A 57671-nucleotide genomic window follows, 5' to 3' on the forward strand; every position below is an offset into this window, starting at 1 on the left:
CACCCCCCTCCCAACCACGAACCCCCACCCCGCAAAGCGCGAAGCGCAAGCCCCCCACACCCCCAACCACAAACCCCAAACCACGAACCACAAACCCCACTCCAGCCCCACAACCCACGAACCACAAAGCGCGAGCCCCACCCCACAAACACAAGGCACGAAGCGCGAAGCGCGAGCCCCGCCGCAGCAAGCGCGAAGCGCGAGCCCCCCACCAGCACCACACCCGAAACCGGCACGCTCCGCACCGTGGGGGCCTACGGGGGCTCGGCCCCCGTACAAAACGAGGGCAAACGGAAAGAGACCCCCTCTCGCCAGAGAGGGGGCCTCGAACACACCACGAGTAGCGGGGACAGGATTCGAACCTGCGACCTCTGGGTTATGAGCCCAGCGAGCTACCGAACTGCTCCACCCCGCGCCAAGCACGATCCTCGACTTCGGTTCGTGCCGTATTTCCTTGTGGTGAGAACTGTACTGGACGGTTCCGGGGCCCTTGCGAGGGGGGTCCTGTTAGCGCGTTTCCGCTGGTGGCGCCGCGGGGGGGGGGGGGGGGGGGGGGCCGGGGGGGGCCCGCGCGCCCGGGGGGGGGGGCCCCCCCCGCGGCGGGATCAGCCGCCGTTGCCCTGGAGCTGCTCGAACCGGCCGACGGCACTTTCGAGCCGCTGGAGCGCGCCGCCGAGGTTGCCGAGGTCGCCGGACTGCTGCGCGGTCCGCACCTGTTCGAGCGCGCCCTGGATGTCGTTGACGGCGCTGCGGAGTTCGGGCGTGGCCTGCTGGCCGGGCGCCGGCGGCTGCTGACCGGGTTGCTGGGTCGGCGGCTGCTGGGCTTGGCCGTCGCCGGTGGCGTCGCCCGCACCGGCGCCGAAGACCTGTTCCAGCGCCTTGGGCAGGGTTTCGGCGAAGCCGACGTTGCCGCCGAAGGAGACGAGGACGCGGGCGAGCTGCGGGTACGAGTCCTGCTCGTTGCGCTGGATGTAGATCGGTTCGACGTAGAGCAGGCCGCCCTTGACGGGCAGGGTCAGCAGGTTGCCGAAGATCGCGTTGACGTTGGGGTTGTTGAACAGGGTCCGGTTCTCGGTGACTTCGGGGGTGGACTCCATCTGGTTCTGCACCTGGTTGGGCCCGGGGGTCTGGGTGTTGGTGGGCAGGCGCAGGACGGTGAGCTTCCCGTAGTCGCGGGGGTCGGAGGAGGCGGAGACCCAGGCGGCGAGGTTCTGCCGCCGCAGCGCGGTCAGGGCGCTGGTGAGCTGGAAGGTGGGGTTCTCCTGGCCTTCGACCTGGGCGAGCACGTAGTAGGGCGGCTGCTGGTTGCCTTCGTCCGCGGCGCCGCCTTGGCCTCCGCTGGTGGGGTCCGGGGGCACTTCCCAGAAGGTCTGCGTGGAGTAGAAGTCGGCGGGGTCGTCGACGTGGTACTCGGTGAGCAGGGAGCGCTGCACCTTGAACAGGTCTTCGGGGTAGCGGAAGTGCTCGCGCAGCTGCGGGGTGATCTCGGAGCTGGGCTTGACGACGCCGGGGAACACGCCTTCCCAGGCCTTGAGGACGGGGTCCGGCTTGGTGTCGTCGGTTTCGTAGAGCTCGACGTTGCCGTCGTAGGCGTCGACGGTGGCCTTCACCGAGTTGCGGATGTAGTTGATCTGCTGGTTGGGCTGCCGCTGGACGCCGCGGAGGGTGTCGTTGGTGGCCTCGCCGAACTCGGTGACCTCGGCGTACGGGTAGTTGTTGAGCGTGGTGTAGCCGTCGACGATCCACTTGATGCGGCCGTCGACGACGGCGGGGTACGGGTCGCCGTCGACCTTGAGCCAGGGCGCGACCTTCTGGACGCGCTCCCGCGGGTTCCGCTCGTAGATGATCTTCGAGTTGTCCCCGATGGCCTGGTTGAACAGGATGTTCCGGTCGGTGTAGTGCGCCGCGAACACGAGCCGGTTGAACCAGTTGCCGATGGGCACGCCGCCCTTGCCGGTGTAGGTGTAGGCGCTGCCGTCGGTGTCGTACTCGCGGGGCGCGTCGCCGGGGTTGCCGCCGACGATGGCGTAAGTGGAGACGAGTTCGCCGAAGTAGGACCGCGGCTGGTCGACGGGGATCTCGCCGCGGCCGTTGTTGGCGACGTCGCTGACGGAGAACACCGGGTAGCCGCCCTGGGTGCGGCCGTCTTCGAGGGTGGAGTCGACGCGGTCCGCGGGTGCGCTGACAAACCCGTTGCCGTGCGTGTAGACCATGTGCTGGTTGATCCACGACTGCTGGTTCGCGGCGAGCCCGGCGGTGTTGATCTCGCGGAGGGCGACCAGGTAGTCCTGCAGTTCCCCCTTGTCGTCCCGGTACCGGTCGACGTCGAGCTTGTCGGGGAAGCCGTAGAAGTTGTACTGCTGGGTGAGCTGGGTGAACGTCGCGGACAGGACGCTGGGGTCGAGCAGCCGGATGTTCGGGATGGTCCCCGCGTCGTCGGCGACCTGCTCGGGCCGGAGGTTGGTGACACCCGGGTAGTCGTGCACCTCGACCTTGTCCTCGCCGATGTCGAAGGCCTGCCGGGTGGCGGCGATGTTGCGGCGGATGGACTCGGCTTCGCGCTGGTTGGCGTTGGGGCGCACGGAGAACTGCTCGAGCAGCGCGGGCCCGACGGCGCCGACGAGCACGCTGGAGAGCACCAGCAGCACGGTGGCGAGCGCGGGGATGCGCAGGTCGCGCAGGACCACGGCGGCGAAGAACGCGAGGGCGCAGAACACCGCGATGCACAGCAGGATCAGCTTGGCAGGCATGACGGCGTTCAGGTCGGTGTAGGTGGCACCGGTGAACAGCGGGTTCCGCTGGGACAGCAGCAGGTCGTACCGGTCGAAGAAGTAGTCGACGGCCTTGAGCAGCACGAACAGCCCGGCGAGCACGGCGAGCTGCACGCGGGTGGGCGCGGACAGCTGCCCGGCGCGACCGGCGAGCCGCACGCCGCCGAAGATGTAGTGCGTGACGAGCGCGCCGATGAAGGCGACGGTGATCGCGACGAACGCCCAGGACAGCAGCCAGCGGTAGAACGGCAGCTGGAAGGTGTAGAAGCTGATGTCGTGGCCGAACTCGGGGTCGGTCTGCCCGAACGGCACGCTGTGCAGGAACAGCTGGAGGGTCTGCCAGTCGGCTTGCGCGGCGAGGCCGCCGAGGACGGCGACGGCGGCGGGGATGCCGAGCGCGAACGCCGCGGGCCGGGCGCTGATCAGGGTGCGGTACCGGGCGAGCGGGTCGTCGGGTCCGCTGATCGGCACGAACACGGGCCTGGTGCGGTAGGCGATCCACAGGTTCAGCAGCAGCACGGCGCCGAGGAACAGCGCGGCTCCGACGCCGAGTCCGATCCGGGTGAGCAGCTGGGTGGTGAACACCCCTTGGTAGCCGACTTCTCCGTACCAGAGCCAATCGACGTAGGCCCCGACCAAGCTGGACCAGATGATCAGGCCGGCGAGCACGACCACGCCGATGATCAGCAGGATCCGGCTCCGCCGGGACAGTTTCGGCATTACAGGCCGCATGGCCACAGCGCACACTCCAGGCGACGATCGACGGGCCGGGGACGACTCCCCTCGCGATGTTCAACTCTACGATGTCGTCGAGGGTTCCCCCGATCGCACTCGAATTCCGGCGAATCCGACATCCCCGCCGCTGGTCATGACGGCATCGGACGATCTCGGCGGCCCGGCGGCGGTCGGGCGCGGGACCGCCGGGTGCGGGGTGCGACGATGAGCGGCATGTCAGCCGCTCATGGTGAGGACCTCGCCGCCGCCCTGCCCGGCGCCGCCCGCGAGGTCGAAGAGTTCGTGGCCGCCGCGGGTTGGGATCAGCCCACCCAGATCTTCGCGCTGGTGCCGACCAAGGAGCTGCTGGCCGCCCAGCCGTCGCTGGCCGCCGAGCTGGACGCGGACTCGGCGATGACCCCGATCGCCCAGGAGTCGCTGCCCGCGGAGGACTTGGCGGAGGCGCTGGCCCGCATCGAGTGGCCCGAGCTGGTCACCGGGTGCGCGCTGGTGCAGGAGATCGTGGTGCTGCCGCCGGAGGCGGAGTCCGCGCTGCCCACCGATGACGACGAGGAGGCGCGCCGCGCCGCGGCCGAACACCCGGACCGGCAGGAGGCTCGGCTGGTGGCGGCGGTGCTGCGGGGCGGGCACGAGACCTGCGTGCTGCGGCTGCGGGAGAGCGGCGGCGACGGCGAGCTGGTGCAGGACCCGTCGCTGGCGCCGAACCTCCTGCGCGCGCTGCACGAGACCTTCACCGCTGCGTAGCGGTTCCCGGTGCGGACCGCCCTGCGCCGGGCGGTCCGCAGGGATCAGCGCATCGGCGGCCCGGCCGACCGACGACCCGGCCGATCAGGGCCGACCGATCAACGTCCGGGCCCGACCGACGCCGACATCCGGCCCGGCCGACGGCCCGGCCCGATCAGGGCCGACCGATCAGCCCCGTCCCGATCAACCTCCCGGCCCGGCCCGATCAGGCCCGGCCGATCAACATCCCAGCCCGATCAACATCCCAGCCCGATCAACATCCCAGCCCGATCAACGCCCCAGCCTGACCGGCGGCCCGCCCGACCGGCGTCGCGGCCGATCGACGGCTCGCCGGACTCATCGGGCGACCGCTCGACGGCCGACTCCGATCAGCAGCTGGGCGGCATCCCGCCGTCGCGCATGGTGTCCAACGCCTTCGTCGCCTCGTCGAGGGTGCCGACGCGCACCAGCTGCAACCCGTCCGGCGCCTGCGACTTCGCCTCGGAGCAGTTCCCGGCGGGCACGAGGAACGTGGTCGCCCCGGCCTCCCGCGCCATGGTCATCTTGAACGGGATGCCGCCGATCGGGCCGACGTTGCCGACCGCGTCGATCTCGCCGGTGCCCGCGATGAACTTGCCGCCGTTGAGCTCGCCGGGCGTCAGCTTGTCCACGATCGCCAGCGAGAACATCAGCCCGGCGGAGGGGCCGCCGACGTCGGCGAGGCTGATCTTGATGTCGAACGGCACGTCCGGGCGGCCCACCGCGCCCACGCCGAGGAAGCCCTGCGGCCGGCCGTCCGAGCTCGCGCCCAGCGTGACCGGCACGGTGCGCTGCGGTTCGTCGCCGTGCCGGAACGTCAGCCCGACCTGCTCCCCCGGCTTGCTGGACGCGATCGCGGCCTGCAGCGAGGGCGGGTCGGTGATCGGCTTCCCGTCGACGGCGATCAGCTGGTCGCCGGGTTCGAGCACCGCGTCGGCGGGGCTGCCGTTGACGACCGTGCCCGCCAGCACCTTCGTCGGGTAGCCCAGGTGGTGCAGCGCCGCGGTCTCCGCGTCGGTCTGCGAGTCGTTGAACGCCTGGGTGTTCTCCTGCTCGATCTGCTGCTCGGTCTTCTCCGGCGGGTAGTAGACCTCGCGCGGCGCGAGGGCGTACCGGCCGGAGACCCACAGCCCCAGCGCACCCAGCATCGACAGGTGGTCGGTCACCGACACGGTGGTCATGTTCAGGTGCCCGGCGGTCGGGTAGGTCCGCTGGCCGTCGATCCGGATGACCGGCGTGCCCGCCTCTTCGCCCAGGGTGTTGTAGGTCGGTCCCGGACCGAGCGCCACGAACGGCACCGGGGCGAACGCCCCGAGCAGTCCGAAAGCGGCCACCAGGATGACGCTGGTCAGTAACGTCCAGGTTCGACGGCTCACGAGGCGACAGGGTACGTGCCCGGCTCCGGCGCGATCTCCGGGCGGGTGATCGCCGAACGCACCCGCACGCTGCGACATCGCCGCCGCGGCGGGTCGCCGAGCGACTTATCCGGTTCGGCACGATCCGCGTACGGTGGAGGCATGAGTGACATGCCGTTCGGGTTCAGCCCGCAGGATCCCGACGACGACCGCGACAAGGGGGAGTCGTCGGAAGGGCGCTCCGGTGGCGCCGGTGGTTCCGGTCAGGACTCCGGGCAGGGGTTCGGCTTCGGCGGCGCGCTACCCGGCGGCGGCATGGGCGGCATGCCCGGCGGGATGAACTTCGACATGGGCCAGCTGGGCCAGATGTTCTCCCAGCTGGGCCAAGTGCTGAGCCACTCGGGCGGCGGCGGTTCCGGGCCGGTCAACTACGACCTGGCCAAGCAGCTCGCGGTGCAGCAGCTGCACTCGAACGAGCGCACCGAGCGGCCCAGCCAGCAGGAGGTGAAGGGCGCGCAGGACGCGGTCCACCTCGCGGAGCTGTGGCTCGACCCGACGACGGCGCTGCCCGCGGGCGCGCGCACCACGAAGGTCTGGTCGTCGGTGGACTGGGTGGAGCAGACCCTGCCGACCTGGCAGCGGCTGTGCGATCCGGTGGCGCAGCGGATGTCCACCGCTTGGATGGAGGCGCTGCCCGCGGAGGCCAAGCAGGCCGCCGGGCCGCTGCTGTCCATGCTCGGCCAGATGGGCGGGCTGGGCTTCGGCTCGCAGCTGGGCAACAGCCTCGCGCAGCTCGGCGGCGAAGTGCTGACCTCCTCGGACGTGGGCCTGCCGCTGGCGCCGGAGGGCACCGCGGCGCTGCTGCCCGCGAACGTGGCCCGGTTCGCGGAGGGCGTGGACCGGCCGCTGGACGAGGTGACCCTGTTCCTCGCGGCGCGGGAGGCGGCGCACCACCGGCTGTTCAGCCACGTGCCGTGGCTGCGGCAGCGGCTGCTGGCGACCGTCGAGGAGTTCGCGCGCGGCATCCAGGTCGACACGTCCTCGCTGGAGGACCTGGCGAGCAAGATCGACCCGACGGACCCGAGCTCGATGCAGGAGCTGATGGGCTCCAACCTCCTCGAGCCGAAGACCACGCCGGAGCAGGAAGCCGCGCTGACCAGGCTGGAGACGCTGCTCGCCCTGGTCGAGGGCTGGGTCGACGTGGTCGTCTCGGACGCACTCGGCGAACGGCTACCCGGGGCGGGCGCGCTGAGCGAGACCATCCGCAGGCGCCGTGCGAGCGGCGGCCCGGCGGAGCAGACCTTCGCGACGCTGATCGGCCTGGAGCTGCGGCCCCGCCGGCTGCGCGACGCGGCGAACCTGTGGCGGCTGATGACCGAGCGGCACGGCCTGGACAGCCGCGACCGGGTGTGGGACCACCCCGATCTGCTGCCGGACGCCGCGGACCTGGACGAGCCGCTGGACTTCGCGGACCGCTGGGGCGGCTCCTCCGACCTGGACGACCCGATCGCGGCGATCAAGCGCGCCGAGGAGGCCGAGCAGGCCGCAGCCGCCGGTGAGCAGGACTCGAAGGGCGACCGGGGCTCCGAGGACGACCGGGGCTCCGAGGACGACCGGGGCTCGAAGGACGACGAGGACGGTCCCGACTCGAAGTGACCCGACGCGACGGCGCCCCGGAAGTGTGATCTTCCGGGGCGCCGTTCCGCGTTCGGGGCCGCGCTCAGCCCTCCGGCTCACCGTCCATGGTGAGGCCGAGGTTCGCGGCCGCGGAGAGCCCTTCGAGGTAGCCGACGGCGCGTTCGGTCTTCGGGTACCGGTTGACCCACTTCCAGAAGTCGTCGCCGTGCCCCGGCACCAGCAGGTGCGCGAGTTCGTGCACCAGCACGTAGTCCAGCACCCAGCTCGGCACGTCCCGGAGCCGCTCGCTGATCCGGATGTGCCTGGTGCTGGGGGTGCACGACGCCCAGCGGGTGCGCATCGGCGGCACCCAGCGGATCGAGCGCGGTTCGGCGCGGCCGTCGAGGTACTGCTCGGACAGTTCCCGGCTGCGTTCGGCGAGGGCGGCGTCGGAGTCGCGCGCCGGTGATCGGCGGCGGGTCTCGCTGCGCTGCAGGCGGCTGAGCATCTCCGCCACCCACTTCTTCTCCTCGGCTCTGCTCATCCGAGCCGGAAGCAGCACGACGACCTTGTCGCCGTCCCGGTACGCGCTGACCGTCTGGCGCCGTCGTTTGCTGCGACGCACCTCGACCTGCGGTTCTGCCACGAGACCTGACCTTAGCGAGTGGCACCGACGTAGGGACATCGCAGTGCGGTTTTCCACATGCCTACTGCGCGTGATCACCTAACGAATTACTCCATTCCCCCTAACATGCGATCAGCTGAATGCAGTGATATCGATACGGCCACCTGTACGGTTCCTCCAGCGCGGTCCGGCCGGGCACGCGCCGTAGCGATCACAACACCAAGGAGGACGCCGTGGCCGACACCTACAACGGCTACTGCGTGAAATGCCGCGAGAAGCGCGACTTCGACGGCGAGATCACGGAGACCAACGGCCGACGGATGGCCAAGGGCACCTGCCCCGTGTGCGGGACCCGCATGACCCGCATCCTCGGCAAGGCCTGAGGATCGGTGGTGGAACCCGTGCGGCCCGGTCCTACCGGACGCCCGCCGCACGTGGGACCACGCCCCGCTCGCGTCGCGACGGGCGCGCGCCGGGGTGGGCCACGACCGAAGCGGGGCTCGGGCGCCCCACAACCGGTCGGTGAACCACTACGATGTGCTCCGGCCCCGGAATCCGAACCCCTTTCGGTGCCGGGGTGGTTCTCCTGCGCGCGGCAAAGGAGCCCTCGTGACCGACATTCCCCGCCGGGCGGCGCACCGCACCGCCAAACTGGCCAGCCTTCCGCTGGGCGTCGCGGGGCGGATGGCCGCCGGGTGGGGCAAGCGCCTCAGCGGCCACTCCGCCGACGAGATCAACGCGGAACTCTCGGCGCGCACGGCCGAGCAGCTGTTCGCGGTGCTGGGACAGCTCAAGGGCGGCGCCATGAAGTTCGGCCAAGCGCTGAGCGTGTTCGAGGCCGCGGTGCCCGACGAGATGGCCGAGCCCTACCGCGAGGCGCTGACGAAGCTCCAGTCCGCCGCTCCCCCGATGTCCGGGACCAGCGTGCGGCGGGTGCTGGAGCAGCAACTGGGGCGGACCTGGCGGGACCGCTTCGCTGAATTCGACGACGTCCCGGCCGCCGCGGCCAGCATCGGGCAGGTGCACCGCGCGGTGTGGCACGACGGCCGGGACGTCGCCGTCAAGATCCAATACCCGGGCGCGGGCGAGGCGCTGCGCTCGGACCTGCGCCAGCTGAGCCGGTTCTCCCGGCTGTTCCAGTCGCTCGCCCCCGGCGCCGAGGTGAAACCGCTGCTGGCGGAGCTGCAGGACCGGATGGTCGAGGAGCTCGACTACCGCACCGAGGCCGACAACCAGCGCACCTTCGCCACCGCCTTCGACGGCGACGCGAACGTGCTGATCCCGAAGGTGGTGGCCAGCGCCCCGCAGGTGATGGTCTCCGAGTGGATCACCGGCACCCCGTTCTCCGCGGTCATCGCCGACGGCGAGCGGGAGCAGCGGGACCGGGCCGGGCGGCTGCTGGCCGAGTTCCACTTCTCCTCGCCCGAGCGGTCCGGATTGCTGCACGCCGACCCGCACCCGGGGAACTTCCTGCTCGCACCGGACGGCAGGCTGATCGTGCTGGACTTCGGCGCGGTCGCGCGGCTGCCCGAGGGCCTGCCCGCCGAGATGGGGCGGATGCTGCGGCTCGCGGCGCAGGGCCGCGCGGAGGAGCTGCTGGAGGTGCTGCGCGCCGACCGCTTCGTGCAGACCGGCAGCGAGCTGCGCGCCGAGGACGTGCTCGCCTACCTGGGACCGTTCACCGACCCGGTGCGCGAGGAGCGGTTCCACTTCACCCGGTCCTGGCTGCAGCGGCAGGCCGAGCGGGTCGGCGACCTGCGCAGCCCGGACTTCCGGACCGGGCGGGGGTTGAACCTGCCGCCGGACTACCTGCTGATCCACCGGGTGACGCTGGGCGCGACGGGCATCCTGTGCCAGCTGGACGCCGAGTTCGAGGCCCGCGAGATCATCGAGCGCTGGCAGCCCGGCTTCGCCGATCCCGAACCCGCCGCGGACTGAGCGCCGGCCGCAGACCGAGTTCCAGTCCCGGACCGGGCGCCGGCCCCGGGCTGAGCCCCGACCCCGATCGGGATCACGGGCGCAGCGTGCCCACGTGGATCGTCTGCGCCAGCAGGTAGTGCACGTCGTCGCGGTTCCCCGCGTAGTGCGGGCCGTCCGGATCGAGCAGGGCGTCGACCGCGTCGAGGTCGGCCTGCGCGACCCGCCCCTCCGCGCCGCGGCGCAGCCATTCCAGCCTGCGCAGCACCGCGGTCATCGCCGCCCCGGACACGGGGGCCGGCCGGTCCACCAGCTGCGTCCAGGTGAGCACGCCGTCCAGGCCCGCGTCGGCCATGGCCTGCGCCCAGCCGACCTTCAGCCGCGTGGCGCCGGGCATCTGCTCGCGCATCTCGCGGAACCAGTCGGCGCGGGCGGCCGCCAGCCGCGACTCCAGGCCGGGTTCGCCGACGCCGACGTCCCACGGCAGCACCCGCGGTTCCAGGCCCGATTCGACCAGGGCGAGCCGCCCGCCCGGGCGCACCAGCTTGACCAGCCGCCGCAGCCCCGCGAGCTGGTCCGGCAGGTGGTGCACCACGAACGAGGCGAACACCAGGTCGGCCTGGCCGACCGCGGACAGGTCACCGCGGGCCACGTCGGCCTGCACGGACAGCACCCGCACGTCCGGGCCCGCGGTGGCTGCGGTGTTGCGCGCCGCCTCCGCCAGCAGCTCCGGGGCGGAATCGACCAGGATCACCGTGCCGCCGGTGTCCCACATGGCGTCCGCGAACGCGGTCGCGGCACCACCCGCACCAGAGCCGACGTCGATCACCGTGCGGTCCTGCGGGCGGAGCAGGTCGCGCACCAGATCGGCGGTCTCCGGCCCGGCCAGCTCGTCGCCCTCGCGCAGCCGCGCGATCTTGGCGTCCCAGTCGATTCCGTCGTGCGAGTGAGCCACGATCGTGCACTCTACGGCTCGCCGGTGACCCCCTCCGCGCGGTCCGCGCGCCGCTGCGCGTAGTGCGCCAACCGGCGCCACCAGCGCCCGGCGGTGGCCTGGCGGGCCAACCGGTGCCGGTGCGCCTCGATCATCAAGTCGTGATGTCGAATCCGGGTCAGATCTTCGGGCATGAGCATTCGTCCGGTGTCCTTCGCGTGGGGTTCGAGCAGGTCGTTCAGGTGGTCTCGGGTGGGGTGGCTCATGCCGCGTTCTCCTCGGATCGGGGGCCGCGTGCGGCCGGTTCGACGGGGGCCGGGTTCTTGCGGGGGCGGCCGCGGGAGCGCTTGCGGGCGACGACCGCGCCGCGTTCGAAGATCTCGCCGCCCCAGACGCCCCACGGTTCGCCGCGGGACAGCGCGCCTTCCAGGCAGCGCTGCTTCAGCGGGCAGTGCCCGCACAGGGTCTTGGCCCGTTCCAGGTCGCCGGGGCTCTCGGCGAACCACAGGTCCGGGTCCTGCCGACAGGGCACCCCCTCGCCCTGGTCGGTGACCTCGTCCAGCAGCGCGCCGACCGCGCCGCCACCTCCGGCGTCATCAGCTCTTCGCTCGGGTGCTACCCGGACGCTGGTGGTCAACATCTCTCCTCCTGACCGTTCTGGGCAGTGCACGTGCCCGGACCGACGGTGGGGATCTCCCCAGGAACACATTCGAAATGGCGCAGATTCGCGAAGTGGAGACACGAAAGAGGCCGCGAACCCGGTTGCGGGGTTCGCGGCCTCGGAAGAAGTGCCTGGAGCGCGTCCTAGATCAGCGGATCAAGGATCGAGCTCCGCGCGAACCGGCGCGGTGCGGCCATCAGCCGGGCGGCCGCCGTCCGTGGGACGCGGCGTGGCGATGGCGCGGTCGAAACCGGGCAGGGTCGTAGTACGACCGCGGAACAGCGCGATACCCCCGGACATGAGGAGGCCAGGGGTACCGAGCTTCTGAATGCCGGTCATCGCTGCCACCTCCCCTCCGGATCGCGCCGGGTTCCGAACACCTCGGCTTGTGCTGTGCAGACTATGAGGCGCGGGAAGCGCGCCGCAACCGATTTTCCGAGATTCCGCCGAAGGCGGAGAAACTCCTGTTCAACGGCTAGTTGCGGTCGTGCTCGCGCTGGACGAGCGAGAGCACGTCGTCGCCGAACTTGCGGATCTTGCTCGCGCCGATCCCGGAGATCGCCACCAGCGCCGCCTCGTCGGACGGGCGCTGCTCGGCGATGGCGGTGAGCGTGGCATCGGTGAACACCACGTAGGCGGGGACCTTCAGCTGCCGCGCCCGGTCGCTGCGCCACGCGCGCAACCGGTCCAGCAGGCCCTCGTCCACGTCCGACGGGCAGGTCGAGCAGCGGCCCAGCTTGATGTCCATCGTGCTCACCAGCACCGACTCGCAGGTGCGGCAGCGCGGGGTGGCCTGCTTGCGGGCCGGGCCCGGCTCCGGGGTCCTGGTCTTCACCGGCATCGCGGCCGGGTGGCGTTCCGGGATGACGCCGTACAGGAACCGGCTGCGGCGGCGGTAGCGGCGCCCGTCGGCGGCCCTGGCCAGCGCCCAGGACAGGTGCAGGTGCTCGCGCGCGCGGGTGACGCCGACGTAGAGCAGCCTGCGCTCCTCCTCGACGCCCGCCTCGTCCTCGGCGTGCTGGATGGGCAGGGTGCCCTCGGCGAGCCCGACGAGGAACACCGCGTCCCACTCCAGGCCCTTCGCCGAGTGCAGCGAGGCCAGCGTGACGCCCTCCACCGTCGGCGGGTGCTGCGATTCGGCGCGCTGCTCCAGTTCCCCGACGTAGCGGGCCAGGTCGGCTTCGGGGTGGACGGCGGCGAGCTCCTCGGCGAGTTCGACGAGCGCGATCAGCGACTCCCAGCGCTCCCGCGCCGAGCCGCCCACCGGCGGTTCCTCGGTGAGCCCCACGTCGGCCAGCAGGGCCCGCACCGAACCGGGCAGGTCCTCGCCGGGCTCCTCGCCGCGGCCGGCGGCGCCGCGCAGCGCCACCACGGCCTGGCGCACCTCGGTGCGGTTGAAGAAGCGTTCGCCGCCGCGCACCTGGTACGGGATCTCGGCGTCGGACAGCGCCTTCTCGTACACCTCGGACTGGGCGTTCACCCGGAACAGGACCGCGATCTCGGACAGCGGCACGCCCCGACCGGCCAGCGCGGCGATCTTGCGGGCGATGGCCTCGGCCTCGGCCGGTTCGTGGTCGTACTCGGCGAAGTCCGGTTCCGGGCCGTCCGGGCGCTGCCCGATGAGCTTGAGCCGGGTGCCCGCGGGCCGGTCGCGGGCGGCGCCGATGACCTTGTTGGCCAGCGCCACGACCTGCGGGGTGGAGCGGTAGTCGCGCTCCAGCCGGACCACGGTCGCGTCCGGGAAGCGCTTCGGGAAGCCGACCAGCCACTTCGGGGCGGCCCCGGCGAACGAGTAGATCGTCTGGTTCGCGTCGCCGACCACGGTCAGGTCGTCGCGGTTGCCGAGCCACGCGTCGAGCACCCGCTGCTGCAGCGGGTTGACGTCCTGGTACTCGTCGACGACGAAGGAGCGGTAGCGGCCGCGGAACTCCTCGGCGACCTCCGGGTGCTCTTCGAGGATGGCGACGGTGTGCAGCAGCAGGTCGTCGAAGTCGAGCATCCGCGCGTCGTTCTTGAGCTGCTCGTAGGTGGCGAACACCTTCGCGAGCTGCTGCGGCACGACCGGCACGTCGCGGCCCGCGCGGGCGGCGGCGGTCGCGTACTGGTCGGGCGAGACCAGGCAGGACTTGGACCACTCGATCTCACCGGCGAGGTCGCGCACCGACTCCTTCTCGGTGGACACCCCCACCCGGTTCGCGGCCTGCACGACGAGCCGGAACTTGTTGTCGACCAGCGGCCACACCTGGGTGTCGTGCACCCGCGGCCAGAAGTAGCGCAGCTGCCGGAACGCGGCGGCGTGGAAGGTCTGCGCCTGCACCCCGGCCGCGCCGAGCGAGCGCAGCCGGGTCCGCATCTCACCCGCGGCGCGGGCGGTGAACGTCACGGCCAGCACCTGCTGGGGGACGACGAGGCCGAGCTGCACCAGGTGCGCGATGCGGTGCGTGATGGTGCGGGTCTTGCCGGTCCCGGCACCGGCCAGCACGCAGACCGGGCCGCGTGGTGCGGTGACCGCCGCCCGCTGCTCCGGATCGAGCCCTTCCAGCAGTCGCGGTTGATCGGCCATGTCGGGCATCCTCGCAGAACCGCCCCGCCCGGCGGCGGCAACCCCACCGCGCGCGTCGAGGCGCCCGCCCCGCCACGACGCGCTCGGGACCTCCCCGAACGGGTGGTTGACCTGGAACGGAGGCCGTGCGGCGATGTCGTTCACCGACGAGGAGATCGAGTACCTGCTGGCGCACCCGTTGGGGCGGCTGGCGACGGTGGCCGCCGACGGCACGCCCGACGTGGTGCCGGTGGCCGTGGAGTTCGAAGACGGTGCGCTGTGGGTGGGCGGCGGCGGGACCGTCACCCGCACCCGCAAGTTCCGCAACGTCGCGGCGGGCGGCTCGGCGGTGGCGCTCGTCGTCGACGACCTGCCGTCGCTGGACCCGTTCGTCGCGCGCGGTATCCGGATCTACGGGCGCGCCGAGCAGCCGTTCGAGCGGGTCGGGATGGTCGGCCCCGGCACGTTCCTGCGCATCACGCCGACGACGTCGTGGAGCTGGAACCTGGCGGGCGAGCCGGTCGGTGAGGACTGGTACGAGGTGCGGCGCAGCACGCACGGCACCTGACGCGGGCCGAATCCCGGTAGTGCCCCGCCGCGTGCTCGGCGTCGAGCGCGGGCGGGGCACCGCCGGACGTCAGCGCGGGCCTACGCCCAGAACGCCCAGCCCTTCAGCATCCGGTGCGCGATGGACACGCTCGGCGGCAGCCGCAGGCCGGGGATGATGCCGTCCTCGGTGCGCATCGCGGCCTGCACGTCGGCGCGGGACACCCAGCGGGCCTCCTCGATCTCGCCGTCCGCGGGCCGCAGCGGCTCGGTCGGGTCGGCGATCGCGGCGAAGCCCAGCATCAGCGAGCGGGGGAACGGCCACGGCTGGCTGCCGAGGTAGCGCACCTCGGTGGCCAGCACCCCGACCTCCTCCTGGACCTCGCGCTGCACGCAGGCCTCCAGGGATTCGCCGACCTCGACGAACCCGGCCAGCACCGAGAACCGCTCCGGCGGCCACACCGGCTGGCGCGCCAGCAGCACCTGGTCGGCGCCGTCGTGGACCAGGCAGATCACGGCCGGGTCGGTGCGCGGGTACTCCTCGCGGTCGCAGCCGGAGCAGCGGCGCGCCCAGCCGACCTTGACCCGGTTCGTGGCCGCGCCGCACACCGCGCAGTAGCGGGAGTGGTCGTGCCAGTTCAGCAACCCGACGGCGGTGGTGAGCAGGCCCGCATCGGTGTCGTCGAGCTGCGCGCCCGCGATCCGCAGGTCCTGCCAGCCCTCCTGCGCCCCGTCGCGTTCGGTGCGCAGCGCCCAGTAGGTCGTGCCGTCCTGCGCGCCGAGCAGCAGCGCGCGCGGCGTGGGCTGCTCGCCGAACATCGCGGCGTCCTCGTAGACGAGCCGCCCGTCCGGGCCGATGTGGGTGCGCCCCTTGCCGTCGACCAGCAGCACCTTGCCGGTGGTCCACTGCTCGGCGGTCGGCCCGTCCCGCAGCGGCTCCGATCGGTCCACTGTGGACCTGGACAGCAGCGGGGCCGAGTCCAGCCGGAACCCACCCGTGTCGGGGACCGCCGCGCACGCCTCGGTCACGGCAGCACCACCCCGCCCAGGGCCCGCAGCTGGTCGCCGATCTTCGCCGCGTCGCCGACCACGACGCCGGTGAACGCGGTCGGGGCGTACAGCTGCGCGGCCTCCGCGACCTGTTCCGCGGTGACCTCCCGCAGCCGGTCCGGGTGCGCGCTCAGCCAGCGGTGGTCCAGCCCGCAGGCGGCCAGCGTGGAGAGCATCGACGCCAGCCCGGACTGGGAGGACGTCGAGGTCAGCAGGCCGCCGATCGCGTACTGCCGGGCCGACTCGACCTCGGCCGCGGTCGGCGGGACCAGCGCGAGGCGGCCGAACTCGTAGCGCATCTCCAGCAGCGCGGCCGCGGTGACCTCGCTGGCGGTGTCGGCGTCCACCAGGATCGTGCCGTTGCCGCGGGTGAACTCGAACGACGAGTGCGCGCCGTAGGTGTAGCCCTTGTCCTCGCGGATGTTCTCCACCAGCCGCGACGAGAAGTAGCCGCCGAAGCTGAGGTTCGCGATCTGCAGCGCCGGGTAGCGCTCGTCGGTGCGGTGCAGGCCCTGCGCGGACATCCGCAGCTGCGACTGCACCGCGCCGTCCCGGTGCACCAGCCGCACGTCGCCGCCCAGCAGCTGCGGCAGCGCGGGGAGCTCCGCGGCGGTGCCCGCCGCGTCCCACGGCGCCAGGATGCGGGTCACCTCGTCGACCACGGTGTCCGCGTCGATGTCGCCGACCAGCACCAGGGTGGAGCCGCGGGGCAGCACCGCGCGGGCGTGCAGCTCGCGCACGTCCTCCGGGCCGACCTGGCCCACGTCGGCGGCCTGCGGCACCTCGCGGACGAACGGGTGGTCGCCGTAGCGGTGCCGCTGCAACTCCTCGCGCGCGATGACGCGCGGCTGCGAACGGGCCACCGCGAGCCGCTCCACCAGGCGGTCCCGCTCCCCCGCGACCTCGTCGGCCGCGTAGGCGGCGCCGGTCAGCGCGTCGGCCAGCACCTCCAGCAGCGTGCCCAGCCCGCTGGACAGGGCGCTGCCGACGAAGCTGAGCCGCTCCGGGTCGACCACGGCGTGCAGTTCACCGCCGACGGCCGCCAGATCGGTGTCCACCTGCACCCGGTCCCGGGCGGCGGTGCCGGTCAGCACCGTCTCGGCGAGCACCTCGGCGCGCGCCGGGTGCATCGGGTCCTCGCCCGCGAACGGGATGCGCAGCCGCGCCTCGACCATCGGCACCACCCCGTGCCGGGCGGCGATCAGCCGCAGCCCGTTCGGCAGCTCGGTGTCGACCACGTCGGGGGTGCGCAGCGCGCGCGGCTCGCCCAGCGGCGGCAGCGGGCGCGGGCCCGCCTCGGTGCGGCCGATCTCCTCGGCGCTGCGGTGGGTGGCCTGGGTCATGCCGCACCTCCTGCGGAGTTCGAGTCGGGCTGCACGCGCAGGGTGGCGCGGGAGTCCGGGGTGAGGGCCTTCGCGGCGGCGGCGACCTGGTCGGCACCGACCTCGGCGATGCGCCGCGGCAGCTCCGAGATCAGCTCGGCGCGGCCGTGGATCAGCTCGGCGCTGCCCAGGTCGAGGGTGCGGGAGATGACCCGGTCGTGTTCCCGGTGCAGCGAGGCGGCCCAGCGGGACGTGACCCGGGACAGCTCCTCCGCGGTCGGGCCGCTCGCGGCGATCGACTCCAGCTCGGAGTCCACCGCGGCCACGACCCGCTCCGCGTCGACCTCCGGCGTGTGGATCGCGGTGAGGGTGAACGTGTCCGGGTCGCGGGCGTCCAGCGGCGCGCCCATCAGGCCGCAGCCCGCGTGCACGTCCACCACCAGCGGTTCCCGGTACACCATGCGCTGCTGCAGCCGGGAGGCGTCGCCGTCGGTGAGCACCGCGGCCAGCACGATGTTCGCCAGGTACTGGTCCAGCTCGCCGACCGGGTCGGGCAGCCGGTGGCCCAGCGCGACCGCGGGCAGCGGCGCGTGCGGGTCGGTGTGCACGCCGGTGAGCTGCTCGGTCGGGAACGGTTCGGCGAACGACGGGCGCGACCGCACCTCGCGAGAGGGGACGTCGCCGAAGTGCCGGTGCACCAGTTCCGTCGCGTGGTCCACGTCGAAGTCACCGGCGATGGTGAGCACCGCGTTCGCCGGCGCGTAGAAGGTGTCGAAGAACGCGGCGCAGTCGTCGACCGTCGCCTGCTCCAGGTCGGTGAAGTCGCCGTACCCGTTGTGGGCGTTGGCGAAGGTGGAGTACAGCACCGGCGGCAGCAGGATCCACGGGAACCCGCCGTAGGGGCGGTTGAGGACGTTGAGCCGGATCTCCTCCTTCACCACGTCGACCTGGTTGCGCAGGTTCTCCTCGGTGAGCTTCGGCGCCCGCATCCGGTCGGCTTCCAGGAACAGCGCCCGCTCCAGCGCCGCCGACGGCAGCACCTGGAAGTAGTCGGTGTAGTCCTGGTGCGTCGAACCGTTGAACGTGCCGCCGGAGCCTTGCACGTGGCGGAAGTGCGCCAGTTTCTCCAGGCTCTCGCTGCCCTGGAACATGAGGTGCTCGAACAGGTGCGCGAAGCCGGTGCGGCCTTCCGGTTCGGAGCGGAAGCCCACGTCATAGTGCACGCTGACGCCCACGACGGGGGCTTGACCGGAGGCGCCCTGCGCCGAGTCCGGCGCGAGCACCACGCGTAGCCCGTTCGGCAGGGTGACGCGATGCAGTGGGGGTTCGACCATGCCTCGCAGCCTACGTGCGCTGGGTGACGCGCCGCGTACCCCCTTCGCTGCGCTGCGTGCCCGCCCGGTGCGAGCGGGCACGCGCCCGCGACGGCCTCCCGCGCAGGCCACGGGAGCACCGGGCCCGCGGGCCCGCACCCGCCCGGCAGCGCGGGCGACCACGCGCGGTGAGCACCGCGGACCTCGTCCGGCGACGGCCGCTCAGCCGCGGACCTGGGCGATCAGGGCGTCCACTTCGCCGCCGATGGTGCGGGCGTCCGCCGGGATGAGCGCCAGCACCTGCTCGCCCGAGCTGCCGCGTTCCACCCGGTTCAGGTAGCGCCCGTCCGGTTCCGGGTTGTCGAACCAGGACACCACCTTCGACCGGTGCTTGCGGCCGTTGCGGTCCCGCAGGTTCGCGGCGAGCTGGCCGATGCGCTGGTGCGGGGCCTTGCCGATGGCCTCGTACAGCCGCACCTGCCGGTCACCCGTGCTGCCGCGTTCCTCGGCGACCGAGCGCAGCATGCTCGACCGGTCGAAGTCCTCCTGCTGCGGCGGCAGCAGCGAGGCCGCCGGAACCCGCACCGGGGTCTGGCTCCCCGGCCGCGCCGGAGGCAGCGTGCCCAGCAGCACCTGCGGCAGCGGCACGTTCTGGTGCACCTCGACGGTGAGCAGCCCGCCGCGGTTCGGCTCCTCGCCCGGGGCCTGCACCCCGAGCACCACCCGGTTCCCCTCGGTGAACGCGGCCAGCGCCCGCCAGCAGTGGTCGCCGCCGACCTGCGGGAACCAGATCGAATCGACCCACAGGTACGGGGTCGCGAGCACCTTCAGCGCCGCGGCGAGCGGCGGCGCGATCTCGTCGGCCACGGCCACGCCGCTCGCGTGCATCCGCCCCAGTTCGGGTTTCGCGATGCGGCTGAACTGCTCCGCGGTGTACCCGGCCGACCTGCTGCTCAACGGGAGCGCCAGCCGGTCGATCCCCAGGTACTTGAGCGCCACGTCCAGGTGCACGGGCGGCAACTGCCACGAGCCCAAAGCGGTCACTGCGTTCTCTCCCCTGTGAAGTGCAGATACCAAGCCGCCGACCCCTGGCGGTGGCCGACCGGCCCCCGCGGCCGGTCGGCGTCGAATCACTCGCCCAGGACCGGAGGTGCGGTCTTGGGCATGTCGTTCATCCAGATGTCGTCGTGCTCCTCGAGCCACGACGGGCGCTCGTGCTCGGCGTCCTCGCCGCTCTGGCCGCGCTGACCGGCGCCGCCCATGCCGCCGCCCATGCCGCCGCGACCGGCACCGGCACCGCGCGCACCACCGGACGCGCCCGCGCCCGCACCGGCACCCGCGCCACCGACACCCGCGCGGCCGCCCGCGCCGACGCCGCCCGCACCGCGACCGGCTCCGCCCGCGCCGAGACCACCGGCGCCGCGGCCCGCGCCACCGGCGCCCGCACCGAGACCACCGATGCCGCCCGCCAGGCCGCCACCCGCACCGGCACCTCCACCACCGGTGCCGAGACCACCCGGTCCGCCGGGAACCCCACCGGCCCCGGGACCACCCGAGGGCCCGGACCACTGGCTGCCGGACCCGGACGGCGAACCGGGGAAGCTCCCGGCACCGCCACCGAAACCACCGGTTCCGCCGGAGCCGTAACCGCCACCCGGCAGTCCGCCACCACCGACGCCGCCCCCGCCGACACCGCCGCCTCCGGTGCCGATACCGCCACCGGTACCGGGACCGACTCCGTTCGCGCCGGGACCGGTGCCCCAGTCCGTGCCGGCTGGCTGCGTCGCCGCGGGCGGTTCCTTCGTCGAACCGTCCGGGCCGGTGTACTGCGGCATGTTCGCGTCGACCTGGGTCAGCGTCGGGCTGTAGACCCGGCCCATCGTCTCCTGCGCGGCCTGCTCCGCCTGCTCGCGCTCCTCCATCTGCCCGAGCGCGTCCAAGCCCGCACCCGCCGGACCGAACGGGATGGACGCCGCGACACCCCGGCCGACGCTGTAGCCGTCCGGCTTGTCCACCATGTTCCGCGCCTGCCCGGCGGCCTCACCGGCGGCGTTCAAGTTGTTGCCGGTCACCTCGAAGGCGTCGGCGCTCGCCCGCATCCACTCCGAAGCGGGTTTGCCGACCTCCTTGGCCGTGTTCGCGGCCTCGCCCTCCCAGCCGCCCTCGACGATGCGCTGCACGTCCGTCGCGTAGTTCTCGCCGCGACCGCGCAACTCCTTCGCGAACTCGATCCACACCTGGGCGACCTCGCCGACCTTGCCCTGGTCGATCGAATCCTGGTTCGTCGAGTAGATCTGGCCGTGGTCGAAACCGCCCCAGTTCACGCACTGCGTGATCGCCGGCTTGTCGAAGCCCTGGACGTCCATCCCGGAGTTCTGCCGCTGCAGCTGCGCCTGCTGCTGCTGGGCGATCCGGTTCGCCTCCTCGCCGTGCGCCTTGCGATCCTTCTCAGCCGAGCTCTCGTATCCGAGGATCTTCGAACCGGCGTTGTCGACCATGCTGAACAGGCTCATGACTCCCCCACATCATTCCGGCAACCGCGACGCGGTCTGCTCGGCGATCTTCTCGATCTCGCCGCACGGGTCGGCGAGGGTGTCGCGCATCGCTGCGGTCAGCTGATACAGCACGACTCCACCGCCAGCCGACACAGCCGTATTGCAAACCCCCTGGCCCTTCGCCCCTGGAACGATGACGCGGGCAGCTTCACGACCTCCGACCTCTATCCGCGTGAATTCGTCCCATGCACCCTTACTGAGGCTTTCAATGGTCTCGTCGGCGTTTTTCTGCAAGGCAAGACTCAGCTTCTCGCCAGCCCAGGAACAGCCAGGTTGGAAGCTGACGAGCGTAAAGTCCTCGGCTTCCACGGACAGGCCATGATCCGCCAGCTCTTCCGGCTTGAAAAAGGTGCAAGGATCGAACTGTTCCAAACCTGCCCCTTGTGCAACCGGCGGCGCCTCGGACGACGTGGCCTCATGGCCACCGGCATCCGGCCCGCCCAACGCACACGAAGACAGCACGAGCAGCCCTGCCCCGCCGAGCGCAGCGACCGACACCAGGAACACCGTGGGCCGACGTCTCCTCGCTCCGCCGTGGACAGCTCTTCCTGCCCCTAGGCTCCCCATCGCCTTACCCTCTCCGTCAACGTCACGAATCATTCCGGCAAGCGCGATGCAGTCTGATTCGCGATCTTCTCCACCTCGCCGCACGGATCGGCCACGGAGTCACGCATGTAGCCGACGAGCTGGTAGAGGACAACACCGCCACCGGCCGAGACAACGGTGATGCAGCTACCTTGACCTGCTGCGCCGTCGACCAGCATCCGAGCAGCGTCGCGGCCCGCGACCTCGATCTGAGTGTATTCATCGTAAGGGCCACCGGATTCAAGACTTTTGACGGTCTCTCCCGCATTCTTCTGCAGGGAAATATCGAGCCGATCACCAGACCAGGTACAACCGGGCTGGAAGCTCACGTCAGTGAAGTCTTCAGCCTGAGTTGACACGCCGTACGATGTCAACTCTTGAGGCTTGAAGAACGTGCACGGATCAAATTTTTCCAACCCAGCACCACGGGACTCCGAAGTCGGCGACGGATCACCATTTCCTCCAGGGCCACCAAGAGCGCATGCCGAGAGACCGAACAGGGCCAACCCTGAGAACATGGCGACCAACGGCCGAGAAATCTTCCTCACTACATACCTCGCCTGATGTCGTCGGCGTTCTGTTCATCCACGGCACGGTAGTCTCTGGCCGCACCCCTGAATGCATCTGCTTGCTTCTGCAGCTCTTCCTGAAGATCTCGAATCAGCTTGAGCGCGCCAGCGTCCCCATCCGCGGCCTTGTCCTGAAAGCGCTTCATCAACTGCTGGCCATCGGGGTAATCGCCCAGGCCGCGCACGCTGCGCAGCGCCTCAGCGCGCTTGTACAGCTTCTGCAGCGCTTCGATCTCCTCTTCCACCCGCTTGGCCGCTTCTTCGGCGACCTGGGGGTCGAGGGCGAGCTTGCCCGCGCTGACCTGTTGGTTGATCGACTGCGTCTGGGCGCCGATCGCCTTCAGACCTTCCTTCGCCGCGGCGAAGCCGCCCGCCTCTGCGCTTGCCATCCCCAGGCCCCTCTGGACTCCGATGATCTCCCCAGTGAACGGAAGACACTTTAGCGCGACGCCGCTCCGATGGTCACTGGTTCGGGCGAACCGGGCGGCTTCCGGTACGCGGCGAAGCAGGTGCACAACCGGTCGGCGAAGGCGGGCAGCGCGTCCCGCAGGTGCGCGAGGTCGACGGCCGCCCCGCGGGCGCGGTACCAGTGCACCTCGGGCGCGTCCGCGGTGCCGAGCTCGGCGCACGCCGCGAGCCACCGGTCGGCCTCGCCGAGCACCAGTGCGTAGGGCAGCGGACGGAAGCACCCCGATTCCCGATCGGCGGCGCGCGGGTCCACGGCTCCGGAAGCCAGCTGTTCCCCCAGGCCGCGCAGGTGCGCGGCCAGCACGGCACCCCGGGTGGTGCGGGCGGGCAGCGACCGGGACGCGGCGGTGAGCACGGCGCCGCCGACGGCCACCGCGATGCCGATCAGCCCCAGCCGTCCGGTGAGCGCCAGCAGCACCGCGAGCAGCACCCCGGCCGCAGCGACGCCGAGCCCGCCCCACCAGAGCAGGTTCCGCGCGGCATCCGGCCTGCGCGAGGTCCAGCCCCGTTCGACGACCTCCGCGTAGAGCGCCTCCCGCACCGGCGCGAGGTCGCCGCGACCGAGCTCCGCGAGCACCACCTGATCGCGGTCCCCCACCAGGAGGTCGTGCACCGCCCGTTCGTGATCGCGCAGCGCGCCGTCCGCCGGGTTGCGCCGCACGATGCGCCAGTCCCCGTCGAGCTCCTCGATCCCCAGGTAGTTGCGCACCGCGAGGTCCACGACGGTGCCCGCGACGTCGACGAGTTCCGCCCGGCCGCCGCGGACGGTGCCGACGTGGCCGGGCAGCACCCCGTCCGGCGAGGAGAAGGTCGTGCCCCCGGCGGTCGTGGTCAGCAGCTCGACCGGCCCGGTCGCGGCGGCGGCCACCCCGGCGTCCCGGCGGCGCAGGTACCGCAGCACCCCGAGCGCACCGACCAGCAGCAGCCCGACCCCGACGACGCCCGCGAGGGCTCCCGGGTTCGGCGAGAACGCGTAGGCCGGGTCGAAGGGCCGCTCGACGACCGCGTTGGACGGCACCGCACCGGCGGGCACCCGGATCGACAGCACCAGTCGTTCACCGGGGGCGAGGCCGAACTGGAGGACATGCACCTGCTGGGCGCGCCCGATCTCGTACCGGCCGCAGCGCTCGCCGCTGCCGACCGGGCCGGCCAGGCAGGTGATGTCCTGCGGCACCTGCGGGGCGAGCAGCGATGCGGAGATCCGGTCGACCGGCACGTCCCAGCCGCCGGAGAACGACCAGCGGACCTCCTGGGACTCCCCGTCGTCGGCGACGGCGCCGCGGACCGCGTACCGGAACGTCGCCTCACCGGGCCGGAGGACGAGCCGCGCCGCGTCCGGACCGACCTGCACGTCCCCGCCGTCGAGCCGCACGTCGGCGAGGGTGAACACGCGGTCGGTGCCGTCGGCGGCGGGCTGCCGCAGCGGGATCGTGCGGTGCACCGGGTTCCCGTCGGGCACGGTGATCCGCTCGGTGACGGTGAGCGCGCCGTCCCGTTCCAGCTTGGCCCGCACCTCGGTGGCGGCGGTGCCGGGCAGCACGTTCACCGGTTGCGCGGCGGCGGCCGGGGCGGCCGCGAGCATCCCCGCGATCAGCACCGCGGCGGCTCTGAGCAGCGAGGTCGGCGAGGGTTTCCCACCTCGCCTCGCACGCGGTTTCCGAAACACGGCACGACCCTAGCCGCGCCTGGTTACGCTCGATCTCCGTCCGACCCGATCAGCCGACCAGCGGAGGAGCCGACCGATGACGGGAAGCGCCGAGGTCCGCCGAGCCGCGCGCGGTGGCCGCGCCGCGGACACCGGCGGACCGTCCACATCGGACTCTCGTTGGCCGGGGCGGGCCGTTGCCCGCAGGACCGCGCAGGCCACTCCGGCGCACCGCAGTGCGCCGGTGCGCACCGCCGACGCACCCCCGCCCGCTCCGAAGCGGAACGATCAGCGCACCGGGCATGGTCCCGGCACCGCTAAGCTCGGTGCGCTCCAGTCGTCGGTGAAGCCGGGAGATCGGTCATGACGCAGCCACAGCCCCCGTGGGGCGAGCGCCCGGTGGGCCCGCCGCCGGCCGCGCAACCGCTGCCGCCGACCGAATCCGGTGGCGCGCCGGGACCGCACTACCTCCCGCCGCAACTGCCGCCTCCGCAGCAACCCGACCAGCAGTGGTCCCGCCAGCAGTGGAACGCACCCCGCCAGGACGACCAGCAGTGGGGCGGCACCCAGCAGACGGCCCAGCAGCCCGGTCAGCAGTGGGGCGGACAGTGGACGGGGCAGCAGTGGACGGGCGCCCCGCCCTGGCAGCGCACCGGCGGGCACCCGCCCGCGCCTCCGCCGCGCAAGTCGCCGTGGGCCCTGGTGCTGGCGCTGGTGATCACCGCGCTGTTCCTGGTCGGCGTGGGCACGATCAGCGTCAACGCGCTCACCAACCGCCCCACCGCCGCCGACTACCCCACCCCGGCGCGCGAGACGGGCGACGGTTCGGCGAACTCCACGACCTCCGCCGCGCCGACCAGCGAACCGACCAGCAGCTCCGAACCCACCAGCTCCACCGAGCCGACCACGTCCGCCTCGGTCGACTCGACCCCGGCGCACTCGGTGGCGGCGCTCGGCGACAACCCGATCAACATCAGCGGCAACGGCGCGGTGAACACCCCCTGCCCGCTGCCGCCGTTCGCCACCGACACGGCCTCGCAGTCCGCGTACTACGAGGCGGCGCTGCCCTGCCTGATGGAGATGTGGACCCCGGCGCTGGAGGAGGCGAACCTGCCGGTGCGGATGCCGACCGTGGTCACCACCGACAGCACCGTCACCAGTCCCTGCGGCACCCGCACCTGGGACCAGACCGCGATGTACTGCCCCGGCAACAACACGATCTACATGACGGCCCGCTACTACGCCGACAAGGAAGGCCGCACCGAGCCGGGCGTGTTCCTCGGCCAGTTCGCGCACGAGTTCGGGCACGCGGTGCAGAGCATGAGCGGCATCAACGAGGCCTACACGAAGTCCTCGTACGAGGCGAACGGCACCAGCCCGCAGGGCCTGGAGCTGACGCGCCGCTCCGAGCTGCAGGCCACCTGCTACGGCGGGATGGCGCTGGCGTCGTTCCAGAACGGCGGGATGGACAACGACATCATCTTCGCCGCGCTGGCCGACGCCCGCGGCCGCGGCGACGAGTACAACCCGCAGCCCGACCACGGCAGCGTCGCCACCAACACGGCCTGGGTGGACCAGGGCTTCTACAAGAACCGCGTCACCGAGTGCAACACCTGGCTCGCCGACCCGGACCAGGTGGACTGACCCTCCCACCACGCGCGCCGCTCAAGGACCTGCCCGGTGGGTCATGTCCGTTTCCCGTCAGCGGCGAAGCCGCTGAGCAGTGACCACGCACGCAACCGGACCACCCGCGGGTTCTCAGCGGCTTCCTCGCGAAAACGGCGATTTCGCTGTGCACGGACCGGTACATGAGAAATCGCGGCCACGCGGAAACGCGGGCAGCGAGGAAGGCGCTGAGGTTCCGCTACCTCAGTGCTGAGCAGCTGAAGCGGAGATTCCGAGCGGTCAGCCGAGGGCTCGGGGTCTGGTGATCAGGAGGGCGTAGCCGCCGCCCGCGATGGCGGCGAGGGTGCCGAGCACCCAGCTGGCGCGCGAGTGCAATCCGCCGCTCTCGGCACCGGCGCCGGGCCGGACCGAGTCGCCGCGGGCGGGAACCTGCACCTGCATGGTCTGGCCCTCGGTGTGCCCGCAGCCGTCCAGCCGCAGCTGCCGCGTCTCGCCGTCCACCCGCACTTCGACGAGGTCGCCTTCGGACGCCTTGCCGCACGGGGTGGATTCGAGCACGGTCGCGGTGGCCGGTTGCGCACCGCCGTCGGCCGAGCCGATGTTCGGCAGCCGCCACCAGGAGAACGCCACCACGACGATCCCGAGCAGGCCCAGTGCCACCAGGATCAGCGCCACCGATGCCGAACCGCCTCGTCGCCTCACACCGCAATGTTGCCAGAACTCCGGGAAACGCTGTCGCAGCCCGGGGTTCGGCTCGGGTCACGGCTCGACGGGGGTGACCTTCTTGACGTAGAGCAGCCGGTCGCCGTCCTCGATGGCGTCGGCTTCGGGCGCGTCCACCCGGTACAGGTTCCCGTCGCGGACGACGCCGAGGACGATGTCCGGCAGGTGCCGCGGTGAGCCGCCGACTTCGAGCGGTTCGACTTCGCGTTCCGCTATGGCGAGTCCGGCATCGGGCGTCAGCAGGTCCTCGAACATCTCCACCACGGACGGCGTGGTGGTGGCCATGCCGAGCAGCCTGCCCGCGGTCTCGCTGGAGACGACGACGGAGTCGGCGCCGGATTGGCGCAGCAGGTGGACGTTCTCCGCTTCCCGCACCGCCGCGACGAGTTGCGCCTTCGGCGCCAGTTCCCGGGCGGTGAGGGTGACGAGGACGGCGGTGTCGTCGCGGGCGGGGGCGACGACGATGGCGCGCGCCCGGGTCGCGCCCGCGACGCGCAGCACGTCGGACCGGGTACCGGAGCCGTTGACGGTGACGAGCCCCAGCGAGGACGCCGTTTCCAGTGCCGCGTGATCGGTGTCCACGACGACGATCCGCTGCGGGTCGGCGCCGTCGCCGAGCAGCGCGGTGACCGCGGAGCGGCCCTTCGTCCCGTACCCGATGACGACCACGTGGTCGCGCACCTTCGTCCTCCAGTGTTGGATCTTGAACGCTTGCCGGGATCGTTCGGTGAGCACCTCGAGGGTGGTGCCGACCAGCACGATCAGGAACAGCACTCGCAGCGGGGTGATGACAAGGACGTTGACCAGCCGGGCCAGCGGGCTCACCGGGGTGATGTCCCCGTAGCCGGTGGTCGACAGCGACACCGTCGCGTAGTAGACCACGTCGAGCAGGCTCAGCTCGCCGCCCGCGGTGTCCCGGTAGCCGTCGCGGCCGACGTAGACGATGGCGACGGTGGCGGCCAGCGCGAGGGTGGCACCGATGATGCGCCGCACGATGGACTGCACCGGGCTGACCGCGGCCTCCGGCATCCGGATCACGCCGACGAGCGTGTGGTCCGGCCGGTCGGTGAGCCGTTCGGTGCGCGGGAGCCGCATCCGCCCGCCGATCAGGTGGCCGGCGCGAGCGGTCCCGCCGCGCTTCACCACGGCGCCGCCTCGCGCCCGGTTTCGGCGTCTTCGCCCACGATTCCCCCGATTTCCGCTGGATCTGCTGCCGCCGAACATAACCCGAGGGGAAGGCGTGCACCGCGAGACCTCCCGTGCTCCGGGTCACCACGGGCATTGCCCGGAGGCGGTGCATCGTGCAACGCTGCGGCGCATGACTTTCCCCCGTTCGGCGCAGCTGCTGTCCGGTGTGCTCGCCACCGCCGGGGTGCTGCACTTCGCGAAGCCGGCACCGTTCGACTCCATCGTGCCGAAGCAGCTGCCCGGCTCCGCCCGCACCTGGACGCACCTGTCCGGCGTCGCGGAGCTCGGTTGCGCGGCGGCGGTGGCGCATCCGCGGACGCGCAGGTGGGGCGCGCTGCTCACCGCCGGGTTGTTCATCGCCGTGTTCCCGGCGAACGTGCAGATGGCGTGGGACTTCCGGCGCAAACCGCTGCCGCAGCGGGCCATCGCCTACGGCAGGCTCCCGTTGCAACTACCGCTCATCGCGTGGGCCCTGCGAGTTCGCTCGGGCGCAATCAAATAGCCACCGGACGTAGTCCACGACGGGTCTACCGGTTTACCATCTTCCGGTGCAGCAGCTTGAGCACGCCGCCGACGCGCTCGGCTGGCAGGGTCATCTGGTTCCGCACGTCGAGGTGCTCGGAGCGCGGTTCGCGGCCGTGACCCGCATCCGGCGGGACGTGCACCTCTGGCGCCGGGAGCACGGCTGGGCCCCGGAGGACGATCCGATGTGGTTCCGGTCCTGGTCGCAGCCGTCCATGCACGACCACCTGCCGGTCGCGGCCGTCGACGTCGTGGGCATCCTCGTCCCGGTGCGCAAGGCGAAGTACGGGCCGCGGGCGTGCGGCACGTTGATGACGCTCGCGCCGTGCAGCGTCGTGCTGCCGCGCGGACACCCGTACCGGCCGTGGCCGATGACCGAACTGGACTACTACGGCATCGGCGTGGTGGCCGACCACGGCGCGGAACCGTCCGAAGTGCTGCTGCCCCCGGAGGACCGCTCCCCCGAGTTCAGCTCGTCGCTGTTCGGCCGCTGGCTGCAGGAAGTGCTGTATTCCCTGGTGCTGCAACGGGATCCGGAGCTGGCGGAGAACCCGACGGGTTCCTGATCCCGCGCAGCGGCGGGCCCCGTCGGCACCGCCGCCGGTTCGGGGCGATCAGGACAGCACGTACTCGTGCCAGTTCATCCCGTGCGGGTTCCAGCCCAGCCCGCGGCCTTCCTTCGCGGCCCGCAGCGCCTGCATGGTGTGCGGCCAGCGGCGGATCACGTTGGCGACCGCGACCGGGGTCATCAGCTCGCTGGTGCGCCGGTGGTCACCGGGCCCGAGGAACGCGATTCCCCCTGCGGTGGACAGGATGTCGGTGAGCGGCGCCTGCCCGGACAGCGTGGTCTTCTCCACGCTGATCAGCGTGTTCGGGTGCAGGTCCGGGGGCCAGGTGCGCCGGTCCAGGTCGGCGGCGACGGGCTGGTCGCAGTTGCCGCAGCGGCACTCGAACTCACCGGTCCAGCCGTGCTTCGCCCAGGACCACACGACGCTGCCGCCCGGTTCCAGGTCGGACAGCGCCGCGACGTGCGGCCAGGCGCCGACGACCGCGTTGAGCATGGTGCGCTTGGTGGGCCGGGATTCGCCGCCGGGGCCGGTGAACGACCAGGTGCCCGCAGCGTCGCGGCTCACCCGGACCAGCGGCACGCGCAGCGACAGCACGTCGGTGTCGACGACGACTTCCGCCTCGGGCGGGGTGTTGAGCTTCCACTCCGTGTTCTGATCCATCCCGAGAATGTTCATGCGTCCGAACGGGCTACGACAAGATCCGCCACCCGAAGGTGTGGATCTCAGCCGTGTCGTGGACGGTCTCGACCCGTTCGTGCCTCACACGTCCGGTACTGAGGTGAGCAGCGCGCGCAGCCCGTCCCCGTCGAACAGGTCCGCGGGGCTGAGCGTGGTGTCGTGCCGGACGTAGTGGAACGCGGCGCGCACCCGCTCCAGCGGCACGTCCGCCAGCTCCGCCCACGCGAGCCGGTACGCGGCCAGCTGCACCGCCAGCGCGGGCACCTGGTCGTCGGCGGGGACCGCACCGGTCTTCCAGTCCAGCACCGTCCAGCCGCCGTCGGCGTCGGCGAACACGGCGTCCATCCGGCCGCGCAGCACGACGCCTTCGACCTGGGTTTCGAACGGCACCTCCACGCGGTGCGGCACCCGGTCGGCCCAGGAACCGCCCAGGAACGCCTCCTGGAGCCCGGCGAGGTCCTCCCGCGGCGGCGCGGTCTCGTCGGCGGCACCGGGGAGTTCGTCCACGTCGAGCAGCGCGCTGGAGGTGAACCGGTGCTCCAGCCAGGCGTGGAACGCGGTGCCGCGGCGGGCCATCGGGTTCGGCGGCATCGGCAGCGGCCTGCGCAGCCTGCGCGCGAGCGCCTCCGGGTCGGCGGCGAGCTCGACGAGGCGGCTGACCGAGAGGTGGCCGGGCAGCACGACCTGTTCGCGGCGGCGGGCGGCGGCCTCGCGCTCGGCGAGCAGCACGTCGACGTCGCGGGCCCAGTCGAGCTCCTCCGGGTCGGCCTCGGCGTCGGGGGCGTCGCCGGGCGGGCCTGGTTCGCCGGGGAGTGCGGCCACCGCGGGGGATTCGGGCTCGTCCGGGAAGCCCGGCTCGTCCGGGAATTCCGGTTCCTCGGGAAGGTCCGGCGCCTCGGGGAATTCCGGCTCCTCGGGGAGGTCGGGTTCCTCGGGCAGGACGAAGTCGTCGGGTTCGCCGTGGAACCCGGGTTCCGCCTGCGGGATCTCGGGCTCGCCGCCGGGATCGGGTTCGTCGAGGAACTCGGGTTCCGCCGGGAAGTCCGGCTCTTCCGGGAAGTCCGGCTCCGCCGGGAGTTCGGGTTCGGCGCGGGCGATCCCGGCTGCCACCGCAGTCCGCCCGATCCCGCCCGGCACAGCTCGGTCCACTGCGGACTCCGGCGTGGCCATCGCGGCCCGCACCAAGTCCGCCCCGGCCGCGACCGCGCTGCGCCGCTCCCCCAGCGGATCCGCGGGCCAGGACATCGACCGCAGCGCGTCGGCGAGCGGGTTCTCCGCGTCCTCGTCGGGTTCGTCCGCCCACCGCTGGATCTCGCCCGCGCCGCTGCCGCGCAGCACGTCGGCCAGTTCGGTGAGGAACGGCGACGGTCCCTTCGGCTTCTTGCCGCCTTCCTGCCACCAGTGCCCGGACAGCAGCAGCACGCGTTCGGATCGGGTCAGCGCCACGTACAGCAGCCGCCGCTCCTCGGTGAGCCGCCGGTCCTCGAACTCGCCGTCGTGGCGCTTGAGCTCGTCGCCGATCTCCTTGCGGTCCATGCCGCCCAGCCGGTCCAGGTCCAGGTCGGGCAGGTCCTGCGCGTCGCCGCGCATCGTCGCGGGCAGCTGGGTGACGGAGGTCAGCCACGAACCGGAGTGCCTGCGGCCGGGGAACACCTGCTGCACCAGGTGCGGGACGGCGACGACCTCCCATTCGAGGCCCTTCGCGGCGTGCGTGGTGAGCACCTGCACCCGGTCGTCGGCGACCTCCACCTCGCCGGGTTCGAGGCCGTCCTCGGCGCTCTCGGCGGCGGTGAGGTAGTCCAGCAGCGCGGACAGCGGGGCGGACGGGCTGGCGGTGGCGAAGTCGGTGACGACGTCGGCGAACGCGTCCAGGTGGATGCGGCCGGCCCCGACCGGGCGGGCGAGGCTCTCGATGTCCAGCAGCAGGGTCCGTTCGACGTCGGCGACGAGCTCCGGCAGCGGCTGGTCCATCCGGCGCCGCAGCGCGGCCAGTTCCTTGCCGAGCCGCTGGATCCGCTCGTACCCGGCGGCCGAGTAGCCCTCCGGCGCGCCGGGGTCGTCGAGCGCGTCGACCAGCCCGGCCTGTTCGGCGTGCTCGCCGGGCAGCTGGTCGGCCACCTCCTCGCCGCCGTCGGGCGCGCCCGCGCCGAGCCGCCGGGCGCGCTCCCACAGCGCGGCCACGTCGGCCGCGCCGAGGCGCCAGCGGGCACCGGTGAGCAGCCGCATCGCCGCCGACCCGGCGAGCGGTTCGACGAGCACCCGCAGCGCGCTCACCAGATCCCGCACCTCCGGTTCGTCGAGGAGCCCGCCGAGCCCCACGACCTCCACCGGCAGCCCGCGTTCCCGCAGCGCCCCGGCGAGACCGGCCATGTCGGAGCGCCGCCGCACCAGCACGGCCGCGGTCGGCGGGGCCCCCGTCTCGTCGAGCACCGCGTGCCACTGCTCGGCGATCCGGTCGGCGACCCAGTCCCGTTCGGTGCGCACGTCCTCGACCAGCACGGCCCGGATGTCGCCCGCCCCGGCGCCGTCGCGGGCGCGCAGCTCGTCGACCTCCAGCCCGGCGTCGCGCAGCGGTGCGGAGGCGGCGTTGGCGAGGCTGAGCACTTCCGGCGGGTTGCGGAAGCTGGTCAGCAGCCCGTAACGCCGGGCGGGCACGGCCCTGCCGTCCTCGGCGCGCGGGAAGTCCGTGGTGAACCGCGGCAGGTTCGCGGCACTGGCCCCGCGCCAGCCGTAGATGGCCTGCGCGGGGTCGCCGACGGCGGTGACCGGCAGCGGATCGGTGCCGGGCGCGGCACCGCCGAACAGGGCGCGCAGCAGGACGCGCTGGGCGTGCCCGGTGTCCTGGTACTCGTCGAGCAGCACCGCGCCGTAGCGCTCCCGCTCGCCCGCGACCACTTCGGGGTGCCCGGTGGCGAGCAGCGCGGCCAGCGACATCTGGTCGGCGAAGTCCATCGCCGCGTCACGCCGCTTCTGCTGCTGGTAGGCCTCCAGCAGCGGCAGCAGCGCGGCCCGCAGCCGCTGCGCCGCGATGATCTTCGTGAGGTCCTGGGGCAGTTCGGCGCGCTGCCGCTTCGCCCGCGGCGCGTCCTCGATGAGGCGGCTGAGCCGTTCGGCGTGCTCCCGCAGCCGGTCCGGGCGCACCAGGTGCTCGGCGAGCTCACCGGCCAGCGACAGCAGGTAGCTCGTGACGGTGGCCGGCACCTTCTCGGTGTCCAGGTCTTCGGTCCAGGTGGACACGACGCGGTGCGCGAGCTGCCAGGACGCGGTCTCGGTGAGCAGCCGCGCGCCCGGTTCCACCGGGATCCGCAGCCCGTGCTCGCCGACGAGCCTGCCCGCGTACGCGTGGTAGGTCAGCACGGTCGGTTCCTCGGCGAGGACCTGGCCGCGCAGCACCCCGCTCGGATCGACCTCGTCGAGCAACCCCGATCCGGCGAGCCGCCGCAGCCGCGCCCGCACCCGGTCGGCCAGCTGGCGGGCGGCCTTGCGGGTGAAGGTGAGGCCCAGCACGTGTTCCGGGGTGACGAACCGGTTCGCGACCAGCCACACCACGCGGGCGGCCATCGTCTCGGTCTTGCCCGCGCCCGCACCCGCGACGACGAGCGCCGGTTCGGCGGGGGCGGCGATCACCGCGGCCTGCTCGGGCGTCGGCGGGTGCATCCCGAGCCCTTGGGCGATGCGGTGCGGGCTCAGCAGTTCCGACACGCCCCGATCCCCTTCCACGCTCACGTCACCGGTTCCCCGCCGGTTCTAGCACTCCGCACCGCCGCCGCGGCCGAGCGCCCCGCCGGTACCGCAGGTCAACGGCCCGCTCGCCCGGCCCGACCGCGCCGGTGGACCGTTCACCCGCCGTCGGCGGTACCGGGTCGGGTTCTCGATCCCGCGGCCGCCGGGGCGATCGGCCGCACCGGCCGGGTCAGCGGCGCTTCTTGGTGGGGGACACCGGCTTCAGCTGCCGCTCGCACTCGCAGTTGCTGTCGTACACGGCCTCCGCGGTGATCGTCGGCCCCTCGTTGAGGCCGGTCACGATCGTCTCGCCGCGCTGCGATTCGGCGAGCCAGATCTCGGTCTCGTCGGTGAACGCGACCTCGTCCTCGGTGAGCCCCATGGCGGCGCGCAGGGTGCCGGCGAGCCAGGCCGCGACCTCGTCGGGCGAGTGCATGACCTCGTCGGGGTCGAGCATTCGCCGTTCCGCGGCGCTCAACGCGTGGGTCAGCGCGGACCGCTCGACGTATCCGTGGTGGTGCAGGCCGTTCGAGTGCTGCGCCATGACTTCCCCTTCATTGCCGGATCCACACCAACGTAGCGGCCCGCCGCTCCCCCTTTCGAACTCCGCACCGACGTGATCGCGAATCTCACCCCGCAGACGGGCTGCCCGGGGGCCGGGCCGCTCGGCCGCCCGACGGGGGCGGCGAGTGCACGACCACCGCGTCGCCGTGCCCACCGGCCGGGCCGATCACCCGCGCGGGAGCACCGGGCGGGTGACGCAGGCCATAGCACCGCGGCGCCCCATCACTGCCCGACCTGGCGGCCTTCCGGGTGGACGGGGCAGGACGGGCGGGCCGGGCAGCGGGGGCAGTCGGAGTTCTCGGCGGCGAGGTAGGCGGGACCGACGCTGGCGGCGCCCGCGTCCTGCACGACGTCCAGCCACACCCGCAGCCGTTCCTCGTCGAGGCCGTCCTGGGCGCGTTCGGTCCACGGGCCCTGCCGGGAGGGCTTGGCGACGTAGAGCAGCCGGGCGCCGCCGGGTTCGGCGCGCTCGTCGTCGCCGTCGGAATCCCCGGAGCCCCCGGAATCCCCGGATTCCGCGGAGAACGCGCCGAGCGCGGCGGCCAGCTGGTACACGGCGAGCTGCGGGTGCTCCTGCGCTTCGTCGCCGCTGACCGCCGATTTGCTGGTCTTCACGTCGACGACGACGGGCCTGCCGCCGCCGTCGGCTTCGAGCCGGTCGACCCGGCCGCGCAGCCGCAGCCGCGGGCCGCCTTCCCGGCTCGGCACCTCCAGGTCGAGGTCTCGTTCGACGCCGAGCTGGGTGAGCTCGCCGCGGCTGCTCTCCAGCCAGCCGAGGAACGCGTCGAGCATGCCCTCGACCCGCCGCCGCTCGTGCCGGGAGAACCAGGGCGCGCCCGCGTCGACCTGCTGCCACGCCTGGTCGAGGGCGGTGCGCAGCTGGTCGCGGTCGGCGCCTTCGGCGGCCTTCTCCACCAGCGCGTGCACCAGGGTCCCGGTGACGGAGGCGAGTTCGGCGGCGTCCTCCCCGCCGTGGCGCTGCACCATCCAGCGCAGCGGGCACTTGCTCAGCACATCCACTGTGGACGGCGAGATGCGGACGGCTTCGCCCGGGCCGGTCAGCGGTTGCGCGGTGGAGCTCTCCGGCAGGCCGTACCAGGAATCCGGGTCGGCGCCGGGAATTCCGGCGCGGGCGAGCCGGGCGAGCTGGGTCGCGGCGCGTTCCCGGCGGCCCGGTTTGGCCTCCCCGTCGCACACCACCTTGCGCAGTTCGGCGACGAGTTCGCCCAGCACCAGCCCGCGTTCCGGCCGCAGCAGCGGGCGCTGCTCGGCGTCGGAACCGAGGCCCTCCAGCTCGTCGAGGAACCGGGACGGCTGCTCGTCCTCGCCGCGCACCGCGCTCACCAGCAGCGTCCGCCGCGCGCGTCCTGCCGCGACCAGCAGCAGCCGCCGCTCCTCGGCCAGCAGCGGTGCGGTCGCCGACACCCGCTCCTGCTCGTCCACCCCGGACAGCAGGTCCACCAGCCGGCCGGTGTGCAGCAGCGAGCCGCGCAGCCGCAGGTCCGGCCAGGTCCCCTCCTGCACGCCGGGGATCGCCACCACCTGCCACTCGCGGCCCGCCGAAGCGTGCGCGGTCAGCACCGACACCGCGTCCCCGGCCGGGGCGGTCGCGGCGAGGCTGCTGCCGGTGATGCGCTGCTTGCGCAGCTCGTCGACGAAACCGGCGATGTCCGAGCCCGGTTTGCGGTCCGCGTACTGGGCGGCGGCGTCGAACAGCGCGACCACCGCGTCCAGGTCCCGGTCCGCCTGCGCGCCCGCGATGCCGCCGCGCTCGGAGGACGCGACCCAGCGCCTTTCCAGGTCGCAGGCCTTCCACACCCGCCACAGCGCCTCTTCCACGCCCTGTGCGGACACCTCGGCGGCGGTGGCGAGCAGCGCGGCGACCCGGCGGGCCGGGCGGGCCGCGGCGTCCTCCAGCCCGGCGAGCCGGTCCCGGTCCCGCAGCACCTCCACCAGCAGTTCGCCGCTGGAGCGCTGCCCGCCGGTGGCCTTCTGCAGCCGCAGCAGCCCGCGCCGCAACCGGCGCAGCGCCAGCGGATCGGCACCGCCCAGCGGGGAGGTCAGCAGCTGTTCGGCGGCGTCCGGGTCCAGCGCCGCCGGGTTCGCCGCGCAGTGCACCAGGGTCAGCAGCGGCCGGACCGCGGTGCGGTGCGCGAGCGGCACGTCGTCCACCGGCAGCACCAGCGGCACTCCGGCGGCGAGCAGCGCGCGGCGCAGCACCGGCAGCGACTGCCCGGTGGAGCGCACGATCACCGCCATGTCCGACCACGGCACCTCGTCCAGCAGGTGCGCGCGGCGCAGCTGGTCGGCCACCCACGCCGCTTCCTGCGCCTGGGTGCCGAGCAGCCGCACCTGCACCGAGCCGCCGTCGCCGTCCGGCGGTCGCAGCGCGCGCTGAGGTCCGGCGCCGGGCAGCCCCTCGATCAGCCTGCCGACCGCGGCGTGCACCGCGGGAGACATCCGGTGCCCGGTGGTGAGCACTTCGGTGCGGTCGGCCGCGGCGGCGGTGAAGCAGCCGGGATCGGCGCCGCGGAAGGAGAACACCGCCTGGTCCGGGTCCCCGGCGAGCAGGAACTCGCGCGCCGTGCCGCCGAGCAGCCGCAGCAGCTCGAACTGCTGCGGGTCGAGGTGCTGGGCGTCGTCGACGAGCAGGTGCCGCACCCGGTCCTGCTCGGCGGCCAGCAGCGCCCGGTCGTTGCGGAAGGCCAGCAGCGCCTGGGCGACGAGTTCCGCCGCGTCCAGCTCGGCACCACCGTGACCGCCGCCGCGCAGCAGCGTCACCTGCTCGTACTGCACGCCGAACCGCCCGGCGGCCACCCATTCGGGACGGTCGTGCTGCTGCCCGAGTTCGATCAGCCTGCTCGGGCCGATGCCGCGTTCGGCGACGCGCAGCAGCAGGTCGCGCAGTTCCCCGGCGAAGCCCTCCACCGGCAGCGCGGCGCGCAGCGACTCCGGCCAGTGCCGCGCGCCGCCCTCGATGTCCCCGTCCAGCAGTTCGCGCACCAGCGCGTCCTGGTCGGGGCCGTTGAGCATCCGCGGCGGGGCGGAACCGGCGCGCACCGCCTGCAGCCGCAGCACGGCGAACGCGTAGGAGTGCACGGTGCGCACCAGCGGCTCCGGCGCGGTGCGCAGTTCGGACCCCGCGGTGAGCCGCCGGGTGATCTGCGCGCGCATCCGGGTCGCGGCGGCCCGATCTGCGGTGAGGACCAGCACGTTCTCCGGGTCGGCGCCGCCGCGCAGGATGCGGTCGGCGGCGACCTCGGCGATCAGCGAGCTCTTGCCGGTGCCGGGCCCGCCGAGCACCCGCACGGTGCCGCCATCGCCGTCCAGCACCCGCCGCGCGGGCTCGTCCCAGCTCAGCCGCTGTGCACCGCCGGACCGGCGCACCAGCAGCGGTGCCGAGCGGCGGTGCTGCTCACCCGAGGCCGAGCGGCGGGACGTGTCGCGCTCTCGACCGGGGGCGCTCTTCGGGGCGGGCATGCCACCGATGGAATCACGGGGCACCGACGCCGAACCCGCAGGCCACGCCGCGCGACTCGGGGGGATGGCGCATCCCCGCTCTGCCGCGGATGCCGCGCGCCACCGCCTCCGAGCGCACGACGACTCGCTGATCAGCACCGACGCGGCCGGAATTCGCGATCGACGAGGACTGCTACGAAGGTCGGAGACGCGCTGCACGCCCGCGTTCATCAAGGCCGCCGACGGCGCCTGCACGCCGGCCCGGGACGGCCGGCGCCCGCTGGACGGCCCGGACGGGGACACCATCGCGGAGATCCGAGCCGGTGGCGGCGACGTGATCCCGTCCATCGGCGGCTGGGCGGGCGACGAGCTCGGCGAGACCTGCCAGGACCCGGCGTCCCTGACCGCGGCCTACCAGCAGGTGATCGACACCCACGGCTTCACGGCCATCGACGCCGCTTCACCTCCCGGTCGGTCAACCGCGACCGGCCGTGCGAGGGCGAGCGCACCGACGCCTGCGGCGGTACCGAGCAGCGGCCGTGGGAGTGCACCGCCGTCGTGGCGGGCTTCGCCGGCTGATCCGGCCGTGTGCGAGGCCGTGCCGTGCCGCCCGCCGGGGCCGCGCGGCACGGCGCCACCGCTGGAGAACGAGTCGGATAAACGGTAATTTCCCAGCCTTTTCCCATTCTGCCGTGAATGCTCCGGAAAAACTCCCTTGTGGACACATCAATTCGCTGGCCAGGGCCGATACAGATCAGGACAGTAAAGATCCGCCAAGGCCCCGAAGAGCCCACGCGAATGATTCTTTTGGTGGTACGAACCAATTTCGGGTTCTGCGAGAGTCCCGCTGTGCCGCGGCCCCCGACCGCGGCCCCAGAACACGGAAACCCCGAAGGAGGACCAGTGGGCAAGCTCCGCAAGAACGTGCTCACCCTGGCCGGTACCGGTGTCGCCGTCGCCTGCGCGGCCACCCTGTCCGCCGCGCCCGCGTTCAGCGCCGACGAGGACGTCGCGCCGATGGCCGACAGCCCGGTCGCCGCCTCGCCCTACCTCTACAACGGCTGGGGCAACCCGCCCGCGCCCGGCGAGGTGCAGCAGGCCAGCGGGGTCAAGGACTTCACGCTCGCCTTCATCAACGCCGACGGCACCTGCAACCCGGCGTGGGACGGCACCCGCCCGCTGGACGGCCAGGACAAGGCCACCATCGACGAGATCCGCGCCGGTGGCGGCGACGTGGTCCCCTCGATCGGCGGCTGGAGCGGCAACAAGCTCGGCGAGGTCTGCACCGACGCGCAGTCCCTGGCCGGCGCCTACCAGAAGGTGATCGACGCCTACGACCTCAAGGCCATCGACGTCGACATCGAGAGCACCGAGGTCGAGACGCCCGCCTCCCGCGACCGCGTGATCGAAGCGCTGAAGATCACGAAGGAGGCGAACCCCGGCATCAAGACCGTCGTCACCTTCGGCACCACCACCACCGGGCCGAACGAGAACGGCAAGGCGATGCTGGCCAAGGCCAACGAGATCGGCGCCGACATCGACGTGTGGACGCAGATGCCGTTCGACTTCAACGGCACCGACATGGCGCAGGACACGATCACCACCACCGAGGCCCTCAAGGAGCAGGTGGCGACGACCTTCGGCTACGACGAGGCCGCGGCCTACGCGCACGTCGGCATCTCCTCGATGAACGGCGACACCGACCAGGAAGCCGAGCACGTCGACGTGGCCGCCTTCCAGAAGATGGCCGACTACGCGAAGGAGAAGGGCCTCGGCCGCTTCACCTTCTGGTCGGTCAACCGCGACCGGCCGTGCGACGGCGGCGGCGACGTCAGCAGCTGCAGCGGTGCCGAGCAGCAGCCGTGGGAGTACTCGTCCATCGTGGCGGGCTTCGCGGGCTGATCCGGCCGCACGAACGCGATTGCGCCGCACGTCCCAGCACCCGCTGGGTCGTGCGGCGCAGTGCTGATCCACCTTCCCGACAGTTGATCTTGCCGTGCTAGCATCGCGGCGGTTTCATGCGGGAACAGCGAAGTCGGGGGACACCGGGCCGCGCGTCCGATCGCCATGCCCCGCGAACCCGTCTCCCTCAGCACGACGTCCGCCCTTGACGGCGTCGGCGTTTCGCACGCCGCCGAGACCACCGCGACGCGCCTCGTCGCGGGCACCGGCACACACGGGTGGGACGTAGTGCAGAAGCTCGATGACTGGCGCCTCGGCCGCCGCAGCATCCGCGACCGCCTCTACGGCGTGGTCCTGATACCCGGCATCGCGCTGCTGGTGCTGTGGACGGCCATCAGCGGGGTCACCCTCTACGACGGGTTCCACCTGCGCGGCATCGCCGCCGGGGTGCGGGACGTGTCGCTGCCCGCGATGCGGGTGCTGGCCTCGGCGCAGAAGGAACGCACGCTGAGCCTGCTGTACGCGGCGGCACCGGACCAGCCCTCCCCCGGCTCGGTGCGGGACCGGCTCGACCGGCAGCGGGCCGCCACCGACCGGTCGCTGACCGCGATGCGCGAGGCCGCCGACCCGACGCTCGAACAGGCGCCGGACGCGGTCGCGGACCGGATGCGCTCGCTCGACCGGATCATCGCCGAACTGCCCGTGATCCGGGCCGAAGTGGACGGTGCGCAGACCGACCGGGCGCGCATCCACGGCTACTACAACGGGTTCGTCGACGCGGGCTCCGCGCTGTTCGAGCAGCAGGCGCGGCTGTTCCCCGATTCGGCGGTCACCCAGGGCGGGCTGCGCGCGGACGGCTTCTTCACCGCCGCCGACCGGATGTCCCGAGCCGCCTCGCTGGTCACCGACGGGCTGCGCGGCGGCACCTTCACCACCGCCGACCACCTGGACTTCACCCGGCTCAGCGGCGCCTACCACCTGGAGCTGCAGGCGCAGGCGGCCTCGGCGCCGCCGGACGTGCGGGCCCGCTACACCGAGATCACCTCGTCGCCGCAGTTCCGGCACCTCACCGAACTGGAGGAGCAGCTCGTCGAGCGCGGGCCGTGGTCCGATTCCGACCCGGCCGTCGCCGGACCGCCGCCGATCGACGTGAACGACTGGCTGACCACCAGCGACCTCGTCGCCGACGACCTCACCACGCTGGCCTCCACCCAGGCGCAGCGCACCGCCGCGGCCGGGATGGAGGCGGGAGACCGCAGCCTGCTCCAGGTGGCCGTCGGCAGCGTGCTCGCGCTGCTGGTGATCCTGGCCGCGATCCTCGTGGCGCTGCGGGTGTCCCGCGGGCTGTCCCGGCGGCTCAACGGCCTGCGCGACGACACGCTGGTGCTCGCCGACGGGCAGCTGCCGGAGATCGTCGCCCGGCTGCGCCGCGGCGACCGCGTCGACCTCGACCGCGAGGTCGCCCACCTCGACTACGGCCGGGACGAGATCGGCCAGGTCGCCGAGGCCTTCAACACCGCCCAGCGCACCGCCGTGTCCGCGGCCGTGCAGGAGGCGCAGGCCCGCGAGGGCGTGCACACCGTGTTCCTCGGCATCGCCGGGCGCAGCCAGGCCCTCGTGCACCGGCTGCTCACCACGATCGACCGGCTGGAGCGCGAAGAGCAGGACCCGGACCGGATGGCGCTGCTGTTCAGCCTGGACCACCTCGCCACCCGGGCACGGCGCAACGCCGAGAACCTGATCATCCTGGGCGGCGGGCGGCCGGGACGCCGCTGGTCGCGCCCCATCGAACTCGCCGACGTGCTGCGCAGCGCCGTCGCCGAGACCAAGCACTACGCGCGGGTGCGGGTGCAGCGGCCGCCGGACCTGGCGCTGCACGGCGACGCGGTCGCCGACACCGTGCACCTGCTGGCGGAACTGCTGGACAACGCCACCTCGTTCTCCCCGCCGGAATCGCGGGTGAACATCCACAGCCACACCGTGGCCCGCGGCGTCGTCGTCGAGGTGGAGGACCGCGGGCTCGGCATCGCCGACGAGGACCTCGAAGCCGCCAACGCGATGCTGTCCGGGCCGCCGGAGTTCGACGCGATGGCGCTGCGCTCGGACAGCAGGCTCGGCCTGTTCGTGGTGGCGCGGCTGGCGGACCGGCACGAGATCTCGGTGGAACTGCGGACCTCCGCCTACGGCGGGACGCGAGCGGTCGTGCTGCTGCCGTCGAAGCTGATCGTGGAGCCGATCGAACCGGACCCGGCGGAAGCGCACACCGCGCAGTTCCCGCGGATCCGCGCGGAACGGGCCGCGGCCGCCGGGACGACCGAGATCGGGACGACGGGTTTCGAGACGGCGCTGCCCGAGGACTCCTGGCCGGCTGCCGAGATCGCGAGCACCGGCGGCGCGAGCACCGCGGCCGAGCAGGCGGCCGCGGACCTCGCCGCGGCGCCGGACACCGGTGCGGCCGCGACGGAATCCGCCGACTCCGGCGGTGCGACCGAATCCGGCGGTGCAGCCGAGTCCAGCGGTGCAGCCGAGTCCGGCAGCACGCCCGGCCCCGGCAGTACGGCGAACTCCGGCAGCCCGATGAACCCCGGCAGGAACCCCGGCAGCCCAGCGAACCCCGGCAGCACGACGAAATCCGGGAGCACGACGGACTCCGAGCCCGCGGCGAACTCCGACGACGCGACGGTCACCGATCCCACCGGTGCGCTCACCGCGGACGCCGAGACCACCGATCCGGAGTTCCCGACGATCGAACACCCCGACGCCGACGCCCCGGCCGCCGAACCCGGCGAGCCGGCCCCGGCCGACCCAGGCACGGACGCCCCGGACGTCGCGAGCCCGGACGCAGCGAGCCCGGACAAGGGGACTCCGGCTGCGGCCATCGGGAATTCGGCCGACGACCCCCGGCCCGAAGTCCCCGACACCGACGACGCCCCCGGTACGGCCGGCACCCCGGCGACGGCGGAGTCCGACGAGCACTCCTGGCCGTCCGACACCGAAGATCCGGACCTAGCGGACACCGGCGCCGAAGGCTCCGCGGCGCTGGAACGAACGCCACCCGAGCGGTCAACCGAAGTCACCGCTTCGGGCGACGACGCCCCGCCGGAGCACGGCTACCGTGCGGACGGAGGGGAACCGATCGAGCCCGAACAGCACGCCGATTCGGCGCTCGACGCGGCATGGCCGACCGAGGAACCCGCAGGCGACGCGGATCCGGTCACCTGGCCGGAAGACCCGGCTCCGGGGAGCACCGATCGCACCGGAAACCGGTCCGGCACCGCGCCGTCCGGCACCTCCGACGCGGACCAGGCCACGACGGACGACGACAGCACCGAAACCGGCGGAGCTCCCGCAGCGGACCAGGACGATTCCCCGGTCCCGCTGCCGCGCCGCCGCAAGCGCGCCAACCTCGCCCCCGAGCTGGCCCGCGAACAACCCGAAGAGGAGGACCGGTCGACATCCGGATCCCGCTCCGCAGCGGAGATCAGGTCCCTGATGTCGGCCATCCAGCGCGGCACCGACCGCGGCCGCAAGACCGACCCGGACTCGGGCCCGACCGATGAGTGAGGGATGCGCAGTGCAGGACACGAGCACCACGACCGACTTCGAGCTGGGCCGGTTGCTGGGTGATCTGGTCGGCGGCGTCGCGGGGGCCCGCCACGCCGTCGTGCTCTCCACCGACGGCCTGGTGGTCGAGCACTCGCCGGAACTGTCCGCTGTGGACGCCGAAGCGCTGGCCGCGACGGCGTGCGCGCTGCACGGGCTCGCGCGCGGCACCGGGCGCCGGTTCGGCGGCGGTTCCATCCGGCAGACGGTGGTGGAGATGGACCACGCGTTCCTGTTCGTCACCGCCGCCGACAGCGGTTCCTGCCTCGCGCTGCTCGGCGAGGAGCACGCCGACGTGGGCCTCATCGCCTACGAGATCAACCTGTTCGTCCAGCGGGCGGGCCGGGCCATCGAGTCCGCGCCGCGCTCCCGGCTGAGCCCCACGGCGACGTGACCTCGCGGCGGGCGGGCGGGGACGGGTGGCGCGACAGCGCCGCCGGCCCGCTCGTGCGCCCGTACGCGATGACCCGCGGCCGCACCCGCGCGGCCGCCGCCGAGCTGGACCGCGGCACCCTCGTTGTCGCGGTCCCGGAACCGTCCGACGCCGTGGAGTGGGACGCCGACCGGGAACGCATCCTGCTGCTGTGCGCGCAGCCCCGGTCCATCGCCGATCTGGCGGCGGCGTTGGAGATCCCGGTGGTGGTGGCGAAGGTCCTGGTCTCCGACCTGCTCGACGAGGGAGACCTGAGCATTCCGCTGACCCCGCAGCGCGAACCGGACCACGCCCTGCTGCAGGCCGTGCTCGATGGCATTCGCCGCTTGTAATAGCGGCTGCTCCAGGTGAATGGCCCATCAGCCCGGCGATCTCGGGCGAATGGGCCATTCACCTGGAGATTCGCGGCGGAGGGGTGCTCTGGGAGACTGCTCGGGTGGACGAGGAAACCTTGGAACGGGTCCGGGACGTGGTCATCTCCATCCCCGCCGGATCGGTGCTCGGCTACGGCGATGTGGCGGAGCTGGCGGGTCTGCGCTCGGCGCGGCTGGTGGGCCGCATCCTCGCCGAGGACGGCGCCGACATCCCCTGGCACCGGGTGCTGCGCTCGGACGGCCTGACCGCCGAGCACCTCCGCAGGCGCCAGCTGGAGCTGCTGCGCGCGGAGGGCGTGCTGGCCGACGGGCCGCGGGTCAACATGCGCCGCTACCGCTGGTCCGGCCCGGCCTGATCGTCCCCGCCGCCGCGGGATCGAGCGTCCCGGTATCAAGGGACGCGCCCCGGCGTCCCGCGGTCAAGCGTCGCGAGATCCAGCGTCACGGGATCCAGCACCGCGCGACCCAGCACCGCGCGACCCAGCGTCACGGGATCCAGCGTCGCGGGATCAAGTGTCCCGAGATCAGCCGCCGCGATGGATCAGCCACCGCGGCGGACCAACCGTCGTGGACCAACCGCGGTGGATCAGCCGTCACCGCGGGCGAACCCGGGCGCCTCGTCGGCGATCAGGCGGACCAGGGCCGCGGTGCGGGCGCGCTCGGGCTGCACGTGCGGCAGGCCTTCGCGGGCGATCGGGGCAGCGGTGACCGGGCCGACGCAGGCGATGAGCACGTTCTCCCGCAGCGCCGCCAGCAGCGCCTCCCCGCGACCGGTGCGCCGCGCCCGCGCCAGGAAGTTCGTCGCGGCGGGCGCGCTCGTCAGCGGCAGCACCCGCACCTCGCCGTCGATCACCGCGTCGATCAGCGCGTCCAGCGGCGCCAGGTCCACCGGGTCGGTCCAGCGGTACACCGCGATCGGCAGCACCTCGGCTCCTGCCGCGCGCAGCCGCTCCCGGAAGTCGGTCATCGGGTCGCCGTGCAGCTGCACCACGACCCGCGCCCCGGCCACGCCCTGGGCGAGCAACCGGTCGAGCACGTCGGCGACCTCTTCGGTCGGTGCCGTGTAGCTCTCGCGCAGCCCGGCCCCGCGGATCGCGCCGCGCGCTTTCGCCCCCCTGGCCAGCAGTTCCGCCGAGCCCAGGTGGTCGAGCAGCCGCTCCCCCGCGCCGTGCGCCCGCGCCGACTCGATCCAGCCGCCGAAGCCGCTGCCGGTCACCGCCACCACGTGCTGCACCGGCCGGGCCAGCACCGCTTCGGTCGCCGCGATCAGCTCGGCGTCGTCGTCGACCGGGACGGTGTGCATCGCGGCGCCGTAGCGCACCTCGGCGCCGCGGCGGGCCAGCAGCGCGCCCAGCTCCGCGGCCTTGCGCTCGGCGGTGATGCCCGCGGTGAATCCGCGCAGCGGTTCGGTGTCCTCGACGTCCTCAGCCACCGCACCATCGTCACACCCGCGCGTGCGGGCGCGCCGGGGCGGGTCAGAGCACTTCGAGCACCATCTGCGACGCGTGCTCCAGCCCGCCCAGCGACGCGGTGGTGGACCGCGGGTGCAGCGCGTGCACCGCGAGGCGGAACAGCAGCGCCCGCAGCAGCGCCTGCGGCCAGTCCGTCAGGTGCGACCAGCGCTCCACGATCGCCGCGTCCGAGCCGCCCCAGGACAGCGCGTCGATCACCGCGACCGCCGCCGCCCACTCGGCGGGCCGCCAGAACGGGGAGAAGTCGATGATGCCGGGCGGCGCGTTGCCCGCGAACATCACGTTGCCGAACAGGTCGCCGTGCACCACCTGCGGCCGCAGCTGGGTGCGGCGGCGCGATCCGGCGAGGACGTCGTAGAGCCGACCGCCCTTGTCCAGCGGCAGCGGGTAGTCCTCCTCGCCCCACGACATCCGGTCCGCGAGCGCGTAGATGTCCTGCCGCGCGTCGAGGAACCGGGGCCGGGTGAGCACGCTGCTCGCCGCGTGCAGCCGCAGCGACATGGCCACGACCTCGTCGTGCCGCGGTTCCGGGCGTCCGGTGATGTCGCGGCTCGCGGACCAGCCGGAGACCACCCAGCGGCCGTCGGTGGAGCGGACCGGTCTGCCGACCCGCACCTCGTCCGGCTCCAGCAGGTCCAGGGTCTGCGCCACCCAGGCGGCTTCGGCGGTGTTCGCGGCCGGTTTGAGCACGACCTCGCCGCAACGCCAGGCGACGCCGCCGTTGAGCAGTTCGGCGTCCTCCCCGCGCGCACCGAACGCCGCTCGTACGTGCGACGGGGGCGGCTCCGGAGTTCCAGTCACGGCGCAGACGCTACATCGGAGATCCCCGAATGGGGGTCAGGCGCTCCGCAGATCGCGACCTGCGGGAAATCGTGATCCGGGCACCGCGGCGGTCCGACGACGACCGGCCCGGCCCCCGGAAGTGCGGGGACCGGGCCGGTCTCACCTGCGCTGAGCAGGCACTTCGTCGATCTTCGCGATGGTTCCGGCCATCGCGCACCGCCCGCGCACGGGCGGCGACCTGGATCAGTAGGTCGGCAGGCTGGTATCGACCTCGTTAGCCCATCCGAGGACACCGCCACCGACGTGGACGGCGTCCGAGAACCCGGCCTTGTGCAGCGCGGCGAGCGCCTCGGCGGAGCGGCCGCCGGACTTGCAGTGCAGCACGATCTGCCGGTCCTGCGGCAGTTCCGCGAGCGCGGCGCCGGACAGGATGCGGTCCTTCGGGATGAGCGTGGAGCCGTCGATCTTGACGATCTCGTACTCGTGCGGCTCCCGGACGTCGATCAGCTCGAACTTGTCGCCGCGGTCGAACTTCTCCTTGAGCTCGCGCGGAGTGATCGTGCTGTTCACCGCGGCCTGCTGCGCGTCGTCCGAGACGACGCCGCAGAACGCTTCGTAGTCGATCAGCTCGGTGATCTTCGTCGCGTTCGGGTCCTTGCGGATCTTGACGGTGCGGTAGCTCATCTCCAGCGCGTCGTAGATCATCAGGCGCCCGAGCAGCGTCTCGCCGATGCCGGTGATCAGCTTGACCGCCTCGGTGGCCATGATCGAACCGATGGAGGCGCACAGCACGCCCAGCACGCCGCCCTCGGCGCAGGACGGCACCATCCCGGGCGGCGGCGGCTCGGGGTACAGGTCCCGGTAGTTCGGGCCCTTCTCCTCCCAGAACACGCTGACCTGGCCTTCGAACCGGAAGATCGAGCCCCACACGTAGGGCTTGCCGGACAGCACCGCCGCGTCGTTCACCAGGTAGCGGGTCGCGAAGTTGTCGGTGCCGTCCAGGATCAGGTCGTAGTCGGCGAAGATGCCCAGCGCGTTGTCCGAGGACAGGTGCACCTGGTGCAGGTTGACCTTGACGAACGGGTTGATCTCGGCGATCGAGTCGCGCGCCGACTCCGCCTTCGGCCTGCCCAGGTCGGACTGGCCGTGGATGACCTGGCGGTGCAGGTTCGACTCGTCGACGGCGTCGAACTCGACGATGCCGATGGTGCCGACCCCGGCCGCGGCCAGGTACAGCAGCGCCGGACTGCCGAGCCCACCGGCGCCGATCACCAGGACCTTCGCGTTCTTCAACCGCTTCTGCCCGTCCATCCCGACATCCGGGATGATCAGGTGGCGGCTGTAGCGCGCGACCTCTTCCTTGGTCAACTCCGCCGCCGGCTCGACGAGCGGCGGTAGCGTCGTTGCCTGGGCTGAATCGCCGGACATCTCCCAGCTCCTCCTCAGTGGTCCTCACCTCGTCGTTCGCCCGCAGCCGCGAGCACGACGAGCGTCCGCGCCCGACATCGGCGTGGCCGAACGGGCGCGGAAGGTGCAACGCCAGAGTGGCGGATGGTCTTCCCGCTTCCCAAACTACTCCCACCATCCGGGAACGGGGTGGCCGAGCGCACGGGGATCAGCTGCCGGAATCCCCGACGGGGAACGGCCAGGCGTTGTACTTGCAGACGAAGCCGTCGGCGGGGATCTCGGTGCCCTGCGGCACCGCCTTGTTCAGCTCGTGCAGCTCGTTGTTGGAGGTGCTGAACGTCTGCTGCATCATCACCGGCGCCAGCCCGCCCTGCTTCCCGCACGGCACGTGCCCGTTGCCGAACACGTGGCCCACCTCGTGGTTGATGGCGTAGCGCCGGTAGGTGCCGATGTCGCCCTCGAAGGCGACCGCGCCGCGCACCCAGCGGGCCGCGTTGATGTAGACCCGGTCGGAGATCCGGCAGGACGTGTCGAACGGCAGCCCGCTGCCGTAGCCGCAGATCTCCCGCGCCGTGTTCTGGCTGACCAGCGTCACCCGGAAGTCCGGGGACGCGGAGCCGTCGACCCGCTGCAGCGCGATGTCCCCGGCCTGCCGGTTGGTCCAGCTGCGCGGGTCGGCGAGGGTCTCCTGGGTGAGCTGGGCGAACGAGTCGTTGCCCTCGGCCAGCTTCACCCCGACCTCGACCTCCACGGTGTAGCGGTACAGGTCGTCGCCCGCACCGACCTTCGGCGAGGTGCCGGGCAGCACGGTGAAGGTCCGGCCGCCGACCTCGGGCAGCGGGGAGCCGGGCGGGAGTTCGGCGGAGAACATCTTCGCGCTGTAGGTCTGCCCCGGCGGAGCCTCGGTCACCACCGGCGCCTCGGGCACGTCCGGCGCCTGCGCGTGCGAGACGCCGTCGTCGCCGAGCTGCCGGGCGTCCGGGTCGACGGACTGGAACACGGCCAGCGCGGTGACCACCACCAGCAGCGGGACCGCGTAGATCCGCCAGCCGTACAGCGACCAGGCCCGATTCCGCCCGCGCCGCGGTGGTTCCGGCTCGTCCAGGTCGTAGTCGCGCTCGTCGAACGGCCGCCAGGACGCGGCCAGCGGCTCGTCGGGGCGGGGCTTGCGGCGCCCGTGGGGAACGGCGGAACCATCCGCCTGGTCCGAACGGCCTGCGGCGGCGTCACGGGATCGTCTCGGGGGGCGCGGCACGGTACAAGCGTGCCACAGCACGATCGGGGTCAACGAGGCTGTGGCCAGCGAGATCCACCGCCACCTCGAAGATCACCCGTTTCGGGGCGGCTGAGCACCGTTGCCCGATTTCGACGTCACCGAGCGCGCCTGCGGCCGCGGAACCGGACCCCGCACCCGGTCTCCCCGTGCCCCGGGAGTGCGATACGACGCCGGATGAGGTCGAGAACGGCCTTTACCCACGAGTAAGGTTAGGGCTTCCCGGCTGGAGCAAGACCAGCACGTGACGGAAGGACGGGTGGAGGCAGGCATGACGGAGACCGCCGCGCAGCCGAGCAGGGGCGTTCGGCTGCCCCGCGACGCCCGCCGGGCACAACTGCTCACCGCCGCCCAGCACGTGTTCGTCACCAACGGCTACCACGCGGCCGCGATGGACGACATCGCCGAGCACGCGGGCGTCAGCAAGCCCGTCCTGTACCAGCACTTCCCCGGCAAGCTGGAGCTGTACCTGGCGCTGGTGGAGATGCACGGCGGCGAGCTGGTGCGCCGGGTGCGGCAGGCCATCGAGACCACCCCGGACAACCGGCAGCGGGTGCGGGCGGCGGTCGGCGCGCTGTTCGAGTTCGTCGACGGCGAGGGCCAGGCGTTCCGACTCGTCTTCGAATCGGACCTGCGCGGGGAGCCCGCGGTGGACAAGGCGGTGGACGGCGCGCTGTCGGACTGCGTGGACGCGGTCGCCGAGGCCGTCACCGCGGACGCGGGCCTCGACCCGGAGCGGGCGCGGCTGCTGGCGTTCGGCCTGGTCGGGTTGAGCCAGGTGACCGCCCGCTACTGGCTGGACGAGACGGAGTCGGTGCAGCGCGACGAGGCGATCACCCTGATCACCACCCTGGCCTGGAAGGGCCTCTCCGGCTTCCCCCTGCACAACGCCTGACGGACCCGCCGAAGACGAACGGCCCGTCCGACCGCACCAGGTCGGACGGGCCGTCGCCGTTCCGTCAGCCGCCGGGGAGCAGTTCCACGATGCGGTCCGCGACCTCGTCGGTGCGCTCCAGCGGGAGCATGTGCCCGGCCCCCGAGTAGAGCAGCAGCCGCGCGTCCGGCAGCGCGTCGGCGATGCGGCGGGCGTGCGGCAGCGGGCACAGCCGGTCCTTGCCCCCGGCGAGCACCACGACGGGGATGTCGCGCAGCGCTTCGAGCGCGTGCACCCGGTCGTGCTCGGCGAGGGAGGTGCGGAACCCGGCGAGGCTCGGCGGGTGGCAGGCCGCGACCCAGTCGGCGGTGGCGGCGACGTCGGCCGCGTCCGGGGAGGCGCCGAACAGCAGCCAGCGCATCCCGGGGCGCAGCGCCCGCGAGTTCCGGACCAGCCGGCCGCCGCCGGACTTCGCGAGCAGGCCGCGCACCCCGAGCTCGGCGCGGTTCGCGACGGCGGCGACCGGGCCGGGCAGACCGAGCGTGGGCGCGGCGAGGTTCCCGCTGGAGGTGGCGACGAGCGCGGCGCCGGCGATCCGCGCGGCGAACAGCTCCGGGTGCCGCTCGGCCAGCGCCATGATCGTCATGCCGCCCATGGAGTGCCCGGCGAGCACGATCGGCCCGGTGGGCACCCGCTGCTCGATGAGCTCGGCGACGTCGTCGGCGCAGCGCTCGATGGTGGCCGTGCCCGCGGGCGCCGGATCGGATTCGCCGTGCCCGCGCAGGTCGAACCGCAGCACGCGGACGTCGGCCTGGTGCAGCACTTCGTCGATGACCCGGTCCCAGGTGTGCGTGGTGAGGGTCCAGCCGTGCACGAGCAGCAGCGTGCTGCCCGCGTCGGCGGGGCCGTGCTCGTGCACCCGGAGCCGGACGCCGTCGCCGGTGGTGAAGGTGCTCGTGTCCGCGCCGGAGGCGGTGGTGGTCATGGCGGTCCTGTTCTGGGTGGAGGGGTCAGCGGATGAGGAACGACTTGCGCCAGAAGGGCATGCCGGGCCCGCCGATCAGCCCCGCCTCGTCCAGGAAGCCCATGATCTTCTCGCCGCCCCAGTGCAGGGTGTGCTGGAAGTTCGGGTTCCGCCACGCCGCGGCGTGCGCGTCCCTGGGCCGCAGGCCGACGGCCGCGTACACCCGCGGGTTGATCAGGCTGAAGCAGATCGCGTAGGAGACCAGCGCGGTCGCGAACTGGTGCCAGGCGCGTTCGGCCGGGCCGCACCCGGCCATCCGCCGGACCACCTCCTCGCGGGCGAAGGTGACGTGCCGCGCCTCTTCGAGCACGTGGATGCGGTTGACCATGCGCACCAGCGGCTGCACGGACTCGTCGTTCATCTGGTCGCGCTGGAAGCGGTCCAGGATCTCCTCGGCGACGAGGATCGCGGCGTACGCGGAGGGTCCCTTGAGGATCGCGGGCAGCGCCCGCCCGGCCTGGCGCAGCAGCGGCACCGGCCCGTAGGCGGGGGCGCCGACGCGGCGGACGGCCTTGCCGAACATGGTGGAGTGCCTGCACTCGTCGGCGATCTCGGTGAGCGCGTAGTGCGCGTGGTCGGTGCGCGGGTCGGAGTCGTAGAACTCCTTGAGCAGGATCTGCATCAGCAGCACTTCGAACCACAGGCCGTTGGAGGCGATGCTGGCGAACTCGTGCTTGGTCAGCTCGACGCGCTGCGCGTGGTCGAGGCGCTCCCACAGGTCCGTGCCGTAGAGGCTGCTGCGGTGGAACGGGACGTAGGGGGCGTCGTCGAGCAGCGGCGCGTCCCAGTCGATGTCGACCTCGGGGTCGTAGCTGTTCTTCGCCGACGACTTGAGCAGCCGAGCGGCGGTCTTCTCCCGGTCGTTCACCTGCACGGTCCTGGTCATCTCGGGGCCTCCCTGCCCTACCACCGGCATTGCATGTTACTTCGAGTAACAGCTACCTTGGGTAGCGTGAGCCACCACACCCGGCCTGTCAAGGTCGTTCCGGACCCGGCACCGCGCGGCGACGCCCGCCGGGAACGCTGGCGGGAGCACCGCGAAGCCCGCCGCGCCGAATTCGTCGACGCCACCGTCCGCGCCATCGGCCAGCACGGCGCCGACGTCGGCATGGACGAGATCGCCGCCGAGGCCGGCGTCAGCAAACCCGTGCTGTACCGGCACTTCCACGACAAGAGCGACCTCTACGTCGCCGTCGGCGAATGGGGCACCGAACTGCTGATGCAGCGGCTCGCCCCCGAGATCGCCGCCGACGGCAGCCCCAACGAGCGCATCCGCCGGATGCTCGACGCCTACCTCGGCGTCATCGAGCAGTACCCCGAGCTGTACCGGTTCGTCGTGCGCCGCACCTTCACCGACAAGCCGGTGCGCTCCGACCCGGTGACCGCGGAGAAGACCGAGATCGCGAACTCGCTGTCCCGGCTGCTCGGCGAGTACCTGCGCGCGCTGGGGCTCGACTCCGGCGGGGTGGAGCCGTGGGCGCACGGGCTCGTCGGCATGGTGCAGGCCAGCGGCGACTGGTGGCTGGAGCGGCGGTCGATGAGCCGCGACGACCTCACCGACTACCTGACCCGCATCATCTGGCACGCCATCGACGGAGTGCTGCGCTCCGGCGGCATCGTGCTCGACCCGGACCGGCCGCTGGAGCCGAGCACCGGGCTGCGGCTGATCACCGAGACCGGCGGCGAAGGCTGACCGCGGAAGGAGCCACCATGTCCGAGGAGCGACTCGCCGAAGCGGTCCCCGACGAGGAGTACGAGGGCGAGGCGGTGCTGTTCACCGCCGAACGCGAAGTCCCGGTGGCGGTGCTGCTGCGCGGGCACTTCCAACCGATCGACGGCCGCTTCCACTGGTACGGCCGGGTCGCGGCCGACGACGCGGTCGCCGAGCTCGCGGGCGGGCGCAAGACGCAGGTCGTGCTGCGCACCACGCGCGGCGAGGCCGTGGGCAGCCTGTCCGACCCGGACCCGTGGAACCGCTACCGCATCACCGGCGTGGGCCGGCCGCCGTTCTGACGGAGCGCGGCCGGGAGTCCGATGTGGACACTCCGGGCACGACGATGCCCCCGGCGGAGCGCTCTCCGGCCGGGGGCATCGCGGCAGATCACTGGACGCCGAAGCCGACCCGCGGGGACTCCGAGGGGCCGATCTCGACGTAGGCCAGCTTGGCGGCGGGCACCAGGTAGCGCCGGCCCTTCTCGTCGGTCAGCGACAGCACCCCGTCGGTGGTCTTCAGCGCGTCGGCCACCAGCGACTCGACCTCGGTCGAGGACTGACCGCTGGCCACGGTGAGCTCACGCGGGCTGTCCACGACGCCGATCTTGACCTCCACGCTTGACCTCCACAATTCGCGAACCGATGCGTACGTCCGAGAGGTTATCCCAGTCCACGCCGGACCCGCCTTCGCCGGTGGCGAACATCGGGAACCCGTCAGCCCAGGCCGAGCCGCGCCATCCGCTTCGTGTGGTTGTTCTGCAAGCGGCGGAACAGCGCGACGATGCCGGTGAGATCGCCCGACCCGGTGATGATCAGTTCGGCGAGCGCGTCCCGCTCGGCCACCACGCGCTGCGCCTGGGTGACCGCCTCCCCCAGCAGCCTGCGGCCCCACAGCGTCAGCTTGTCCCGCAGCGACCGGTCCTCGGCGCAGGCGGCCAGCACCTCGCGCTCGGCGAACGCGGAGTGCCCGGTGTCGGCCAGCACGTCCAGCACCAGCGTCCGCGTCGAATCGTCCAGCCACTCCGCGACCTCGCGGTAGAAGTCGGCGGCGAGCCCGTCGCCCACGTACGCCTTCACCAGCGACTCCAGCCAGGAGTGCGGGGCGGTCGAGGCGTTGAACGCGTCGAAGGGCTCGGCGAACGGGGCCATCACCTCGTCCACGGCGACCCCGCGGCGGGCGAGCGCGTCGTCGAGCATCCGGTAGTGGCCGATCTCGGCGGCCGCCATGCTGGCCAGCGCGGCCCGCCCGGACAGGGTGGGCGCGGTGCGGGCGTCCTCGGCGAGCCGGTCGAAGGCGGACAGCTCGCCGTAGGCGAGCGCGGCCAGCAGGTCCACGACCCCCTCGGAGTGCGTGGTGGAGTCGGTGGATCCGGCTGCGGAGGGGTCGGGCTCGCTCATACCGGGCACCTTAACCGCCGCCCCGCGCGGGCGGTCCGCGCAGCGGCGCGGGCCGACACGCGCGGCCGGAACCGGGCGGCCCGGCGGTCGGCCGCTGGTGGTGCGGGATGTTTCACGAAAGCTCATCGCACATCGCCGACCTCGATCCGGTTCGGACCAGGTATCCTGGCGGACGCAGAAGCCATGCGGCATCAGGCAACCGGCAGTGGACCCCCTCCCCGCGCGGGACCCGGCAGGGCTCGACGCGGGCCACGGTCCCACCCCGTGAGCAGCCGGTCGCCCGGGGTCCGTGCGGGAGGCCCGGGCGCGGAAGACCCGAGCGGGGGCGCACCGCGCTCGGCCCACCGGCCGGAGCGCCGGGGGCGCGGGCGACGGCGCGAGCCGCGCCACGATGCCGACCGAACCAGCAGCGGACAACCGCTGATCGAACAGGGGCGCGCGACCATCGCACCGGTGACCACGAGCATGCAGCACGCGAACAACGCGGCGGGCCGCGGATCGAACGCGGCCACCATGCCGGAGGGCGTCACCACGAGTGCAGCCGAGCGATCGGCCGCAGCGCGCCGGTACTGAGAGAGGCGATCACTCTGACCCTCAGCAACGAGCGGGCCCCCGAGGCCCCCGAGACCACCAGCAGAACCGAGGACGTGCACGCGATCGAGCACAGCGAGAACGGCGCCCCCACCGTGGAGGCCGCGCCGCTGCACGCGGAGAGCACCGTCCCGAACACCCCGACCTTCGCCGAGCTGGACGTGCACGAGGAGATCGTGCGCGCCCTCCGCGAGGCGGGCATCGAGCACACCTTCGCGATCCAGGAGCTGACGCTGCCGCTGGCGCTGCGCGGCGAGGACCTGATCGGGCAGGCCCGCACCGGCACCGGGAAGACGCTGGGCTTCGGCGTCCCCCTGCTGCAGCGGTTGCAGGTCCCCGGCGACGGGACGCCGCAGGCGCTCGTCGTGGTCCCCACCCGCGAGCTGTGCGTGCAGGTCGCCCGCGACCTCACCGACGCGGGCAAGCACCTGGGCGTCCGCACCCTCGCGGTGTACGGCGGCCGCCCCTACGAGCAGCAGATCGACGCGCTCAAGCAGGGCGTCGACCTGGTCATCGGCACGCCGGGCCGGTTGCTGGACCTCGCCGAGCAGCAGCACCTGGTGCTGGGCAAGGTCCGCGGCCTGGTGCTGGACGAGGCCGACGAGATGCTCGACCTCGGCTTCCTCCCGGACATCGAGCGCATCCTCAACATGGTCCCCGAGCAGCGGCAGACGATGCTGTTCTCCGCGACCATGCCGGGCCCGATCATCACGCTCGCCCGCACCTTCCTGAACCAGCCCACGCACATCCGCGCGGAGCAGGCGGACGCGAACGCGATCCACGAGCGCACCAAGCAGTTCGTCTACCGCGCGCACGCCATGGACAAGGCGGAACTGCTGGCCAGGACGTTGCAGGCCCAGGACCGCGGCCTGACGATGATCTTCACGCGGACCAAGCGGACCGCGCAGAAGCTCTCCGACGAGCTCGCCGAGCGCGGTTTCGCCGCCGCCTCGGTGCACGGCGACCTCGGTCAGGGCGCCCGGGAGCAGGCGCTGCGCGCGTTCCGCTCCGGCAAGGTCGACACCCTCGTCGCCACCGACGTCGCCGCCCGCGGCATCGATGTCGCCGGGGTGACCCACGTGGTGAACCTGCAGTGCCCGGACGACGAGAAGACCTACGTGCACCGCATCGGCCGCACCGGCCGCGCGGGCCGGGAGGGCGTGGCGATCACCCTCGTCGACTGGGACGAGGAGACGCGCTGGAAGCTCATCAACGACGCCCTCGACCTGGGCAAGCCGGATCCGGTGGAGACCTACTCCACCTCGAAGCACCTGTACGAGGACCTCAACATCCCGGCGGACGCGACCGGCAGGCTGCCGCTGTCCAAGCGCACCCGCGCCGGCCTGGGCGCCGAGCCCGACGAGGACGCGAAGCGCACCAGCAGCCGCAAGCCGCGCCGCCGCACCCGCGGCGGTTCCGGCGGCGAGCAGCCCGGCGGCGAGCCCGCGGCCGGCGAGACCCGTCCCGGCGGCCGTTCCCGGCAGCGCAGGCGCACCCGCGGCGGCGTGAACTCGGAGGGCGACGCGCAGCCCGCCGAATCCACCGCGCAGAGCGAGGGTGCCGCCGAGTCCGCGGACCGTCCCCGCAAGCGGCGCCGCAGGCGTCGTGGTGGCGGCGGTGCCGCTTCCGGCGGCGGCGAGTCGTCCGGCGACTGATCCCGTTCCGCGAGCGGGCTGCCCGGTGGGGCGGCCCGTGGACCGGCCCGGCTCTCGAGAGCCGATTCAGTGAGGAGTGCAGTGGTACGGCCGGAACGGCGGACGCGGTCCGACTTCGTCGCGGTGGCGCTGATCCTGGTGGTGGTCGTGGTGGTCGCCGCGGTCATCTGGTGGCGCAGCGACGCCCGGGCCACCGCGTCCGAACCCGCGGCCGCACCGGCACCCGCGCTCACCTCCCCCACCTCGGTACCGGCCGCGTTGCACGAGCTGTGGCGCGCGCCGAGCCCGGCCACCCCCGTCCCCGTGATCGCCGGTTCGACCGCGATCACCGGTGACGGCGGCACCGTGTCCGGCCGCGATCCGGGCACCGGCGCGGTGCGCTGGCGGTTCTCCCGCGATCTCCCGCTGTGCACCGTCGGCGAGGGCTGGGACCGCGCGCTGGCCGTGTACCGGAAGGCCGCCAACTGCAGCGAGGTCAGCTCGTTGCAAGGCGACACCGGCGTGCGCGGCCCCGCGCGCAACGCCGACGCCCCGTTCGGCACCCGGCTGCTCGACGACGGCAAGTACGTGACCGCGACCGGTGATCGAGTGCTGGAGAGCTGGCGCTCCGACCTGGTGCGCACCCAGCAGTACGGGATCATGCCCGCGCTGAAGAACGCGGGGAACAACCTGCGCCGCCCGGACTGCACCTACCCGTCGACGGCGGTCGGCAGCGAGCGGATCGCGGTGGTGGAGGACTGCCCGGAGGACCCGGAGCAGCGCATCACGGTGATCAAGACGAAGCCGGAGGACGACGAGAAACCGGAAGAGGTCAGCAGCGCGGTCCTCGGCGGTTCCGAGGCGACGGCCGTCGCGGTCTCCAGCAAGCAGACCGCCGTGTACGTGCGCGACCGCGGTTCCCTCGTGGTGTACGCGAACTCGACCGGCGGCATCGAAGCCGAGTACCCGCTGCCCACCGGCGGCGCCCCCTACCCCGACGCCGGTGTCGAGGCCGTCGCGGCCGACCGGGTGTGGACGGTGAACCTGCGTCCCGTGCCCGGGCCCGAGCAGGACCGCGCCGCGCGGTCGATCGCCGCGGCGCTGCAGCGGTTCGACCCGACGATCACCGCGCAGCGCGTGCTGGACGGGCTGGCCACCGCGGGCCCGGACCGGCCGTTCCGCGTCGCGGTGCTCGACGACCACCAGTACCGGCAGGTGAAGGACAAGATCGCCGACGTCGCCGGTGCCACCTTCGGCGGGCTGCTGTACTGGAACAACGGCACCACGACCGTCGCACTGGACGCCGCGACGTTCGCGCCCTTGTGGACGGTGCCGGACGCGCTCGGCCCCGGTGCGCTCTACGGCGGGGAGCTCCTCGTCCCGGTGCCGGAGGGCATCGCGGTGCTGGACCGCTTCACGGGTGCGCGCGAGCGGGTGATCCCGGTGGACCGGCAGGGCTGGACCGGGCCGGTGCGCCTGGACTCCGCGGGCCCGATCGTGCTCGAACAGCGCGGCCCCACCTCGGTGGCGCTGGGCCCGGACCGACCCGAGTGACCGGAGCACCCACCAGCACCCGGTGAACCGGCCTCACGCCGTCACAGCCACCACCAGAACCACAGCGGGCCGAACACGGCCACGAGCAGCGCCAGCAGCGCGGCCGCACCGCGGCGGTCCCGGTTGCGGTCCGCGAAGTGCTGCAGCGCCAGGGCGAGCACCGCCCCCACCGCGTGCGAAATGATCATCGCCAGGCCGGGTCCGTCCTGCCCCTGCCGCGTCGCCCACACCTGCACGCCGATCAGCCCGAGGGCCACCAGCAGCATCCCCACCGCCAGCGAGCCGGTCAGGCCGCGGAACCAGGTGCCGATCCGGGTGCCACCGGCGCCCGAGCGGTGGTGCCTGCGCACCGTCGGGGCCTCGGCGGTCTCCTCGTCGAACTCGTCCTCGTCGTGCCACTCCACGCGCTGCCTGCGCCCGCCGGCGGGCGTCGACGAGCGGAAGGGCACGGTCCCCGGTTGGTCCGCACCGTCGGCCGGCCAGGAGCCTGCTGCCGGGTGCGGGCGGCGCAGCGTCTGCGGCGCGGGCCGGTGCCGGGCACCTCCGCGCGCGGCCTCCTGCTGCGCTCGTCGGGGCATGTCCATGTCGTCGTTCCTCTGGTCCGTCACTCGG

General features: G+C 72.8%; 51 protein-coding genes, 1 tRNA gene and 1 pseudogene (1 of these 53 running past the window's edge). 19 read left to right on the plus strand and 34 right to left on the minus strand.

What is annotated here, in order from left to right; genetic code table 11:
- Positions 1-341: 341 nt before the first annotated feature.
- Positions 342-415: transfer RNA gene (locus AC29IT_RS22110), tRNA-Met, on the minus strand.
- A 190-nt stretch (positions 416-605) separates the two neighbouring features.
- Positions 606-3491 carry a UPF0182 family protein gene (locus tag AC29IT_RS22115; protein WP_488219990.1) on the minus strand — a complete coding sequence of 962 codons (2886 nt, stop codon included), beginning with the start codon at positions 3489-3491 and terminating at the stop codon, positions 606-608.
- A 228-nt stretch (positions 3492-3719) separates the two neighbouring features.
- On the opposite strand from AC29IT_RS22115, the gene AC29IT_RS22120 reads away from it, so the two are divergent.
- A complete protein-coding gene (locus tag AC29IT_RS22120; RefSeq protein ID WP_488220113.1) occupies positions 3720-4250 on the plus strand; it encodes a PPA1309 family protein in 531 nt (176 codons plus the stop codon).
- Between the two features lie 368 nt (positions 4251-4618).
- Here AC29IT_RS22120 and AC29IT_RS22125 read toward each other — a convergent pair whose 3' ends face one another.
- Positions 4619-5644 (minus strand): YlbL family protein, encoded by a 1026-nt coding sequence (locus tag AC29IT_RS22125; protein WP_488219991.1) that lies wholly within the window; start codon positions 5642-5644, stop codon positions 4619-4621.
- 141 nt (positions 5645-5785) lie between these two features.
- Here AC29IT_RS22125 and AC29IT_RS22130 point away from each other — a divergent pair, with 141 nt between their 5' ends.
- The gene (locus AC29IT_RS22130) at positions 5786-7279 is read left to right on the plus strand and encodes a zinc-dependent metalloprotease (protein ID WP_488219992.1); all 1494 of its coding nucleotides are present in this window, start codon (positions 5786-5788) and stop codon (positions 7277-7279) included.
- Positions 7280-7343: 64 nt separating this feature from the next.
- On the opposite strand, the gene AC29IT_RS22135 is transcribed toward AC29IT_RS22130, so the two are convergent.
- Positions 7344-7886, minus strand: a complete 543-nt coding sequence (locus AC29IT_RS22135; protein ID WP_358444838.1) for a M48 metallopeptidase family protein — start codon at positions 7884-7886, stop codon at positions 7344-7346.
- Between the two features lie 212 nt (positions 7887-8098).
- On the opposite strand from AC29IT_RS22135, the gene AC29IT_RS22140 reads away from it, so the two are divergent.
- Both AC29IT_RS22140 and AC29IT_RS22145 read left to right on the plus strand, forming a co-directional pair.
- Entirely contained in the window at positions 8099-8248 is a 150-nt protein-coding gene (locus tag AC29IT_RS22140) for a DUF5679 domain-containing protein (RefSeq protein ID WP_358444835.1), read from the plus strand.
- A gap of 226 nt (positions 8249-8474) precedes the next feature.
- On the plus strand, positions 8475-9803 hold the full coding sequence (locus AC29IT_RS22145; RefSeq protein WP_358444833.1) for an ABC1 kinase family protein: 1329 nt from the start codon (positions 8475-8477) through the stop codon (positions 9801-9803).
- A 73-nt stretch (positions 9804-9876) separates the two neighbouring features.
- Here AC29IT_RS22145 and AC29IT_RS22150 read toward each other — a convergent pair whose 3' ends face one another.
- From AC29IT_RS22150 to AC29IT_RS22170, 5 genes are all read right to left on the minus strand, one after another.
- Complete coding sequence (locus AC29IT_RS22150) at positions 9877-10737, minus strand: class I SAM-dependent methyltransferase (RefSeq protein WP_358444830.1); 861 nt, start codon at positions 10735-10737, stop codon at positions 9877-9879.
- A gap of 11 nt (positions 10738-10748) precedes the next feature.
- Positions 10749-10982 carry a hypothetical protein gene (locus AC29IT_RS22155; RefSeq protein ID WP_358444827.1) on the minus strand — a complete coding sequence of 78 codons (234 nt, stop codon included), beginning with the start codon at positions 10980-10982 and terminating at the stop codon, positions 10749-10751.
- Positions 10979-11356 carry a WhiB family transcriptional regulator gene (locus AC29IT_RS22160; RefSeq protein ID WP_358444824.1) on the minus strand — a complete coding sequence of 126 codons (378 nt, stop codon included), beginning with the start codon at positions 11354-11356 and terminating at the stop codon, positions 10979-10981. Before AC29IT_RS22160 ends, AC29IT_RS22155 begins: the two co-directional genes overlap by 4 nt.
- A gap of 177 nt (positions 11357-11533) precedes the next feature.
- Positions 11534-11716 carry a hypothetical protein gene (locus tag AC29IT_RS22165; RefSeq protein WP_358444821.1) on the minus strand — a complete coding sequence of 61 codons (183 nt, stop codon included), beginning with the start codon at positions 11714-11716 and terminating at the stop codon, positions 11534-11536.
- 136 nt (positions 11717-11852) lie between these two features.
- Positions 11853-13940, minus strand: a complete 2088-nt coding sequence (locus AC29IT_RS22170; protein WP_358444818.1) for an ATP-dependent DNA helicase UvrD2 — start codon at positions 13938-13940, stop codon at positions 11853-11855.
- Positions 13941-14073: 133 nt separating this feature from the next.
- On the opposite strand from AC29IT_RS22170, the gene AC29IT_RS22175 reads away from it, so the two are divergent.
- A complete protein-coding gene (locus AC29IT_RS22175) occupies positions 14074-14487 on the plus strand; it encodes a PPOX class F420-dependent oxidoreductase (protein ID WP_488219993.1) in 414 nt (137 codons plus the stop codon).
- A gap of 80 nt (positions 14488-14567) precedes the next feature.
- Here AC29IT_RS22175 and nudC read toward each other — a convergent pair whose 3' ends face one another.
- From nudC to AC29IT_RS22220, 9 genes are all read right to left on the minus strand, one after another.
- Positions 14568-15494 carry an NAD(+) diphosphatase gene (nudC, locus tag AC29IT_RS22180; protein ID WP_488219994.1) on the minus strand — a complete coding sequence of 309 codons (927 nt, stop codon included), beginning with the start codon at positions 15492-15494 and terminating at the stop codon, positions 14568-14570.
- Positions 15491-16858, minus strand: coding sequence for a M16 family metallopeptidase (locus AC29IT_RS22185; RefSeq protein WP_488219995.1), 1368 nt, complete (start codon positions 16856-16858; stop codon positions 15491-15493). Before AC29IT_RS22185 ends, nudC begins: the two co-directional genes overlap by 4 nt.
- Positions 16855-18171, minus strand: a complete 1317-nt coding sequence (locus AC29IT_RS22190) for a M16 family metallopeptidase (RefSeq protein ID WP_488219996.1) — start codon at positions 18169-18171, stop codon at positions 16855-16857. The genes AC29IT_RS22185 and AC29IT_RS22190 overlap by 4 nt, the downstream gene beginning before the upstream one ends.
- Positions 18172-18372: 201 nt before the next feature.
- Complete coding sequence (locus AC29IT_RS22195) at positions 18373-19194, minus strand: ESX secretion-associated protein EspG (protein ID WP_358444804.1); 822 nt, start codon at positions 19192-19194, stop codon at positions 18373-18375.
- 86 nt (positions 19195-19280) lie between these two features.
- A complete protein-coding gene (locus AC29IT_RS22200) occupies positions 19281-20663 on the minus strand; it encodes a PPE domain-containing protein (RefSeq protein WP_358444802.1) in 1383 nt (460 codons plus the stop codon).
- A 12-nt stretch (positions 20664-20675) separates the two neighbouring features.
- Positions 20676-21212: a DUF3558 domain-containing protein gene (locus tag AC29IT_RS22205; RefSeq protein ID WP_488219997.1), complete on the minus strand. Its 537-nt coding sequence runs from the start codon at positions 21210-21212 to the stop codon at positions 20676-20678.
- Between the two features lie 89 nt (positions 21213-21301).
- Entirely contained in the window at positions 21302-21808 is a 507-nt protein-coding gene (locus AC29IT_RS22210; protein WP_488220114.1) for a DUF3558 family protein, read from the minus strand.
- A gap of 29 nt (positions 21809-21837) precedes the next feature.
- Positions 21838-22248, minus strand: a complete 411-nt coding sequence (locus AC29IT_RS22215; RefSeq protein WP_488219998.1) for a hypothetical protein — start codon at positions 22246-22248, stop codon at positions 21838-21840.
- Between the two features lie 50 nt (positions 22249-22298).
- Positions 22299-23924: a DUF2207 family protein gene (locus tag AC29IT_RS22220; RefSeq protein WP_488219999.1), complete on the minus strand. Its 1626-nt coding sequence runs from the start codon at positions 23922-23924 to the stop codon at positions 22299-22301.
- A 411-nt stretch (positions 23925-24335) separates the two neighbouring features.
- Here AC29IT_RS22220 and AC29IT_RS22225 point away from each other — a divergent pair, with 411 nt between their 5' ends.
- On the plus strand, positions 24336-25616 hold the full coding sequence (locus AC29IT_RS22225) for a neutral zinc metallopeptidase (protein WP_488220000.1): 1281 nt from the start codon (positions 24336-24338) through the stop codon (positions 25614-25616).
- A 261-nt stretch (positions 25617-25877) separates the two neighbouring features.
- Here AC29IT_RS22225 and AC29IT_RS22230 read toward each other — a convergent pair whose 3' ends face one another.
- Together AC29IT_RS22230 and AC29IT_RS22235 are read right to left on the minus strand one after the other, a co-directional pair.
- Positions 25878-26300, minus strand: coding sequence for a hypothetical protein (locus tag AC29IT_RS22230; protein WP_358444790.1), 423 nt, complete (start codon positions 26298-26300; stop codon positions 25878-25880).
- Between the two features lie 57 nt (positions 26301-26357).
- A complete protein-coding gene (locus AC29IT_RS22235) occupies positions 26358-27416 on the minus strand; it encodes a potassium channel family protein (protein ID WP_358444852.1) in 1059 nt (352 codons plus the stop codon).
- A 223-nt stretch (positions 27417-27639) separates the two neighbouring features.
- Here AC29IT_RS22235 and AC29IT_RS22240 point away from each other — a divergent pair, with 223 nt between their 5' ends.
- A complete protein-coding gene (locus AC29IT_RS22240; protein ID WP_358444788.1) occupies positions 27640-28011 on the plus strand; it encodes a DoxX family protein in 372 nt (123 codons plus the stop codon).
- 46 nt (positions 28012-28057) lie between these two features.
- The gene (locus tag AC29IT_RS22245; protein ID WP_488220001.1) at positions 28058-28597 is read left to right on the plus strand and encodes a hypothetical protein; all 540 of its coding nucleotides are present in this window, start codon (positions 28058-28060) and stop codon (positions 28595-28597) included.
- Positions 28598-28645: 48 nt separating this feature from the next.
- On the opposite strand, the gene AC29IT_RS22250 is transcribed toward AC29IT_RS22245, so the two are convergent.
- From AC29IT_RS22250 to AC29IT_RS22265, 4 genes are all read right to left on the minus strand, one after another.
- Positions 28646-29260, minus strand: coding sequence for a hypothetical protein (locus tag AC29IT_RS22250; RefSeq protein ID WP_358444783.1), 615 nt, complete (start codon positions 29258-29260; stop codon positions 28646-28648).
- Between the two features lie 99 nt (positions 29261-29359).
- Complete coding sequence (locus AC29IT_RS22255; RefSeq protein ID WP_488220115.1) at positions 29360-32935, minus strand: ATP-dependent helicase; 3576 nt, start codon at positions 32933-32935, stop codon at positions 29360-29362.
- Positions 32936-33191: 256 nt separating this feature from the next.
- The gene (locus AC29IT_RS22260) at positions 33192-33545 is read right to left on the minus strand and encodes a hypothetical protein (protein ID WP_358446930.1); all 354 of its coding nucleotides are present in this window, start codon (positions 33543-33545) and stop codon (positions 33192-33194) included.
- A gap of 242 nt (positions 33546-33787) precedes the next feature.
- Positions 33788-37045 carry an ATP-dependent helicase gene (locus tag AC29IT_RS22265; RefSeq protein WP_488220002.1) on the minus strand — a complete coding sequence of 1086 codons (3258 nt, stop codon included), beginning with the start codon at positions 37043-37045 and terminating at the stop codon, positions 33788-33790.
- 196 nt (positions 37046-37241) lie between these two features.
- Here AC29IT_RS22265 and AC29IT_RS22270 point away from each other — a divergent pair.
- The 6 genes and pseudogenes from AC29IT_RS22270 to AC29IT_RS22295 all read left to right on the plus strand — a co-directional run.
- Positions 37242-37478: pseudogene (locus AC29IT_RS22270) on the plus strand (chitinase); the annotation flags it as partial.
- 449 nt (positions 37479-37927) lie between these two features.
- Positions 37928-38926, plus strand: coding sequence for a chitinase (locus tag AC29IT_RS22275; protein ID WP_488220003.1), 999 nt, complete (start codon positions 37928-37930; stop codon positions 38924-38926).
- A gap of 288 nt (positions 38927-39214) precedes the next feature.
- Positions 39215-42490, plus strand: coding sequence for a sensor histidine kinase (locus AC29IT_RS22280; RefSeq protein ID WP_488220004.1), 3276 nt, complete (start codon positions 39215-39217; stop codon positions 42488-42490).
- A 10-nt stretch (positions 42491-42500) separates the two neighbouring features.
- Positions 42501-42923 (plus strand): roadblock/LC7 domain-containing protein, encoded by a 423-nt coding sequence (locus AC29IT_RS22285; RefSeq protein WP_358445416.1) that lies wholly within the window; start codon positions 42501-42503, stop codon positions 42921-42923.
- A complete protein-coding gene (locus tag AC29IT_RS22290) occupies positions 42920-43294 on the plus strand; it encodes a DUF742 domain-containing protein (RefSeq protein WP_358445413.1) in 375 nt (124 codons plus the stop codon). The genes AC29IT_RS22285 and AC29IT_RS22290 overlap by 4 nt, the downstream gene beginning before the upstream one ends.
- Before the next feature lie 104 nt (positions 43295-43398).
- Positions 43399-43692, plus strand: a complete 294-nt coding sequence (locus AC29IT_RS22295; protein ID WP_358445410.1) for an MGMT family protein — start codon at positions 43399-43401, stop codon at positions 43690-43692.
- A gap of 230 nt (positions 43693-43922) precedes the next feature.
- Here AC29IT_RS22295 and AC29IT_RS22300 read toward each other — a convergent pair whose 3' ends face one another.
- The 4 genes from AC29IT_RS22300 to AC29IT_RS22315 form a co-directional block, all read right to left on the minus strand.
- On the minus strand, positions 43923-44768 hold the full coding sequence (locus AC29IT_RS22300; RefSeq protein ID WP_358445407.1) for a uroporphyrinogen-III synthase: 846 nt from the start codon (positions 44766-44768) through the stop codon (positions 43923-43925).
- Positions 44769-44811: 43 nt separating this feature from the next.
- Complete coding sequence (locus AC29IT_RS22305) at positions 44812-45609, minus strand: TIGR02569 family protein (protein WP_488220005.1); 798 nt, start codon at positions 45607-45609, stop codon at positions 44812-44814.
- A gap of 225 nt (positions 45610-45834) precedes the next feature.
- Complete coding sequence (gene moeZ / locus AC29IT_RS22310; RefSeq protein ID WP_358445404.1) at positions 45835-47019, minus strand: adenylyltransferase/sulfurtransferase MoeZ; 1185 nt, start codon at positions 47017-47019, stop codon at positions 45835-45837.
- A 187-nt stretch (positions 47020-47206) separates the two neighbouring features.
- Entirely contained in the window at positions 47207-48253 is a 1047-nt protein-coding gene (locus AC29IT_RS22315; protein WP_488220006.1) for a DUF3152 domain-containing protein, read from the minus strand.
- 289 nt (positions 48254-48542) lie between these two features.
- On the opposite strand from AC29IT_RS22315, the gene AC29IT_RS22320 reads away from it, so the two are divergent.
- Positions 48543-49166: a TetR/AcrR family transcriptional regulator gene (locus AC29IT_RS22320; protein WP_358445398.1), complete on the plus strand. Its 624-nt coding sequence runs from the start codon at positions 48543-48545 to the stop codon at positions 49164-49166.
- Positions 49167-49230: 64 nt separating this feature from the next.
- Here the strand turns inward: AC29IT_RS22320 and AC29IT_RS22325 are convergent, their stop codons facing one another.
- Together AC29IT_RS22325 and AC29IT_RS22330 are read right to left on the minus strand one after the other, a co-directional pair.
- A complete protein-coding gene (locus AC29IT_RS22325) occupies positions 49231-50130 on the minus strand; it encodes an alpha/beta fold hydrolase (RefSeq protein WP_488220007.1) in 900 nt (299 codons plus the stop codon).
- 25 nt (positions 50131-50155) lie between these two features.
- Positions 50156-51055, minus strand: coding sequence for an AurF N-oxygenase family protein (locus AC29IT_RS22330; RefSeq protein WP_358445393.1), 900 nt, complete (start codon positions 51053-51055; stop codon positions 50156-50158).
- A gap of 66 nt (positions 51056-51121) precedes the next feature.
- Between AC29IT_RS22330 and AC29IT_RS22335 the strand changes: the two genes are divergently transcribed.
- The gene (locus AC29IT_RS22335) at positions 51122-51862 is read left to right on the plus strand and encodes a TetR/AcrR family transcriptional regulator (protein WP_358445390.1); all 741 of its coding nucleotides are present in this window, start codon (positions 51122-51124) and stop codon (positions 51860-51862) included.
- Positions 51863-51879: 17 nt separating this feature from the next.
- Positions 51880-52182 (plus strand): DUF4873 domain-containing protein, encoded by a 303-nt coding sequence (locus AC29IT_RS22340; protein WP_358445388.1) that lies wholly within the window; start codon positions 51880-51882, stop codon positions 52180-52182.
- Positions 52183-52270: 88 nt separating this feature from the next.
- Here AC29IT_RS22340 and AC29IT_RS22345 read toward each other — a convergent pair whose 3' ends face one another.
- A complete protein-coding gene (locus AC29IT_RS22345; RefSeq protein ID WP_358445385.1) occupies positions 52271-52498 on the minus strand; it encodes a DUF3107 domain-containing protein in 228 nt (75 codons plus the stop codon).
- Between the two features lie 98 nt (positions 52499-52596).
- Positions 52597-53280, minus strand: coding sequence for a ferritin-like fold-containing protein (locus AC29IT_RS22350; RefSeq protein WP_358445382.1), 684 nt, complete (start codon positions 53278-53280; stop codon positions 52597-52599).
- Between the two features lie 647 nt (positions 53281-53927).
- On the opposite strand from AC29IT_RS22350, the gene AC29IT_RS22355 reads away from it, so the two are divergent.
- Complete coding sequence (locus AC29IT_RS22355; protein WP_358445379.1) at positions 53928-55526, plus strand: DEAD/DEAH box helicase; 1599 nt, start codon at positions 53928-53930, stop codon at positions 55524-55526.
- An 81-nt stretch (positions 55527-55607) separates the two neighbouring features.
- Positions 55608-57059, plus strand: a complete 1452-nt coding sequence (locus AC29IT_RS22360) for an Rv3212 family protein (RefSeq protein ID WP_488220008.1) — start codon at positions 55608-55610, stop codon at positions 57057-57059.
- A 41-nt stretch (positions 57060-57100) separates the two neighbouring features.
- Here AC29IT_RS22360 and AC29IT_RS22365 read toward each other — a convergent pair whose 3' ends face one another.
- Together AC29IT_RS22365 and AC29IT_RS22370 are read right to left on the minus strand one after the other, a co-directional pair.
- Positions 57101-57643 carry a hypothetical protein gene (locus AC29IT_RS22365; RefSeq protein ID WP_488220009.1) on the minus strand — a complete coding sequence of 181 codons (543 nt, stop codon included), beginning with the start codon at positions 57641-57643 and terminating at the stop codon, positions 57101-57103.
- Between the two features lie 20 nt (positions 57644-57663).
- Positions 57664-57671: the 3' end of a RecB family exonuclease gene (locus AC29IT_RS22370; RefSeq protein WP_488220010.1), read on the minus strand. 826 nt of this gene lie beyond the right edge of the window; 8 of the gene's 834 nt are visible here — the last part of the coding sequence; its start codon lies beyond the right edge, outside the window; the stop codon is at positions 57664-57666.

The organism is Saccharopolyspora sp. MMCC62 (genome assembly GCF_057736575.1).

What these genes read in the sequence shown, in the direction of transcription:
- AC29IT_RS22130 (WP_488219992.1), top strand. Translation starts at nt 5,786, where the DNA reads ATGAGTGACATGCCGTTCGGGTTCAGCCCGCAGGATCCCGACGACGAC.
- AC29IT_RS22255 (WP_488220115.1), bottom strand. Translation starts at nt 32,935, where the DNA reads ATGCACCCGCCGACGCCCGAGCAGGCCGCGGTGATCGCCGCCCCCGCC.
- AC29IT_RS22215 (WP_488219998.1), bottom strand. Translation starts at nt 22,248, where the DNA reads ATGGCAAGCGCAGAGGCGGGCGGCTTCGCCGCGGCGAAGGAAGGTCTG.
- AC29IT_RS22170 (WP_358444818.1), bottom strand. Translation starts at nt 13,940, where the DNA reads ATGGCCGATCAACCGCGACTGCTGGAAGGGCTCGATCCGGAGCAGCGG.
- AC29IT_RS22165 (WP_358444821.1), bottom strand. Translation starts at nt 11,716, where the DNA reads ATGACCGGCATTCAGAAGCTCGGTACCCCTGGCCTCCTCATGTCCGGG.
- AC29IT_RS22250 (WP_358444783.1), bottom strand. Translation starts at nt 29,260, where the DNA reads ATGGATCAGAACACGGAGTGGAAGCTCAACACCCCGCCCGAGGCGGAA.
- AC29IT_RS22350 (WP_358445382.1), bottom strand. Translation starts at nt 53,280, where the DNA reads ATGAGCGAGCCCGACCCCTCCGCAGCCGGATCCACCGACTCCACCACG.
- AC29IT_RS22210 (WP_488220114.1), bottom strand. Translation starts at nt 21,808, where the DNA reads ATGTTCTCAGGGTTGGCCCTGTTCGGTCTCTCGGCATGCGCTCTTGGT.
- AC29IT_RS22155 (WP_358444827.1), bottom strand. Translation starts at nt 10,982, where the DNA reads ATGAGCCACCCCACCCGAGACCACCTGAACGACCTGCTCGAACCCCAC.
- AC29IT_RS22185 (WP_488219995.1), bottom strand. Translation starts at nt 16,858, where the DNA reads ATGACCCAGGCCACCCACCGCAGCGCCGAGGAGATCGGCCGCACCGAG.
- AC29IT_RS22365 (WP_488220009.1), bottom strand. Translation starts at nt 57,643, where the DNA reads ATGGACATGCCCCGACGAGCGCAGCAGGAGGCCGCGCGCGGAGGTGCC.
- AC29IT_RS22115 (WP_488219990.1), bottom strand. Translation starts at nt 3,491, where the DNA reads ATGCCGAAACTGTCCCGGCGGAGCCGGATCCTGCTGATCATCGGCGTG.
- AC29IT_RS22175 (WP_488219993.1), top strand. Translation starts at nt 14,074, where the DNA reads ATGTCGTTCACCGACGAGGAGATCGAGTACCTGCTGGCGCACCCGTTG.
- AC29IT_RS22200 (WP_358444802.1), bottom strand. Translation starts at nt 20,663, where the DNA reads ATGAGCCTGTTCAGCATGGTCGACAACGCCGGTTCGAAGATCCTCGGA.
- AC29IT_RS22320 (WP_358445398.1), top strand. Translation starts at nt 48,543, where the DNA reads ATGACGGAGACCGCCGCGCAGCCGAGCAGGGGCGTTCGGCTGCCCCGC.
- AC29IT_RS22260 (WP_358446930.1), bottom strand. Translation starts at nt 33,545, where the DNA reads ATGGCGCAGCACTCGAACGGCCTGCACCACCACGGATACGTCGAGCGG.
- AC29IT_RS22120 (WP_488220113.1), top strand. Translation starts at nt 3,720, where the DNA reads ATGTCAGCCGCTCATGGTGAGGACCTCGCCGCCGCCCTGCCCGGCGCC.
- AC29IT_RS22235 (WP_358444852.1), bottom strand. Translation starts at nt 27,416, where the DNA reads ATGCGGCTCCCGCGCACCGAACGGCTCACCGACCGGCCGGACCACACG.
- AC29IT_RS22240 (WP_358444788.1), top strand. Translation starts at nt 27,640, where the DNA reads ATGACTTTCCCCCGTTCGGCGCAGCTGCTGTCCGGTGTGCTCGCCACC.
- AC29IT_RS22330 (WP_358445393.1), bottom strand. Translation starts at nt 51,055, where the DNA reads ATGACCAGGACCGTGCAGGTGAACGACCGGGAGAAGACCGCCGCTCGG.
- AC29IT_RS22190 (WP_488219996.1), bottom strand. Translation starts at nt 18,171, where the DNA reads ATGGTCGAACCCCCACTGCATCGCGTCACCCTGCCGAACGGGCTACGC.
- AC29IT_RS22265 (WP_488220002.1), bottom strand. Translation starts at nt 37,045, where the DNA reads ATGCCCGCCCCGAAGAGCGCCCCCGGTCGAGAGCGCGACACGTCCCGC.
- moeZ (WP_358445404.1), bottom strand. Translation starts at nt 47,019, where the DNA reads ATGTCCGGCGATTCAGCCCAGGCAACGACGCTACCGCCGCTCGTCGAG.
- AC29IT_RS22325 (WP_488220007.1), bottom strand. Translation starts at nt 50,130, where the DNA reads ATGACCACCACCGCCTCCGGCGCGGACACGAGCACCTTCACCACCGGC.
- AC29IT_RS22225 (WP_488220000.1), top strand. Translation starts at nt 24,336, where the DNA reads ATGACGCAGCCACAGCCCCCGTGGGGCGAGCGCCCGGTGGGCCCGCCG.
- AC29IT_RS22340 (WP_358445388.1), top strand. Translation starts at nt 51,880, where the DNA reads ATGTCCGAGGAGCGACTCGCCGAAGCGGTCCCCGACGAGGAGTACGAG.
- AC29IT_RS22160 (WP_358444824.1), bottom strand. Translation starts at nt 11,356, where the DNA reads ATGTTGACCACCAGCGTCCGGGTAGCACCCGAGCGAAGAGCTGATGAC.